46 protein-coding genes and 1 pseudogene (1 of these 47 only partly in view) are annotated in these 56,298 nt (G+C 74.3%); 24 read left to right on the top strand and 23 right to left on the bottom strand.

What is annotated here, in order from left to right; genetic code table 11:
• A protein-coding gene (locus ACWCP2_RS13545) for a VOC family protein (protein ID WP_450908813.1) crosses the window boundary here: on the top strand, positions 1-265 show its 3' end. Its footprint begins 488 nt before the window's first position; the window shows 265 of its 753 coding nt (coding positions 489-753); its start codon lies off the left edge, out of view; the stop codon is at positions 263-265.
• Positions 266-340: 75 nt separating this feature from the next.
• On the opposite strand, the gene ACWCP2_RS13540 is transcribed toward ACWCP2_RS13545, so the two are convergent.
• Both ACWCP2_RS13540 and ACWCP2_RS13535 read right to left on the bottom strand, forming a co-directional pair.
• Positions 341-1,375, bottom strand: coding sequence for a PHP domain-containing protein (locus tag ACWCP2_RS13540; protein ID WP_450908727.1), 1,035 nt, complete (start codon positions 1,373-1,375; stop codon positions 341-343).
• 116 nt (positions 1,376-1,491) lie between these two features.
• Positions 1,492-2,580, bottom strand: a complete 1,089-nt coding sequence (locus tag ACWCP2_RS13535) for a hypothetical protein (RefSeq protein ID WP_450908726.1) — start codon at positions 2,578-2,580, stop codon at positions 1,492-1,494.
• Positions 2,581-2,764: 184 nt separating this feature from the next.
• On the opposite strand from ACWCP2_RS13535, the gene ACWCP2_RS13530 reads away from it, so the two are divergent.
• The 3 genes from ACWCP2_RS13530 to ACWCP2_RS13520 are packed head-to-tail and all read left to right on the top strand — an operon-like array spanning position 2,765 to position 6,491.
• Positions 2,765-3,277, top strand: coding sequence for a mycothiol transferase (locus ACWCP2_RS13530; protein ID WP_450908725.1), 513 nt, complete (start codon positions 2,765-2,767; stop codon positions 3,275-3,277).
• Entirely contained in the window at positions 3,277-5,349 is a 2,073-nt protein-coding gene (locus ACWCP2_RS13525) for a carboxylesterase/lipase family protein (RefSeq protein ID WP_450908724.1), read from the top strand. The genes ACWCP2_RS13530 and ACWCP2_RS13525 overlap by 1 nt, the downstream gene beginning before the upstream one ends.
• Positions 5,346-6,491, top strand: coding sequence for a serine hydrolase domain-containing protein (locus ACWCP2_RS13520; RefSeq protein WP_450908723.1), 1,146 nt, complete (start codon positions 5,346-5,348; stop codon positions 6,489-6,491). The genes ACWCP2_RS13525 and ACWCP2_RS13520 overlap by 4 nt, the downstream gene beginning before the upstream one ends.
• 49 nt (positions 6,492-6,540) lie before the next feature.
• Here ACWCP2_RS13520 and ACWCP2_RS13515 read toward each other — a convergent pair whose 3' ends face one another.
• Both ACWCP2_RS13515 and ACWCP2_RS13510 read right to left on the bottom strand, forming a co-directional pair.
• On the bottom strand, positions 6,541-8,064 hold the full coding sequence (locus ACWCP2_RS13515) for an MFS transporter (protein ID WP_450908722.1): 1,524 nt from the start codon (positions 8,062-8,064) through the stop codon (positions 6,541-6,543).
• Positions 8,065-8,168: 104 nt separating this feature from the next.
• Positions 8,169-8,729, bottom strand: a complete 561-nt coding sequence (locus tag ACWCP2_RS13510; protein WP_450908721.1) for a TetR/AcrR family transcriptional regulator — start codon at positions 8,727-8,729, stop codon at positions 8,169-8,171.
• 97 nt (positions 8,730-8,826) lie between these two features.
• On the opposite strand from ACWCP2_RS13510, the gene ACWCP2_RS13505 reads away from it, so the two are divergent.
• Positions 8,827-9,231, top strand: coding sequence for a hypothetical protein (locus ACWCP2_RS13505; RefSeq protein ID WP_450908720.1), 405 nt, complete (start codon positions 8,827-8,829; stop codon positions 9,229-9,231).
• Between the two features lie 8 nt (positions 9,232-9,239).
• Here ACWCP2_RS13505 and ACWCP2_RS13500 read toward each other — a convergent pair whose 3' ends face one another.
• Positions 9,240-9,503: a DUF6158 family protein gene (locus tag ACWCP2_RS13500; RefSeq protein ID WP_450908719.1), complete on the bottom strand. Its 264-nt coding sequence runs from the start codon at positions 9,501-9,503 to the stop codon at positions 9,240-9,242.
• A 113-nt stretch (positions 9,504-9,616) separates the two neighbouring features.
• Between ACWCP2_RS13500 and ACWCP2_RS13495 the strand changes: the two genes are divergently transcribed.
• The gene (locus ACWCP2_RS13495; protein WP_450908718.1) at positions 9,617-10,228 is read left to right on the top strand and encodes a TetR/AcrR family transcriptional regulator; all 612 of its coding nucleotides are present in this window, start codon (positions 9,617-9,619) and stop codon (positions 10,226-10,228) included.
• 38 nt (positions 10,229-10,266) lie between these two features.
• Positions 10,267-11,643 carry an MFS transporter gene (locus ACWCP2_RS13490; RefSeq protein ID WP_450908812.1) on the top strand — a complete coding sequence of 459 codons (1,377 nt, stop codon included), beginning with the start codon at positions 10,267-10,269 and terminating at the stop codon, positions 11,641-11,643.
• Here ACWCP2_RS13490 and ACWCP2_RS13485 read toward each other — a convergent pair.
• Both ACWCP2_RS13485 and ACWCP2_RS13480 read right to left on the bottom strand, forming a co-directional pair.
• Positions 11,623-12,537, bottom strand: a complete 915-nt coding sequence (locus tag ACWCP2_RS13485) for a LysR family transcriptional regulator (RefSeq protein ID WP_450908717.1) — start codon at positions 12,535-12,537, stop codon at positions 11,623-11,625. The two genes, ACWCP2_RS13490 and ACWCP2_RS13485, sit on opposite strands and share 21 nt — an antisense overlap.
• A 191-nt stretch (positions 12,538-12,728) precedes the next feature.
• Positions 12,729-13,316 carry a TetR/AcrR family transcriptional regulator gene (locus ACWCP2_RS13480; RefSeq protein WP_450908716.1) on the bottom strand — a complete coding sequence of 196 codons (588 nt, stop codon included), beginning with the start codon at positions 13,314-13,316 and terminating at the stop codon, positions 12,729-12,731.
• 19 nt (positions 13,317-13,335) lie between these two features.
• On the opposite strand from ACWCP2_RS13480, the gene ACWCP2_RS13475 reads away from it, so the two are divergent.
• Positions 13,336-13,785 (top strand): DUF6463 family protein, encoded by a 450-nt coding sequence (locus ACWCP2_RS13475; RefSeq protein WP_450908715.1) that lies wholly within the window; start codon positions 13,336-13,338, stop codon positions 13,783-13,785.
• Here the strand turns inward: ACWCP2_RS13475 and ACWCP2_RS13470 are convergent.
• From ACWCP2_RS13470 to ACWCP2_RS13460, 3 genes are all read right to left on the bottom strand, one after another.
• Positions 13,782-14,183, bottom strand: a complete 402-nt coding sequence (locus ACWCP2_RS13470; RefSeq protein ID WP_450908714.1) for a YunG family protein — start codon at positions 14,181-14,183, stop codon at positions 13,782-13,784. The genes ACWCP2_RS13475 and ACWCP2_RS13470 overlap by 4 nt on opposite strands.
• A 108-nt stretch (positions 14,184-14,291) precedes the next feature.
• Positions 14,292-15,233 carry an aminoglycoside phosphotransferase family protein gene (locus ACWCP2_RS13465; protein WP_450908713.1) on the bottom strand — a complete coding sequence of 314 codons (942 nt, stop codon included), beginning with the start codon at positions 15,231-15,233 and terminating at the stop codon, positions 14,292-14,294.
• 160 nt (positions 15,234-15,393) lie between these two features.
• Complete coding sequence (locus tag ACWCP2_RS13460; protein ID WP_450908712.1) at positions 15,394-18,594, bottom strand: TIM-barrel domain-containing protein; 3,201 nt, start codon at positions 18,592-18,594, stop codon at positions 15,394-15,396.
• A gap of 248 nt (positions 18,595-18,842) precedes the next feature.
• Between ACWCP2_RS13460 and ACWCP2_RS13455 the strand changes: the two genes are divergently transcribed.
• Positions 18,843-20,195, top strand: a complete 1,353-nt coding sequence (locus tag ACWCP2_RS13455) for a chloride channel protein (RefSeq protein ID WP_450908711.1) — start codon at positions 18,843-18,845, stop codon at positions 20,193-20,195.
• Positions 20,196-20,342: 147 nt separating this feature from the next.
• Here the strand turns inward: ACWCP2_RS13455 and ACWCP2_RS13450 are convergent, their stop codons facing one another.
• Positions 20,343-20,657, bottom strand: coding sequence for a putative quinol monooxygenase (locus tag ACWCP2_RS13450; RefSeq protein WP_450908710.1), 315 nt, complete (start codon positions 20,655-20,657; stop codon positions 20,343-20,345).
• A 106-nt stretch (positions 20,658-20,763) separates the two neighbouring features.
• Here ACWCP2_RS13450 and ACWCP2_RS13445 point away from each other — a divergent pair, with 106 nt between their 5' ends.
• Positions 20,764-21,474 (top strand): TetR/AcrR family transcriptional regulator, encoded by a 711-nt coding sequence (locus tag ACWCP2_RS13445; RefSeq protein ID WP_450908709.1) that lies wholly within the window; start codon positions 20,764-20,766, stop codon positions 21,472-21,474.
• 132 nt (positions 21,475-21,606) lie between these two features.
• Positions 21,607-22,728 (top strand): alpha/beta hydrolase, encoded by a 1,122-nt coding sequence (locus ACWCP2_RS13440; RefSeq protein WP_450908708.1) that lies wholly within the window; start codon positions 21,607-21,609, stop codon positions 22,726-22,728.
• 419 nt (positions 22,729-23,147) lie between these two features.
• Here ACWCP2_RS13440 and ACWCP2_RS13435 read toward each other — a convergent pair.
• The 6 genes and pseudogenes from ACWCP2_RS13435 to malX all read right to left on the bottom strand — a co-directional run.
• Positions 23,148-23,384 (bottom strand): annotated as a pseudogene (locus ACWCP2_RS13435) (LuxR C-terminal-related transcriptional regulator); the annotation flags it as partial.
• A 222-nt stretch (positions 23,385-23,606) separates the two neighbouring features.
• Positions 23,607-25,412, bottom strand: a complete 1,806-nt coding sequence (locus tag ACWCP2_RS13430; RefSeq protein ID WP_450908707.1) for an ABC transporter permease/substrate binding protein — start codon at positions 25,410-25,412, stop codon at positions 23,607-23,609.
• The gene (locus ACWCP2_RS13425; RefSeq protein WP_450908706.1) at positions 25,412-26,485 is read right to left on the bottom strand and encodes a quaternary amine ABC transporter ATP-binding protein; all 1,074 of its coding nucleotides are present in this window, start codon (positions 26,483-26,485) and stop codon (positions 25,412-25,414) included. The genes ACWCP2_RS13430 and ACWCP2_RS13425 overlap by 1 nt, the downstream gene beginning before the upstream one ends.
• A 184-nt stretch (positions 26,486-26,669) precedes the next feature.
• A complete protein-coding gene (locus ACWCP2_RS13420; RefSeq protein ID WP_450908811.1) occupies positions 26,670-27,671 on the bottom strand; it encodes a SigB/SigF/SigG family RNA polymerase sigma factor in 1,002 nt (333 codons plus the stop codon).
• Positions 27,672-28,018: 347 nt separating this feature from the next.
• Complete coding sequence (locus ACWCP2_RS13415; RefSeq protein WP_450908705.1) at positions 28,019-29,251, bottom strand: MalY/PatB family protein; 1,233 nt, start codon at positions 29,249-29,251, stop codon at positions 28,019-28,021.
• 3 nt (positions 29,252-29,254) lie between these two features.
• On the bottom strand, positions 29,255-30,880 hold the full coding sequence (gene malX / locus ACWCP2_RS13410; protein ID WP_450908704.1) for a maltose/glucose-specific PTS transporter subunit IIBC: 1,626 nt from the start codon (positions 30,878-30,880) through the stop codon (positions 29,255-29,257).
• 223 nt (positions 30,881-31,103) lie between these two features.
• Between malX and ACWCP2_RS13405 the strand changes: the two genes are divergently transcribed.
• Positions 31,104-32,666, top strand: a complete 1,563-nt coding sequence (locus ACWCP2_RS13405) for a S8 family peptidase (RefSeq protein ID WP_450908703.1) — start codon at positions 31,104-31,106, stop codon at positions 32,664-32,666.
• Positions 32,667-32,783: 117 nt separating this feature from the next.
• Here the strand turns inward: ACWCP2_RS13405 and ACWCP2_RS13400 are convergent, their stop codons facing one another.
• Positions 32,784-34,274 (bottom strand): cellulose binding domain-containing protein, encoded by a 1,491-nt coding sequence (locus tag ACWCP2_RS13400; RefSeq protein WP_450908702.1) that lies wholly within the window; start codon positions 34,272-34,274, stop codon positions 32,784-32,786.
• A gap of 298 nt (positions 34,275-34,572) precedes the next feature.
• Here ACWCP2_RS13400 and ACWCP2_RS13395 point away from each other — a divergent pair, with 298 nt between their 5' ends.
• Positions 34,573-35,418 (top strand): GntR family transcriptional regulator, encoded by an 846-nt coding sequence (locus ACWCP2_RS13395; protein WP_450908701.1) that lies wholly within the window; start codon positions 34,573-34,575, stop codon positions 35,416-35,418.
• 529 nt (positions 35,419-35,947) lie between these two features.
• On the opposite strand, the gene ACWCP2_RS13390 is transcribed toward ACWCP2_RS13395, so the two are convergent.
• Together ACWCP2_RS13390 and ACWCP2_RS13385 are read right to left on the bottom strand one after the other, a co-directional pair.
• On the bottom strand, positions 35,948-36,772 hold the full coding sequence (locus ACWCP2_RS13390; protein ID WP_450908700.1) for a GntR family transcriptional regulator: 825 nt from the start codon (positions 36,770-36,772) through the stop codon (positions 35,948-35,950).
• 125 nt (positions 36,773-36,897) lie between these two features.
• Positions 36,898-38,682, bottom strand: a complete 1,785-nt coding sequence (locus tag ACWCP2_RS13385; RefSeq protein ID WP_450908699.1) for an IucA/IucC family C-terminal-domain containing protein — start codon at positions 38,680-38,682, stop codon at positions 36,898-36,900.
• Positions 38,683-38,800: 118 nt separating this feature from the next.
• On the opposite strand from ACWCP2_RS13385, the gene ACWCP2_RS13380 reads away from it, so the two are divergent.
• The 4 genes from ACWCP2_RS13380 to ACWCP2_RS13365 all read left to right on the top strand — a co-directional run bounded on the left by ACWCP2_RS13380 (position 38,801) and on the right by ACWCP2_RS13365 (position 43,881).
• The gene (locus tag ACWCP2_RS13380; protein ID WP_450908698.1) at positions 38,801-40,465 is read left to right on the top strand and encodes an IucA/IucC family protein; all 1,665 of its coding nucleotides are present in this window, start codon (positions 38,801-38,803) and stop codon (positions 40,463-40,465) included.
• Between the two features lie 33 nt (positions 40,466-40,498).
• Positions 40,499-41,155 (top strand): class I SAM-dependent methyltransferase, encoded by a 657-nt coding sequence (locus tag ACWCP2_RS13375; protein WP_450908697.1) that lies wholly within the window; start codon positions 40,499-40,501, stop codon positions 41,153-41,155.
• Between the two features lie 155 nt (positions 41,156-41,310).
• Complete coding sequence (locus ACWCP2_RS13370; RefSeq protein ID WP_450908696.1) at positions 41,311-42,870, top strand: FAD-binding oxidoreductase; 1,560 nt, start codon at positions 41,311-41,313, stop codon at positions 42,868-42,870.
• Between the two features lie 72 nt (positions 42,871-42,942).
• Positions 42,943-43,881: a trypsin-like peptidase domain-containing protein gene (locus tag ACWCP2_RS13365; protein WP_450908695.1), complete on the top strand. Its 939-nt coding sequence runs from the start codon at positions 42,943-42,945 to the stop codon at positions 43,879-43,881.
• Here ACWCP2_RS13365 and ACWCP2_RS13360 read toward each other — a convergent pair.
• The gene (locus tag ACWCP2_RS13360) at positions 43,835-44,227 is read right to left on the bottom strand and encodes a hypothetical protein (RefSeq protein ID WP_450908694.1); all 393 of its coding nucleotides are present in this window, start codon (positions 44,225-44,227) and stop codon (positions 43,835-43,837) included. The two genes, ACWCP2_RS13365 and ACWCP2_RS13360, sit on opposite strands and share 47 nt — an antisense overlap.
• 47 nt (positions 44,228-44,274) lie before the next feature.
• Positions 44,275-45,225, bottom strand: coding sequence for an AEC family transporter (locus ACWCP2_RS13355; protein ID WP_450908693.1), 951 nt, complete (start codon positions 45,223-45,225; stop codon positions 44,275-44,277).
• A gap of 403 nt (positions 45,226-45,628) precedes the next feature.
• On the opposite strand from ACWCP2_RS13355, the gene ACWCP2_RS13350 reads away from it, so the two are divergent.
• The 6 genes from ACWCP2_RS13350 (at position 45,629) to ACWCP2_RS13325 (ending at position 53,341) form a co-directional block, all read left to right on the top strand.
• Positions 45,629-46,663 carry an MDR family NADP-dependent oxidoreductase gene (locus tag ACWCP2_RS13350; protein ID WP_450908692.1) on the top strand — a complete coding sequence of 345 codons (1,035 nt, stop codon included), beginning with the start codon at positions 45,629-45,631 and terminating at the stop codon, positions 46,661-46,663.
• 706 nt (positions 46,664-47,369) lie between these two features.
• Positions 47,370-47,840 carry a MerR family transcriptional regulator gene (locus tag ACWCP2_RS13345; protein ID WP_450908691.1) on the top strand — a complete coding sequence of 157 codons (471 nt, stop codon included), beginning with the start codon at positions 47,370-47,372 and terminating at the stop codon, positions 47,838-47,840.
• Between the two features lie 1,114 nt (positions 47,841-48,954).
• Positions 48,955-50,238 (top strand): sensor histidine kinase, encoded by a 1,284-nt coding sequence (locus ACWCP2_RS13340; RefSeq protein WP_450908810.1) that lies wholly within the window; start codon positions 48,955-48,957, stop codon positions 50,236-50,238.
• The gene (locus ACWCP2_RS13335; RefSeq protein WP_450908690.1) at positions 50,235-50,915 is read left to right on the top strand and encodes a response regulator; all 681 of its coding nucleotides are present in this window, start codon (positions 50,235-50,237) and stop codon (positions 50,913-50,915) included. Before ACWCP2_RS13340 ends, ACWCP2_RS13335 begins: the two co-directional genes overlap by 4 nt.
• Positions 50,916-51,050: 135 nt before the next feature.
• A complete protein-coding gene (locus ACWCP2_RS13330; RefSeq protein WP_450908689.1) occupies positions 51,051-52,094 on the top strand; it encodes an alpha/beta hydrolase in 1,044 nt (347 codons plus the stop codon).
• Positions 52,091-53,341 (top strand): acyltransferase family protein, encoded by a 1,251-nt coding sequence (locus tag ACWCP2_RS13325; protein ID WP_450908688.1) that lies wholly within the window; start codon positions 52,091-52,093, stop codon positions 53,339-53,341. Before ACWCP2_RS13330 ends, ACWCP2_RS13325 begins: the two co-directional genes overlap by 4 nt.
• 137 nt (positions 53,342-53,478) lie before the next feature.
• Here ACWCP2_RS13325 and ACWCP2_RS13320 read toward each other — a convergent pair whose 3' ends face one another.
• Positions 53,479-53,901, bottom strand: a complete 423-nt coding sequence (locus tag ACWCP2_RS13320; RefSeq protein WP_450908687.1) for a DUF350 domain-containing protein — start codon at positions 53,899-53,901, stop codon at positions 53,479-53,481.
• Between the two features lie 104 nt (positions 53,902-54,005).
• Between ACWCP2_RS13320 and ACWCP2_RS13315 the strand changes: the two genes are divergently transcribed.
• A partial coding sequence (locus ACWCP2_RS13315) for a GNAT family N-acetyltransferase (protein ID WP_450908686.1) occupies positions 54,006-56,298 on the top strand: 2,293 nt, incomplete at its 3' end.

The raw sequence follows: 56,298 nt of genomic DNA, 5'->3' as shown, positions 1-56,298 counted from the left end.
GCGCCAGGAAGGGGAGCCGGTGGCGCGCCTGGACAGCGGTCCCGTGGAGCCGGGTGCGTACAGCCCGTACACCCGGCCGCGCTGGCACGTGCACTTCCGGGTGCCCGCGCTGGAGCCGGCGGTGGAGGCGGCCGTCGCGCTGGGCGGCCGCACGGTGTCCGAGCCGGGGTCGAGCGCGACCGAACGGTGGGTGTCGCTGCGCGATCCGGACGGGGCGCTCTTCACCCTCACCTCGTCGCGGACGGACGGCGGGAGCGGCGCATAGACGTAGACGTAGACGGGGAGGGGGACGGGGACGGGGACGGGGACGGGGACTGCGGGCGCCGTCTGGGCTGCGCGGCTACGGCAGTCGGCGGGTCCGGGTCCACTTGAGGAGTTCGTCCGCGGACCGGGTGTTGACGACCCGGTCGGCCGTCACCCCGCATTCCAGGGCGCGTTCGCAGCCGACGGTCTGCCAGTCGAGCTGTCCGGGGGCGTGCGCGTCGGTGTCGATCGCGAAGAGGGCGCCCGCGGCGACGGCGAGCCGCAGCAGCCGGCGCGGCGGGTCCAGCCGTTCGGGCCGGCTGTTGATTTCCACGGCCGCTCCCGATTCGGCGCAGGCCGCGAAGACGGCCTCGGCGTCGAACTCGGACTCCGGCCGCGTCTTGCCCGTGACCAGCCGGCCGGTGCAGTGGCCGAGGACGTCGAGGTGGGGGTTGCGTACGGCGGCGACCATCCGCCGGGTCATCGCGGCGGCGTCCATCCGCAGCTTGGAGTGGACGGAGCCGACGACGAGATCCACCTCGGCCAGGAGTCCGGGCTCCTGGTCCAGCGAGCCGTCGTCGAGGATGTCGCACTCGATGCCGGTGAGCAGCCGGAACGGGGCCCAGGTGGCGTTGAGTTCGGCGACCGTGCGCAGCTGTTCCCGGAGCCGGTCCGGGGACAGGCCCCGGGCGACGGTCAGGCGCGGCGAGTGGTCGGTGAGCACCGCCCAGTCGTGCCCGAGGGCGGCGGCGGCCCGGGCCATCGCCTCGATGGGGCTGCCTCCGTCCGACCAGTCGGAGTGCATGTGGCAGTCGCCGCGCAGGGCGGCGCGCAGGGCGAGGGCCTCGGGGCTGGGCGGCGGGCCCTCGGGGTGGGCCGCCGCCTTCTCCTCCAGCCCCTGCAGGTAGGCGGGGATGGTTCCGGCGAGGGCCTCGCGGACGACCTGGGCGGTTTTCGGGCCGATGCCCTTGACCGCTTCGAGGGTGCCCGCGCGGACCCGGTCGGCCAGCTCGTCCTCTCCCATCCGGCCGATGGCGGCGGCCGCCGTACGGAAGGCCTGGACCCGGTAGGTCGGCTCCTGGGCGCGTTCCAGCAGGAACGCGATCCGGTCCAGCGCGGCCACCGGGTCCATCGCGTGTCTCCCTCCGCGCAGCGGCGCACGGCCGACGGCTTACGGCTTACGGGCCATGGGGTGAAACGGCGGAGAGGGGGCCCGGGTGCCTGACCCGGGCCCCCTCTCCGCCCGGGTCAGGCTCCGTCGGCCGGGTCGGCCCCGGACGGACGGAACTGCAGGGCCAGGCCGGCGAGTACGGCGCCGGCCGCCGCGCTCAGCACCGCGGCGATGCCGGCCCACTCCAGGGAGCCGCCGACCGCCCCGCCGAGCGGGTCGAAGCCGGTGACGCCGCCGACCACGTGGAGCGCGGCCACGCCGAGCGCGACCACCGCGCCGGCCCGCCACGCAGCGGCCGTGTCCCGTACGGCGAGCAGGGCGCCGGCCGTCAGGCAGAGCAGGGTGACGGTCAGGGCGAGCAGGGTGCCGGGGTCGCCGGAGGTGAGGCCCGCCAGATCGCCGGGGACGTGCAGCCCGCCGCACAGGAGCAGGGCGAACGCCACCGGCCAGCGCAGTATGTGGCGCAGCGCGCCGGTTCCCTGCCGTGCCGGGCCCCGGGCCGGGGACGGGGCGCGGACCTGGCCCTGGGCCGGGGCCTGCTGGCCCTGGGTCTGCTGTGCGGGCGGGGGAACGGGGGTCCGTACCCGGTCCGCCTGCTCGGGGCGGCGCTGCGGGTGCTGTTCCCCGGTGCCGAGGATGCTGACGAGCAGGGCCACGTCCTCGATGGGCCGGCCGAGGGCGGCGGCCCGCAGCGTGATGTCGGCCTCGACCAGCTCGTGCGGGGGCTCGCCCAGCAGGCCCACCATCTCGTGGACCTCGTGGACGGGCCGGGACACGGCGGCCGCGCGCAGCGCCGCGTGTCCGGGGTTGGGGACCTGTCCGGAGTCCTTGAGGAGGTTCACCAGATCGGTGACCTCCCGTACGGGACGGCCGGTGGCGGCGGTCTCCAGGATCGTGTGCGCGGACGCGGCCCCGGGCCGGGCTCCGGGGTCGGGGCCGGGTCCGGCCCCTGCCCCGGGAGCGATTCCGGGCTGGGTCCCGGAATCGGTCCCGGACTCCGTCCCGGATTCGGTCCGGGTGGTCCCGGATTCGGTCCGGGGGTCCGGCTCGGGTCCGTAGGCCCGGTCGTCCGGGCCGGGGGCCGGCGGCGGCCAGGCGTGCGTGGTGTCGGGGAGCCGGCGCGGTTCTTCGTACTCCGTCGCGGCGAGCGTGATCGGGTCATTCATGGAAAGCTCCGTTCGCCGACGCGCGGGTCTACACATCGCACGCCGGTCATCGTGCGTCATGGGAAGCGCACGCTTTGTTACATTCAGCGGCACCCGGCCCCGCTGCGCCATTCGGGGCGGGCAAACGGGGGTCCCCCGCGGTGCCGCGGGCTCCGTCGGCGCCTGTCGTGGGCATGGTGGGGGCATGAAGGGTACGGAGGTACTGGCCGACGCGTTCGGCCGGATCCGGGACGTGGTGCACGAGGCGGTCGAGGGGCTGGAGCCCGGGCGGCTGGACGCGCGGATCGATCCCGGTGCGAATTCGATCACCTGGCTCGTCTGGCACCTGACCCGGGTCCAGGACGACCACGTGGCGGATGCGGCCGGCCGGGAACAGGTCTGGCACGAGCAGGGCTGGGACGAGCGGTTCGGGCTCGCGCTGCCCCGCGGGTCGACCGGCTACGGGCACACCGCCCGCGAGGCCGGCGCCGTCCGGGTCGAGTCCGGGGAGCTGCTGCTCGGCTACTTCGACGCCGTCCACGCGCAGACGGAGCGGTTCCTGCGGGGGCTGTCCGCGGCCGATCTGGACCGGGTCGTCGACGAGCGGTGGGACCCGCCGGTGACCCTCGGGGTGCGGCTGGTCAGCGTGATCGGCGACGACCTCCAGCACGCGGGTCAGGCGGCCTTCGTCCGGGGCGTGCTGTCGAGGGGCCGCTGATGCCGCCCCACGGCGCCCTCCTGCTGGCCCTGCTCCTCCTGACCCCCGCCACCACCGCGGGAGCCACCACCACGACCCCGCCGACCGGTCCCGCAGCCGGGGCCGGGGCCGTCACCATGGCCGGAGCCGAGGCCCGGGCCGGGGCCGGAACCGAGGCCCGGGCCGGGGCCGGAACCGAGCTCCGGGTCGGGGGCGTTGCCGGGTCCCGGTCCATCCCCGGGTTCGGAGCCCTCACCGCGCCCCACACCCCCGCCGGGACCGCCGACGCCGTCCCGACGGCCGGGCTCGCAGCCAAGACCGGGTCCGGAGCCGGGGCCCCGGCCGCCGCCGGGTCCGGGAGTCTCCCGGGGCTCGGGGCCGTCCCAGCGCTCGGGGCCGTCCCCGGGTTCGGCGTTCTCGCCGCGCCCCGCGCCCGGGGCGGCCTGACCGGGCACGGTGTCGGCGGGCGGCCCGTGGTGGTCACCGACCGGGGAGCGGTGCGCGGGCGGGAGGGCGGCGGGGTCCGCACCTTCGAGGGGATCCCGTACGCCGCTCCGCCGACCGGGGCGCTTCGCTGGCGGCTTCCGGAGCCCGCCGCGCCTTGGGCGGGCGTGCGGGACGCGGGTGCGCCCGGGGCCCGGTGCGTGCAGCTGCCCGCGGTGGGGCCAGGAGGGCCGAGCGGTTCGGAGGACTGTCTCTTCCTCAACGTCACGGTTCCCGGTGACGCCACCGGCATCACCGGGAACCGGCCCTTGTCCAGCGCCGGGATCGCTCCTGGAGCCCACCCGGCGGGGGCGGCAGGGGGCGCGCGGCGCGCCGGGACGGCCGGGGCCCGGTCCCGGCCCGTGATGGTCTGGTTCCACGGCGGCGGGTTCATGAACGGCGCCGGGGAGCTGTACCGGGCGGACCGGCTGGCTTCGGCGGGCGGGGCCGTGGTCGTCACCGTCAACTACCGGCTCGGGATCTTCGGCCTCTTCGGGCATCCCGCGCTCCACGGAGCCCCCGGCTTCGCGCTCGCCGACCAGCAGGCGGCCCTGCGCTGGGTGCGGGCCAACGCGGCCCGCTTCGGCGGGGATCCCGGCAACGTCACCGTGTTCGGCGAGTCCGCGGGCGCCCTGAGCGTCTGTCTGCACCTCACCTCCCCCGCCTCGGCCGGCCTGTTCCACCGGGCGATCGTGCAGAGCGGCTCCTGCTCGCTCCGCATCCCGGCGCACTCGCTGCTCCCCGCGCTGCCCGCCTACGAGCCGTTCGTGGCGCAGTCCCTGACCGCGGCCCGGGGAGCCGCGGCGGCGGTCCGGCTCGGCTGCGGGCGGCCCACGGACGCGGAGGTGCTGCGGTGCCTGCGCGGGCTGCCGCCCGGCGCCCTGGCGACGCCCGAGCTCATGACGCTCTTCTCCGTGGTGTCCTACGGCACCCCACTGCTCCCCACCGAGCCCCGACGGGCCCTGGAACAAAGTGAGTTCCACCGGGTCCCGGTGGTTCAGGGTTCGACCCGCGACGAGATGCGGATCTTCCTCGGGCAGACCCTGGCGGCCCATCCGGTCGCCGACGCGCAGGCCTACCGGTCGCGGCTGCGCGCCGCGTTCGGGGAGGGCGCGGCCGGACTCGTCGAGGCCGCCTATCCGGTGACGGCCCATCCGACGCCCGCGCTGGCCTTCGCGGCCGTGCTGACGGACGCCTCCTTCGTGTGTCCGCAGCTGCGGGACAGCCGGGCGCTGGCCCGGCACGTGCCGACGTACGACTACGTCTTCGACGACCGGGGCGCACCGGACTTCACCGGGCTGCCGCCGGTGCCGGGCTTCCCGTACGGGGCATCGCACGGGTCCGAGCTGCCCTACCTCTTCGACACCGGGCTCCCGATGAGCGCCGCGCAGCGGGTGCTCGCGGAGCGGATGACCGGCTACTGGACCCGGTTCGCGGCGACCGGCGATCCCGGCCTTCCCGGAGCGGGGCCCCGGTGGCCGCGCTCCCCCGCCGTACTGTCCCTGGCGCCGGAGTCCTCGGGCGGCATCCGCCCCGTGGACGCGGCGGCCCGCCACCACTGCGGGCTGTGGGACTCCGTAGGACAGGCTCTCGAAAGGGCGGACTCGTGACCGGTTTGACCGACATCCTCCAGCCGTTCGTGGACGACGGAACCCTGCCGGGGGCGGTGGCCCTGGTGGACCGCGGCGACGGCAAGGAGCCCGAGGTGGCCGCCGTCGGCAGCGCGGACACGGAGGGCGGGGCCCCGATGGTCCGCGACTCGATCTTCCGGATCGCCTCCCTCACCAAACCGGTCACCGCGGCGGCGGTCATGATGCTGGTGGAGGACGGCCGGTTCGCGCTCACCGACGCGGTGGCGCCCTGGCTGCCGGAGATCGCGGCGCCGGTGGTCGTACGGACCCCCGCGAGCCCGGTGGACGAAGTGGTCCCGGCGAAGCGGGCGGTGACGGTGGCCGACCTGATGACCTTCCGCGCGGGCTGGGGCTTCCCGGCCGACTTCGCACTCCCGGCGGTGGCCCCGCTCTTCGGCGAACTGCGGCAGGGCCCGCCGCGGCCGCAGGACATCGCGGCGCCGGACGAGTGGATGGCCGCGCTGGGCCGGATCCCGATGCTGTACCAGCCGGGCGAGGCCTGGCTGTACAACACCTGCTCGGACGTGCTGGGCGTGCTCGTCGCCCGGGTGGCGGGGTGCTCGCTGCCGGAGTTCCTGGCGGAGCGGATCTTCGAGCCGCTGGACATGCCCGACACCGGTTTCGCCGTGCCGGCGGGGCAGTCGGGGCGGTTCACGCACGCGTACCGGGCGGGCGCGGACGGGGGTCTCGACCTCGTGGACGCCCCCGACGGGCAGTGGAGCGCCGTGCCCGCCTTTCCTTCCGGCGCGGGCGGGCTGGTCTCCACGGTGGACGACTACCACCGCTTCGCCCGGATGCTGCTCGACGGGGGCGGTCCGCTGCTCTCGGCCGATTCGGTGCGCCGGATGACCACCGACTGGCTGACTCCGGACCAGCGGGCTGGTGCCGCGCTGTTCCTGGAGGGCCAGGGCTGGGGGTTCGGCGGGTCGGTCGACGTCACGCCGGCCGACCCGTGGAACGTGCCCGGGCGCTACGGCTGGATCGGCGGCACCGGTACCGCCGCCCACATCGTCCCCTCGACGGGAGCCGTCACCGTCCTGCTGACGCAGCGGGAGCTGTCCGGCCCGTCGCCGTGCCCGGAGACGATGCGCGCGGTGTGGGCGTACGCGGCCGCCCCGTAGGCCGCGTACGCCCACACCGACCCCAGCGCCCGCAGCGGCCGCACGCCCCCTAGTGGTTCTCGGTCGGGCGCAGGTCGCGCGGGATCAGCGTCCAGGTGGTCGCCGCGGCGGCGATCGCGAGGACTCCGGCCATCAGGAACGCCGGGGTGATCGCGAGGGTGTAGGCCTGCGAGGCGGCGTCGAGCAGGGTCCGGCCGAGGCCGCCGCCGAGTTGCTGCGCGGTGTGGGCGGCCTCGCCCACCGAGTCCCGTACGGCGGCCAGCCGGGCGGGGTCCAGGTCCAGCGCCGGGAGGTTGCCGCGGTAGAGCGCCGCGGCGGTGGAGCCGAGGATGGCGACGCCCATGGCCGAGCCGAGTTCGTAGCAGGTCTCCTCGATGGCGGCGGCGCTGGAGACCTGGTCGGCCGGGGCCGCGGAGATGAGGGTCACCGAGGCGACGGTGGTGGCGATGCCCGCGCCCAGGCCCATGATGGTCAGCGCGACGGCGAAGGCGGGGTAGCCGAGATCGGTGAACTGCTGGAGGGTCCAGGGCAGGGCCATGCCCGCGGCGAGGACCACCAGTCCGCTGCCGAGCACGTGGCGGATCGCGAAGCGCTGCATGAGCGTCGGGGCGACCATCGAGGCGCAGATCAGCGCGAGCGGGGCCGGCAGCAGGCGCAGGCCGGCCTCCAGCGGGGTGTAGCCCTGGCCGTACTGGAACCACTGGGTGACCAGGAACAGGATCGCGCCCATGCCCACCATGGGCAGGAAGATCGCGGTGGCGGCCACGCTGAAGGCGGGCTTGGTGAAGAGCCGGACCTGGAGCAGCGGGTTGTCCACGCGCAGCTGGCGGCGGACGAACAGGGTCAGCGACACGGCCGCGAGGGCCAGCAGGGCCCAGGGCAGCGGGTCGGCGATACCGCTCTTGCCGAGCTGCTTGATGCCGCCCGCGAGGGCGAGCATGCCGACGATCGACTGGCCGACGCCGGTCCAGTCCCACTTTCCGGCGGAGCGCGGGGAGCGGGATTCGGGGAGGTAGCGCAGGCCGGCGGCGACGATCACCGCGGTGACGGGCAGGTTGAGGAGGAAGGCGGAGTGCCAGCCGTAGTCCTGGACGAGCAGACCGCCGACGACGGGGCCGAAGGCCATGCCGCCGCCGAAGACGGCGGCCCAGACGGCGAGGGCGAAGGCGCGTTCCTTGGCGTCGGTGAAGACGCTGCGCAGGATCGACAGGGTGGAGGGCATGATCGCGGCGCCGCCGACACCGAGGAGGGCGCGGGCCGCGATGACGTGCCAGGCCTCGGTGGAGAGGACGGCGATGAGCGAGGCGAGGGCGAAGATGCCGAAGCCCGCCATGAGCAGGCGCTTGCGGCCCCATCGGTCGCCGAGGGCGCCGGCGGTCACCAGCAGCCCGGAGAGGGCGAGGGCGTAGACGTCGATGATCCACAGCTGCTGTACGGCGCCCGGCTGGAGGTCGCCGACGAGCGAGGGGAAGGCCACGTTGAGGATCGTGGTGTCCATCGAGATGAGCAGGAGACTGCCGGAGAGGATCGTGAGCACGATCCAGCGGCGCGGGTCCTGCGTGGGGGTGTGCATTTGGGTTCCGTTCACGGTTGTTTCACGGTCTGCGCGGAGGCGCGGCGTTCGCGGTGCGGGGGTGCGGCTTTCGCGCTGCGGGGTGCGGGGTGCGGACTGCCGGCTCAGGCGGCCGGCGACGGCCGGGTTCCGCCGAGGAAGGAGCCGAGGACGAGCCGGCCGATGTCGCGGCGGGCGAGGTGGCCGTCGCGGACGCCCTCGGCGGCGGCGTCGAGCAGTCCCCACAGCGAGTACCAGATCCAGTACGCGGGCAGGTCGACGCGGAGCCGGCCGAGGCGCTGGCCGAGGGCCAGGAAGGCGAGGGCCCGCTGGTCCTGGCGCTGGATCCCGGCCCGGAACTCGGGGTCGGCGAGCACGGTGGCATCGCGCGAGGTGAACCCGTACAGGTGCGCCGCGGGCAGCAGCCCGGTGACGAGCAGCTCCAGCGCGGCGTCGAACTCCGCCCCGTCGGCGGTCTCGGGCAGGTCGGCGGGCGCGAGGCACCCGTCGACGACGTGGATGGCCCGGACGGCGACGGCCTTGAGGAGGGCCTCGCGGGTGGCGTAGCGGCGGCTGAGCGTGGCACGGCTGGTGCCGATGCCTGCGGCGATGTGCGCCATGGAGGCGCTGTGGTCGCCCGCGAGCACACGGGCGGCGCCGTCCAGCAGCTCTTCGTCGTTCATCATGCGATCCTCCTTCGTATCAAACGATACAAATTTGTCTCACATGAAGCAAGTCTGATTCACGGATTCCCGTATGTGCCCATCGGGCATGATCGGCAGAATGCTCATCGAACTGATCGAGGTCGGACCGCAGGGATCGCCACCGGTGCCCGTCGCACACGTCCGGACACCGCTCGGCGAGGTCTCCGCCGTCTGGTGCGGGGATCCGTCGGCGGAGCCGGGCCGGTACCGGGTCGAGTGGACGGTCGACGAGGAACTCACCTGGGGAGAGAACACCTGGCCCGCCGAGCCGGAGTCCGGCCCCGGGATCCACCAGGACGCACAGGGCGCCATCACCTTGCGGGGACGGCTGGACGCCGAGGAGGACGGCGTGTTCGTTCTGCGACTCGGCGCTGACCTGCTCCTGCTCGAGGCGGCCGTGCCGCTGCCCGGCCCGGCGGTCGCCCGATGGGTTCAGCTGCGATGTCCGCGGGAGGCCGTCTCCCTCCATCCGTACGGCCTCTGAACGACGGGTCAGGCCTGCTCGTCCGTGCCCGGCGTGCGGGCGCGGGCGCCCGAGCGGGTGCGGCCCGTGGTCTGGGCGCGCTCCGGGTGGCGGCGTACGTACTCGCGCTCCAGTTCGTCCATCCGGCGGGTGTGCGTGAGCAGGGCGTCGTCCGAACCGTGCAGCAGGGTCTCGTGACGCGTGCGGTGGATGGCTTCGAGCTCCTTCATCAGGCGGCCCTCTTCCAGCCCGTCCGCCGACGGCCCGGCCTCGCGGGCCTCGCGCTCCGCCATGGCAGGTCCCCTCTCCCTCGGCCGGGCCGGGCCCCTCGCCCGGCCGCGCTCATCCCATCATCGCCGAGGGGGAGAGATAGACACTGTCTACTCTCTGGTGGTAGACAGTGTCTATGGATCATCAGGACAGCGGGCTGCGCGAGCGGCTGATCGACGTCGGCGTGGAGCTCGTGACGAACGAGGGGACCGCCGCGCTCGGGCTGCGCGAGATCGCCCGCCGCGCCGGGGTGTCCCACGGGGCGCCCCGGCGGTACTTCCCCACGCATCACGCGCTGCTGTCCGCCATCGCCCGGCGCGGGTTCGGGGAGCTCGGTTCCCGCATCCCGGCCGCGATGGCGGGCCCGGGGGCGGAGGACCCGCGCGGGCAGGTGCGGGCGCTGGGGCGGGCGTACGTCGGCTACGCGCTGGAGCACCCGGGCATGTTCGAGCTGATGTTCCGCCACGACCTGCTGGACAGCTCCGGGCAGGACGGGCCGCCGGGGGCCCCGCAGGGGGCCCGGCTCCGCGATTCCACGCTGCCGATGTTCGAGCTGCTCGTCTCCCTGGTCGCCCGGTGCCGGACGGGCGGCCAGCCCCGGATCACCGCCGCGGCCCTGTGGGCCAATCTGCACGGCGTGGCCCAGCTCTGGTCCCGGGGCAGTCTGCCGCTCGCCCTCGACGGCGACCCGGAGGGCTCCCTCGACCGGGTCGTGGACGCCGCCGTCGACGCCCACCTGCGCCCGTGAGGCCCCGGCTCGCGCTCGGCGTCAGCGCGGCCGGCGCGATGCTCGTCGCCCTCGACGGGACCGTGCTGCTCATGGCGCAGCCCAGCATGCGGCGGGACCTCGGCGCGAGTCTGGCCTCGGTGCAGTGGACCAGCGGCGCGTACCTGCTGAGCGTGGCCGCCTTCCTGGTCCTCGCCGGCCGGCTGGGCGACCGGTACGGGCACACCCGGCTGCTGTTCACCGGCGTACTCGGCTTCGCGGCGGCCTCGGCGGGCATCGCGCTCGCGCCCGGAGTCGGCTGGGTGATCGCCCTGCGCGCGGCCCAGGGGCTGTTCGGCGCGCTGCTCCAGCCGGCGACGCTCGCCCTGCTGCGGCTCGCCTACCCGCCCGGGCGGCTCGGCGGGCCGGTCGCGGTGCGGACCGCGGCGATCGGGCTGGCCGCGGCGGCCGGGCCGCTCCTCGGGGGCATGCTGGTCGAACGCTTCGGCTGGCGCGCGGTGTTCGTGGCGAACGTCCCCGCCGCCCTCGCGATCGCGGCGGCCGCCCTGTTCGTACGGGTCCCCGCGCCGCCGCCCACCGAGCCCGGCCGGATACGGCCGGGCGGCGCCGCGCTCCTCTCGGCGGCCCTCGCCGCGCTGGTGCACGCCCTGGCCGGCGTACCGGAACACGGCTGGTCGGGGCCCCGTACCCTGGCCGGCTTCGCCGCGGCCGCCGCGCTGGCGGCCCTGCTCGTCCGGTCGGAGCGCCGCTCCGCCCAGCCCCTGGTGCCGCGCCCGGTGGCCCGCTCCGTCCCGGTGACGGCGTCCGTCGCACTGCTGGCCCTCGTCTCCGCCGCCCTGTTCGGGGCGCTGTTCGGGGCCGGCTTCGCGCTCCAGGACGGGGCGGGGCTCGATCCGCTGGCCACCGGGCTGCGCGTGCTGCCGATGACGGCCGCCATGGTCGTCGGCGCACCGGTCGCGGGGGCCCTGCTGCGCCGGTTCGGGGCCCGCGGAACGGCGGTGGCGGGGACCGTGCTGGTGGCGCTCGGGATCACGGGGCTGGGACCGGGCTGGGGGTTCGGGGTGCTCGGCGCGGGCTTCGCCGCGGTGATGGTGACGGCCACCGGCACGGCGGTCGGGGACGCCCCGGCCGGGTACGCCGGGGTGGTGGGCGGGCTCAAGCAGACGGCGATGAACGTCGGGCCCGCGCTCGGCATCGCACTGGCCGCGGGGACCGGGGCTTCGGTCACGGCGCTGACCGCGCTGGCCGCCGCCGGACTGCTCCCGGCCTCCCGGCTGCCTTCGGCACGACCGCCCTCACCACAACCGCCCCCACCACACATGCCCTCCTCACGACCGCCCGCGTCCCCACTGCCCTCCTCACGACCGCCGGGGTCACCGCCGCCGGCGTCACGACCGGCGTCACCGCCGCCGGTGTCACGGCCGCCCGGGGGCTGACGCGCGGGCCACGCAGCTGCGGGCCACCTCGTCGGCGAAGGCGCGGGCGAGCGGGGCGAGGGCGGACCAGCGCCGGACGGCCCAGCCGACGGCGAGCGGCGGCAGGGCGGGGACCGGCACCAGACGCAGCGGCCCGTCCGATCCGGGGACCTGCCAGCCGGGCAGGGCCGGCACGACGGCGTGGCCGAGGCCCAGTTCGGCAAGGAGGAGGGCGGTGTCCCAGTCGGCGGCGCTGGTGTCGGAGCTGACCCGGATGCCGGCCTCGGCGAGGGTGGCGTCGAGGTGGGCGCGGGAGGCGGAGTTCTCCGGCAGCCGGATGTGGCGGATGCCGCCGAGGTCGGCCGGCTCGAGGCGGGAGCGTGCGGCGAGCGGGTCGTCGGCGCCGACCGCGAGGACCCAGGGCAGCCGCATGACGGGGCGTTGCTCGATGCCCCGGACGGCGGCGCCGATGGTGATCCACGCGAGGTCGAGGTCCTCGGCGGCGAGGGCTTCGAAGCAGCTCCGGCTGGAGTTCTCGGTCTGGAACTCCAGGCTGACGCGGGGATGGCCGCGCCGGAAGGCGACGATCGCCTCGGCCATGAAGTGGCGCACGGTGGTGGCCCCGGTGGTGACCCGGACCGAGCCGCCGTCGCCCCGTACGAGGGCGTCGAGCCGGCGCAGGGCTCCGTCGAGCCCGGCGATGCCGTCGGCGGCGGCCGCCTGGAGGATCAGGCCGGCCCCGGTGGGCGAGACTCCGCGCGGGTGCCGTTCCAGGAGCGCGGCGCCGGTCTCCTTCTCCAGGCGGCGGACGTGCTGGCTGACGGCGGACTGGGTGCGGCCGAGGTCGCGGGCGACGGCGCTGAGGCTGCCGGCCCGGCAGACGGCGACGAAGACGCGGAGATCATCGAGGGTCACAACCCCCAAGGTATCCCTGGGGGGTTGGCAGAAATCCGGAGGATTGACTTGGATGTCCGGCTGCCCGACGATCGGTTCACGGCCCAGGGCGGCAACCCGGTCCCCGCCCTCGCGAGGTGGTGACCGGGTGCCGACCCGCTGCCGCCGGGGCCGGGGCCCGGGCTGTCCGGCGGGGAGGGTGGGGCCGCCCGTCAGTTGCCCCGGGCGGCGGCTTCGGCGAGCGCGGCGATGCGCGGCGCGAGGGTGGGGTCCGGCGGCTGGGCGAGCAGGAACAACCAGGCGTACGCGGTGCCGAGCACGGCGGCGTGCACCAATGCGGGATCCGCCGGTGCGGGCAGCTCTCCCCGCTGGTGGGCACGTTCCAGCAACTCCGCGATCTGTGCGCGCTCCTGCGCGATGAAGGTGTCCTGGAACCGCGCGGCGATGTCGGGCTGCTGCTGGAGGTCCGCGAGCAGCCCGGGCGCGGCCGCGGCGGTCACCGGGTCGGAGAAGATCCCGAGGATCAGGTGCGCGAGCGCCGTGAGGTCGCCGGTGAGCGTTCCGGTGTCGGGCAGGGGCCTCGATGTCCTCCCGTGGACGAGGACGGAGAAGACGAGCTCGCCGCGTGAGGTGTGACGGCGGTAGATGGCCGCCTTGCCGATGCCCGCCGTGGCGGCGATGGCGTCCATGGTCAGGCCGGCGTATCCCACGCGGGGCACCAACTCGCGTACCGCGTCGCGGATCGCGGCATCCACTCGGGTCTCGCGCGGACGGCCGGCGGGTTGCTTCGGAGGCTGCATTGGCCCATCATACGGAACTATGAGTATCGGAACTGAACGTATCGAAATTCCATCGGCCGACGTCAGCACCCGCACCCGCACCCTGACCCTGTGGGCGGGCCGCAGCGCGGTGGCCATCGGCGGCCTCCACACCGCGCTCTTCGCCTTCGCGTCCCGGTCGCACTGGGGTGGCTGGCTGGCGGGCGACCTGCGCGGCGCGGACCCCGACACCCACGCCGAGACGGTGCGCCTGTTCTGGGCACTGCCGGGCGGCTTCGCGGTGCCGCTGATCCTGCTGGGCCTGCTGCTGTCGCGGATGGCCCGCACCGGCCAGGACGTCCCGCGCTACGTGGGATGGGTCCTGGCCGGCTGGGTGGTGCTCGCCGCGTGGATCCTGGGACCGTCGGGGTTCCCGCTGGGCCTGGTCCCGGCCGCGCTGCTGATCCTCGCGTCCCGGGGGCGGCGGGGCTCCCCGGACCGGGCCGCCTAGGCCGTGACGGCGGGGCGGGCGAGCTTGGCCATGACCTCGTCGCGCAGGAGCTCGTACTCCGTGCGCAGGCGGCGCAGTTCACTGTCCGGGGGGCGGGGGACGACGACCCCCTCGGTGATCTTCTCCTCCGGTGCGAACTGCTCGCGGGTGAGGTCGATCTCTATGCCGAGACCGAGCCGGTTCCACCAGTGGTAGTCGACGCGTTCGCCGCCGACGAGGACCTCGCCGCGGATCAGCTCGCCGCCCAGCAGGTCGTTGAGGACGAGGGCGGTCACACCGCACTGGTCGCGGGCCGGGTTCTCCCTGGTCCACCGGTCGCGGTACTCGGGCGTGCACGTCATCGCGCTCCAACTGCTGCGTACGGCACGGTCGATGTCGGTCAGAAGGAAAGGCGTCATGCCGGCCATCCTCGCAACCGGCACCGACAGCGATCCAGACCCGGGCCGACCGAACGGTCGGATCGTGCGCGTTCCCGTCAGTCCGGGCGGCCGTCCGTCGCGTTCTCGTCAGTCCCGCGCCGGACCGTCCGCGAGGAGTTCGCCGATGACGTGGCGGGCGATGGCCGCCATGGCGGGGTGCGTCTTCCGGTAGTAGTTCAGCTCCATGAGGGCGATCGACAGGGCCCAGCCGCGGGCGCGGGTCCACATCGCCCCGTCGGCGGCGAGGGCGGCCCGGAAGGCGGGGCGGGCTGCGGCCGGGAGGACGTACCAGGCGGCGATCAGGTCGACGGCCGGTTCACCGAGGCCGGCGCAGCCGAAGTCGATGACGGCGGCGAGCCTCCCGCCGGAGAGGAGCAGGTTGCCCGGCTGCAGGTCGGCGTGGATCCAGACCGGCGGACCGGACCAGGGCTCGGCCCGCAGGGCCTCCTCCCACAGGGCGGTCACCGCCGCCACGTCCACGTCGGCGCCGGCGCTCGCGCCCAGTTCCGCGAGCGCGCCACGCGTCTCGGCGTCCCGGCTCCGCAGGGTCTCGCTGCGGTAGGAGGACGGAGCGTCCGCCGGATCGGCCCGGCGCAGCGCGGAGACGAACTCCGCCAGGTCCTCGGCCAGGAGCTCCGGCTCCGCGATCCGGCCGGGCACGGGGTTCTCCCCGGGGACCCAGCCGAAGACGGACCAGGACCAGGGATAGCCCTCGGCGGGCCGCCCCATGCCGAGGGGCGCGGGGATGGCGGCCGGCAGGATCGGGGCCAGCCGCGGCAGCCAGACGTGCTCCATCGCCACGTCACCGGCCGCGCCCGGCGTACGGGGCAGCCGTACGACCAGCTCCGCGCCCAGCCGGTACATGGCGTTGGAGGTGCCGGCGGAGCCGACCCGCTCGACGGGCAGCTCTGCCCACTGCGGGAACTGACCTGCGATCAGCGCGCGGACGAGGGCGGCGTCGATGTCGGGTTCGTCGGCGTGCATCTTCGTGGCGGGCACGTTCGCGGCGGGCAGGTTCGCGGCGGGCATGAGCACCTTCCTGAAGGATCCGGGCTGCGCGGCCCCCACCGTAACCGCCCGAGCCGGAGCCCGGCCCGGCTGGATGCCGGGCCGGGCTCGGTGGGGGGTGTCGGAGGGTCTTCGCCGGGCGGGGATCACGGGCCGGCCGGGAACCCCGGGGGTGGCCGGGTCAGGGCGTGAACGTCCAGCGCTGGGCCGGGGTCGTCGCGCACGCGATCCGGGTGAGCTTGGTGCCGTTGGCCGTGGCGGAGCCCGCCGGGGTCAGGCACTGGCCGGAGTTGCGCAGGCTGCCGTCCGGGCCGGTCTGCCAGCTCTGCCCGGAACTGCCGTTGCAGGTCTGGACCGTGACGGCGTTCGCGGTGGCGGCGTCCAGGCAGACTCCGCCGAGGCCGGTCAGCCGGCCGTCGCCCTGGAGGGTCCAGCGCTGGTTGGGGCCGCCGTGGCAGCTGTAGAGGGTGGGCTGGGTGCCGGGGGTGGTGGCGCTGCCCGGGAGGTCGATGCAGGTGGCCGAGGCCCCGTTGACCAGGGTGGAGGCCGCGGGCAGCGGGGTCGGGCGGCCCGTGAGGGTGATCTCGGCGGCGCTGGACCAGGGGCCACGGCCGCCCGCCTCGGTCAGTGCCTTCAGGCGGAGGTAGCGGCCCGCCTTGGCGGACAGGGAGACCGACTTGAGGGCCGCCGTGTCGGCGAAGGTGCCGGTGGCGACCGGGGATCCCCAGTCGGTGGTGGTGTCCGAGACGTAGACCTCGTAGCCGCCGATCCTGCCGTTGATCCCGCCGTCCTGACGGGGCAGGTAGCCGAGGCCGTCGGCCGTGTAGCGGGCGCCGAGGTCGATCTGGATCTCGTGCGGGAGCGGCGCGGGGGCGGAGCCGGACCAGGCGGTGTGCCAGATGGTCCCGGTGTTCCCGTCGAAGGCGTTGCCGGCGGCGCCGTTCTCGCCGCTGGTCTCCTGGCTGTCGGCGGAGACCAGGCTCCAAGCCGACTGCGGGACGGGGCTGGAGGTGACCGGGATGGGGTCGGCGGCCGGGACGGAGGTGCCGGTGGCCGAGACGCTGAACGCGGCCGACTTCGTACCGGTCTTGGTCCACAGGATGCCGCCGCGGTCGGCCGCGTCGAAGAACCAGCCCGTCGGCGCGGCGTCGTAGGCGGCCTTGCTGCTCAGCCGGGTGAGGGCGGCGCCGTCGACGGTGACCGTGCCGGGGGCGGTGGCCACGTGGAGGCTGAACTCGTAGCCGCGCGAAGCCGGTTTGCCGGTGTAGCTGCCGGTCGGGGCGGAGACGGACACGGTGACCGTGCCGGAGCCGGAGGCCGGGGCGGTGACGTCGACCTGCTGGCGGGCGAAGGCGCCGGTCTGGTGGGCGCGGGTGATGCCGTCGTCCTCGTACAGGCTGAAGGAGGTGGCCCCGCGCGGGTGGATGTCGTAGGTGAGCGTGGAGACGGCCTTCTCCCCCGTGTAGTTCATCTGCGGCCACATCGGGACGATGGCGCCGCCCTTGACGAACAGGGGCAGGGTGTCGAGCGGGGCCTGGTAGCCGTTGAGCCAGCCCGGTCCGGCATAGGTCTTGCCCGTCCAGTAGTCCGTCCAGGTGCCGGCCGGGAGGTAGATGCCGTCGCGCACGGAGGTGTCGGAGACGACGGGTGCGACGAGGAAGGAGTCGCCGGCCATGAACTGGCCGCTGGTCAGGTTGCCGCGCGCCACCGGGTCGTCGGGGTACTCCAGGACCATCGCGCGGGTGCTCGGGACGCCGGTCTCGTGCGCGGTCCGGCTCATCGTGTACAGGTACGGCATCAGCCGCATCTTCAGCTGGAGGTACTTGCGGTTGATCGAGAGGTACGGCTCCGCGAGTCGCCAGGGCTGCTTGTCCTGGTAGCCGGCGGTCGGGCCGGTCGCGCCCCAGCCGGACATGGTCATGAAGGCCGGGGTGAATGCCTTCCACTGGAGGTCGCGGGCGTACGTCTTGGGGCTGCCGGCGAAGATGCCGTCGACGTCGCCGGTGGCGTAGTTGAACCCGGAGAGGCCGGCGCCGGTGACGGCGGGGACGTGCCAGCGCATGTCGTCCCAGGTGCCGTTGGTGTCACCGGTCCAGACGACGGCGTTGCGCTGGGTGCCGGCCCAGCCGTCGACGGTCCAGACGTAGCGGCGGGCGTCGGAGTTCTTCTCTATGCCGTCGACGGCCTGCTGGACGCCCGAGAAGGCCGTCTTGTAACCGCCGCCGATCCAGGCGACGTCGGTCTTCACGCCCCGCGAACCGGCGATGCCCACCTCGTCGTTGATGTTGCCGAGTCCGGTCGAGGTCCACAGTCCGGTCTGGAAGCCCTTGGCCTTCAGCGCGTCGACCGTGGACTTCAGGGGCGCGGTGTAGCCGCAGCCGTAGCCGTCGTTGGGCAGGAACCAGCCCGAGGGCATGTCGGCGGCGCGGGCGTCCGTGGCGTAGCCGACGACGTCCGGGGTGGTCTGGTGGCGGAGCCGGTTGTGGTCGCCCTGGTAGGCCGGGTTGGAGGCGTTGAAGCAGTCGGCATTGCCGAGCTCGAAGCCCCAGACCGGAGCCAGGAAGGGCTTGCCGCTGACGTCGGTGTAGGCGTCCAGCACGGTTTTGAGGGAGGTTCCGGTGAAGTACCAGGCGTCGAAGCGCTTTTCGTCGTGGGTGAGGGTGGTGGGCGCGTTGAAACCGTAGGAGCCGGGGGCCCAGGTGTTGCGCATCACGCCGTAGTTGTTGGTGGACACGTAGAAGGGCGCGGGGCTGGCGTTGTTGTTCTCGCGCCACTTGTTGTCGACGGCGATCGGTACGGTCTTGCCGCGCAGGGCCCATTCGCCCAGGCGCAGGCCCGTTCCGTAGAACTGCTCGTCCGCCGCGCGCGCCAGGTACTGGGTGGTCTGGCTGCTGGTCCAGGAGGTGGGCTGCGTCTCCTGCCAGACGAGGGTGGAGTTGTCGGCGCGGTAGACGGAGAACTGGAGCGGGGTCTTGTTGGCCCGGATGGTCAGGGAACCGGTGGTGATCTTGTAGTAGGTGCCCGCGTCGGTCCAGGCGGCGCTCACCGGGCCGAAGTCGGTGGTGGGGGCGAGGTCGGTGCCGGCCGGGTCGTTGGTGAAGGCGCCGTCGGGCGAGAGCCAGAGCCGGAAGATGTCGGCGCGGGCGACGACCACCCGGGCCTTGGCCCCGCCGGCGGTTGCGATGGTGAAGGTGTTGCCGGACTGGGTGATGCCGGTGGCGTTGCCCGCCGTGGCGGGGGCCGGCGCCGAGGCGGCCGCCGAGGCCGGGGAGGAGAGGGATCCGGCGGCGGCCAGACCGGTCACGGCGAGGGCCGCGGCGAGCAGCGCGGCCGCCGGGGCGCGTCGGCGCCGTGGGCTCCTGCGGATGCTGATGAGTCTCATGGGGCGGCTCCTCGTGCGGTCCGGCTACGGACACACCTTTTGGCATGCACCGGGCAACATAGCGCTCCGGAGGCCCCTTTTGAAGGAAGATGCTCGCAATGGCTGGTCACCGAGCATCTTTGAACATGAAGCACGTGGCCGGGTCCACGGTCGGGCCTTCACCCGTTCGGCCCACCCGCCCTGCGCGGACCGCCCCGCGCCGCGAGCCTGGGACGAACCACGGACATTTTCTGGAGGGCCCGGCACCCATGGAACAGGCTCAACAGCCCGCACAGCCGCAACAGCCCGCATCGCTCCGTCAGCTCCTCCTCGCACCCGCGACCCTGCGGCTGCTCGCGCTCTCGGCGCTCATCGGCATCCCGGTCTCGCTGTTCGCCTTCGGCTTCGTCAGCCTCGAACACGCACTCCAGCACTGGCTGTGGCACACCGTGCCCGACCTCCTCGGCTACGACCGCGCCCCGTGGTGGTGGGGTCTGCCCACGCTCGCCCTCGCCGGACTGCTGGCCGCGCCGATCATCACGCGGATGGCCGGCGCCGGCGGGCACGTCCCCGCCCACGGCTTCGGCGGCCCGGCGACCATGCCCCGCGAGACCCCGAGCGTGATCCTGGCCGCACTGGTCTGCCTGCCCCTCGGTGTGATGCTCGGACCCGAGGCACCCCTGATGGCGATCGGCAGCGGCCTCGCCCTCCTCAGCATCCGCGCCGCCCAGCGCGCCACCCAGCCCGAGCTGGCCACGGTGCTCGGGATGGCCGGATCCACCGCCGCCATCAGCACGATCTTCGGAAGTCCGCTGATCCCCGTGGTGATGGTGCTGGAGGGGGCCGCCCTCGTGGCCGGGGGCCCGCGCCTGTTCGTACTGATCCTGCCCGCCCTGGTCGCCAGCGGGGTCGGGGCCCTGGTCTTCACCGGGTTCGGGCACTGGACCGGCCTCGGGATCGGCGCGCTGACCCTCCCCCGGGAACCCGCCGCCGGTCTGCCCGACGCGGGCGACTTCCTGTGGGGCATCCCCATGGCCGCCCTGATCGGGATCCTCATCGCCCTGGGCAAGTCCGCCGGCCTGCGCGTCCACGCCTGGACGGGCACCTCCGCCCGGCGGATCGCCCTGTGCGCGGTGGCCGTCGGCATCTGCATCACCGGCTACGCGCTGGTCACCGGCCGCTCCCCCGAGGAGGTGGCGCTGTCCGGGCAGAACACCGTCGGCCAGCTCGCCGCCGCGCCCTCCTCCTGGGCGGTGGGCGCGCTGGTGGCCCTCTCGGTCTTCAAGCTGATCGGCTGGAGCATCGCCCTGGGCAGCCTCCGCGGCGGCCCGATCTTCCCGTCCATCATGATCGGGGCCTCGATCGGCATCGCCTTCGGCAGCCTTCCCGGCTTCGGCATGGCCCCCGCCCTGGCGGCCGGCATCTGCGCCGCCGGGGTGGCCGGAACCCGGCTCCCGGTGACCGGCGTGGTCCTGGCCGCCGCCCTGCTGGGCAAGGAGGCGCCCACGCTGATGCCGCTGCTGGTGATCTCGGCGGTCACGGCCCTGCTGGCCTCCACCCTGATCGACCGCGCACGCCCCGCCGATCCGGCCCACCTCCAGCCCGCCCCGGCCGACGCCTGATCCCGCGGGCGCCGGCCGGGCCTGGTCGATGCCGGCCTGGTCGATGCCGGCCTGGTCGATGCCGGACCGATCGATCCCGGCCTGGTCGACCCCGGCCCGATCGGCACGGCACCCCCGACCCCAGCCCCAGCCCCGACCCCGGCCCGCTCAGGCCGGACCGGCGGGCAGGGCGGAGTACGGATGGACTTCGATCCGTACCGGCGGCTCGGCGAGCAGGCCGATGATCTCGTCGCGCAGCTCGTCGGCGAGCGGGCTGTTCTCGTAGGCGTCCTTCGCCTCGCGGCTGCGGAACACCTCCATGTTCCACAGCACGTCGGGGTCGGCGTCCTCCCGGGCGATGATGAAGCGGTCCGAGGACCCCGACTTCTCCATCCCGGCCGTGGCCAGCTCGAAGAGCTTGTCACCGAGTCCGGGCTTGGCCCGCATCCTGATCAGGTACGCGGGCTGGTCCTGCAGTGCCATGGTTCCTCCTGCTGTTTCACGTGGGCCGCCCACGGACGGCCATCGGTCTGGAACGACGTTCCATCAGCAGTGTGGAACGGCGTTCCATCCATGTCAAAATGGCGGGGTGACACCACCGACCCCACCGACGCGCAAGAAGCCCGAGCGGCGCACCGACCCCCTCTCCCGTAAGCGGATCGTCGAGGCCGCCGTCGACCTGCTGGACACGGCGGGCGAGAGCGGGCTGACCTTCCGGGCCCTGAGCGAGCGCCTGGCCACCGGCCCCGGAGCGATCTACTGGCACGTGGCCGGCAAGGGCGAACTGCTGGCCGCGGCCACCGAGCACGCCGTCACCGTGGCCCTCACCGGCGGGGCGGACGGAGCGGACGGACCGCCGGGGGACCTCCACGCCGTCGCCCTCGGCCTCTTCGACGCGATCGAGGAGCACCCGTGGCTCGCCGCCCAGCTCGCCACCCAGCTCGCCCACCACCCCTCCGGGCCGGTGGCGCTGCGGATCTTCGAGGCCATCGGGCGCCAGGTGCAGGCGCTGGACGCGCCCGCGAGCAGCTGGTTCACCGCGACGTCCGCCCTGGTGCACTACATCCTCGGCGCCGCCGGTCAGAACGCCGCGAACCGGATGCGCGCCCGCGGCCTGGGTCCGGACGCCGACCGGAGCGACTACCTTGACACCGTGGCGCGGTCGTGGGAACAGCTCAGCCCCGAGGACCATCCCTTCATCCGGGCGCTCGCCGCCCAGGGACTCGACCACGACGACCGCGCGCAGTTCCTCGCCGGCGTCGATCTCATCACCACGGGCGTGACCGGATCACGGGCGTGACCGGATCACGGGCGTGACCAGCCCTTTGCCTTTTTCGTAATCTTTGGTGACGAACCATTCCTTCCCTCGCGCGGTCTCACAGGCCGGCAGCCGGACCGGCCGCCTCCGCACAGGGCTCAGGAGTCACGCACGATGAAGCACCGCACACGCCGGGAGGCGCAGCACGGACACGGCCGGGTCCAGGGGCGGGCCGGCGACCGGCCGCCGCGGTGGCGCCGGTGGGCCGGGGTGGTCGTCCCGCTGGTGTTCGTGTGCGGGCTGGCCGCCGGCGTACTGATCCACCTCGACCCGTTCGACGACACCGGTGACGTCGTGCACCTCGACGGGCCCACCACCGGGGCCCAGGGGCAGGCCGGCGGTGCGCCGGGCGACCCGCTGACCCGGATGCCCACGGGACCCGCGCCGGAGCTGAGGGTGTCCGGCACCATCCCGGAGGACGGCAGCAAGGTGATGGTGACCACCCTCGCCGGGAAGAAGTCCCATTTCACCGGCAAGGTCTGGCTCTGGCTGCCGCCGCAGTACCACGACCCGAAGTACGCGCACAGCGGTTTCCCCGTGATGATCGCGCTGCCCGGGGGGCCCGGCTTCAACGCGAACTACTGGAGCGGGAGCAACCTCAAACTGGAGGCGGACATCTCCAAGTGGTCCAAGGCGGGCGCCAGCCTCCCCTTCATCCTCGCCATGCCCGTGCTCAACCCCGCATCGGACAAGGACGGGCTCTACTGGGACGGCAGCGACATCCCCGGCCAGCCGAAGATGGGCACCTGGCTCACCGAGGACGTCCCCGACCTGGTCCGCGCGACGTTCCGTACGATCGGGTCCCGCGACGGCTGGGCCTTCATGGGCAGCTCCTCCGGCGGGTTCGCCGGGCTCAAAGCGGTGCTGCAGAAGCCCGACCTGTTCCGTGCCGTGATCGCCGGCGGGCCCGACATCGTGCCCGACTCCCGGCTGTGGAACGGCCACCCCGCGGAAAAGGCGCAGAACAGTCCGCCCGAGCTCGCGCAGAAGCTCATCGCCCGGGGCGGACCCGAGGTGGACCTCGCCTTCCAGGTCGGCACCAAGGGCAGTGACGTCCAGAACCGGCCGCCGATCGAGAAGTTCATCAAGGACTACGGCAAGGGGCCCGTGAAGACGATGTTCCACATCGACCAGGGCGGCGGCCACGACGCCTACACCTACGTGCCCGGCATGTACGACGGCGGGCTCATCCAGTGGGTCAGCAAGCTCATGCGAGGGCCCGTCCCCAGCCCGTGACGGGCGGGGGGGCTCACGGCCAGGACAGGCGCCGCCGGGGAGCCGTACCGGTGCCCGCAGGGGTCGAAGACCAGAACCACCGGCTGTCCCGGGCGCTGGCGCCAGGAGATGCGCTCGGGTGCTTCCTCGCACACCGGGCAGCACGGCAGCGGACCCGGGCGGCTCTGCGGACCCGGCCGGCCCTCCGGGCCCGCCGGGTTCAGCCGCCTCGGCTCCGCCCGCTGCCCGGGGGCGGCCGCGAGCTGCGTGGAGTGCTGATCGCTAATGGAGACTCCCTGGTCGTGCGGTTGGACTGCTCGCACAATGCCATGGACGTGCCCTCTGACGCACGGGTGAATCCTCCAGTGTTCCGGCGATGTTCCGGCAGGTCAGAGGTGTGCGTCCGGGGCTTCTCCCTTCCCTCTCCGGGAAGTTGGCGCTCAGCGCGGGTCCGCGGCGACGTCCACGACACCCGATTCGTAGGCCGCGATGACCGCCTGGGCCCGGTCGCGGACGCCCAGCTTGCCGAAGATGCCGGTGATGTGGTTCTTGACCGTGGAGATGCTGATGTCCAGGTCTGCGGCGATCTCGGCGTTGCGGATCGCGGCGGTCAGCTCCTCCGGGGAGACGTCCTCGGGCAGGAACCCGCAGGCTCCGGCGCGCAGGGCGGCGACCACGGACGGACGGGGCCGTCCACGGTGAACCCGGTGTCCGGGCCCCCGAGCCTGGCGCCGGCGACGATCCGCTCCAGGCCGGCGGTGCCGGGCTGCGGGGCCGGCGGGCGCGGCGGCCGCCGGGAGCCCGGGCGGGGCTTGGCCGGCTGAGGCGTCGGGCCGGCCGGGCGGGGGCCGGTGCGCGAAGCTCCGTGGGAGGGGTTTCGCGCGCCGGCCCCCACGGGCTCACGCCAGCTTGTCGACCTCGGGGTGATCGGACAGCCAGGCGCGGACGGCCTCCTGCTCCTTGCCCTTGCCGGACTCCTGGATCTTGGCCTCCAGGCCGGTGAGCTGCGCCTCCGTCAGCTTGAAGGACTTCAGCCACTGGGCGACCTTCGGCTCGTCGGCCGCGAAGTCCTTGCGGGCGACGTTGTGGATGCCGTCGCCCTTGCCCCAGGCGCCCTGCGGGTCCGTGAGCTTGGTCAGCTCGTACGAGGCGTACGCCCAGTGCGGCGACCAGAGCACGACCGCGACGGGCTCCTTCTTCTCGTAGGCCCGCTTGAGTTCGGCGAGCATGCCCGGGGTGGATCCGTCGACGACCTTGTACTCGCCGTCGAGCCCGTACTGCGGCATCACCTTGTCCTTGAGGAGGCCCATGGCGCCGGCGCTGGGTTCGATGCCGATGATCCGGCCCTTGAACCGGCCCGCCTTGCCCTTCAGGTCGGCGAGGGTCTTCACGTCCTTCACGTAGGACGGGACGGCGAGCTCGATGGAGGTGGGTCCGAACCAGGAGCCGAGGTCGTCGAGCTTGTTGCCGTACTTCTTCCAGTACTCGGCCTGCGTGGAGGGCAGCCAGGCGTCGGTCTGGAAGTCCACCTGGCCTCCCGCGAGGCCGGTGTAGAGCGCGCCGAGCTCCAGCTGGCGGGCGTCGACCTGGTAGCCGCGGCGCTCCAGGAGCTCCTTCCAGAGGAAGGTGGAGGCGATGCCCTCGTCCCACGGGATGTAGCCGATGCTGAGCTTGCGGCCCTTGCCGATGTTCTCGACGCCGGCCCCGCCGGCGGCGTTGACCTGCGATTTCCCGGAGTCACCGAAGATGCCCAGGCCGCCTGCGACCAGCGCCAGCACCAGGGCCGAGGCCACGGCGAAGACGGGCTGCGGGCGGTGGCTCCACACCTTGGCGGTGCCGGTGGCGGCGGAGCGCGCCTTGGCGAGGGCGCGGCGGCCGAGCGGGGAGACCTGGCGGCCCAGGGCCCCGGTCATCCGGTCCAGGTACATGGCGAGGATGACGATGGAGATGCCTGCCTCGAAGCCGAGGCCGATGTCCACGCTGCCGATGGCCCGGTAGACGGCGCCGCCGAGGCCGCCGCCGCCGACCATGCCGGCGATGACCACCATGGACAGGCCGAGCATGATGACCTGGTTGATGCCCGCCATGATCGTGGGCAGCGCCAGCGGGAGCTGGACCCGGACGAGGGTGTTGCGCGGGGTGGTGCCGAAGGCTTCGGCGGCCTCGACGAGTTCCGCGTCGACCTGGCGGATGCCGAGCTCGGTCATCCGGACGCCGGGCGCCAGCGAGAAGATGATGGTGGCGATGATGCCGGGCACCACGCCGACCCCGAAGAAGATGATGCCGGGGATGAGGTAGACCATGGCCGGCATGGTCTGCATGAAGTCCAGGACGGGCTTCAGGACGGCGCTGACCTTGTCGGAGCGCGAGGCCCAGATGCCCAGCGGGATCGCGAAGACCAGCGTGACCAGGGTGGCGACCAGGACCAGCGCGAGCGTGGACATGGCATCGGGCCACAGGGCGACGGAGTCGATCAGGGCGAAGCCCGCGAAGGCGAGCAGGGCGGCGAGCAGCCCGCGCAGCCACCAGGCGGCGACGGCGAGGACGCCGGCCAGCAGCAGGGGGTTCGGCGCGGACAGGACGGCTTCGACGCCGTCGTAGAGCCCGGTGACGAGCGCCGTGATGGCGTCGAACAGCCAGGACAGGTGGCTCTGGAGGAAGTCGACACCGCTGTCGACCCAGGATCCGAGATTCAGGCGGGGCATCAGGCCGCCACCTCCGCGCAGTCGAGCGCGGCGCGGCGCTCGTCGCCGATGAAGGCGACGAGGCGGTCCTGCGGGACGGAGCCGACGACGGTGCCGTCCTCGGCCGTGACGGAGACGTCGTGCGGGACCCGGGCGCTGACGGCGCACACGTCGGCGAGCGGGGTGCCGGCGGAGACGGTGGGGCAGTCGCAGTCCGGGCGGCCGCCGGGCTCCCCGGTCATGACGGCGTCGGCCGTCAGGACCCGCGAGCGGTCCACGTCCTGGATGAACGAGGCGACGTAGTCGTCGGCGGGGCGGGTGAGGATGTCCTCGGCCGTGCCCTGCTGGACGATGCGGCCGTCGCGCATGACGGCGATGGAGTCGCCGAGCCGCATGGCCTCGTTGAGGTCGTGGGTGATGAACACGATGGTCTTGCCCAGGCTCTTCTGGAGTTCGAGCAGCTGGTCCTGCATGTCGCGGCGGATCAGCGGGTCGAGGGCGCTGAACGACTCGTCCATCAGCAGCAGGTCCGCGTCGGTGGCCAGGGCGCGGGCGAGGCCGACGCGCTGCTGCATGCCGCCGGACAGCTCGTCGGGCCAGGACTTCTCCCAGCCGCCGAGCCCGCAGAGGGCCAGCGCTTCGGCGGCCCGCCGTTCGCGCTCGGCCCGGGGGACGCCCTGGACCTCCAGGCCGTAGCCGGCGTTCTCGAGCACGTCGCGGTGCGGGAACAGGGCGAAGTGCTGGAAGACCATGCTGATCTTGGTGGAGCGTACGCGGCGCATGTCGGCCGGGGAGAGGGCCGTGAGGTCCTCGCCGTCGAAGAGGATGCGACCCGCGGTGGGTTCCAGGAGGCCGTTGAGCATGCGCAGCAAGGTGGACTTGCCCGAGCCCGAAAGACCCATGACGACGAAGATCTGGCCGGGCTCGACGGAGAACGAGGCGTCGATCACCGCCGCCGTCGTTCCCTCGGCGCGCAGCTCGTCGCGGTCGGTCTCGCCGCTTTCGAGTGCGCGGACCGCCTTCGCGACGGCCGCGCCGTTGTCGGGTCCTTTACCGAACACCTTGTACACATGCTCGGCTGTGAGCGTGGACACATACACCTCAAGGGTCGTACCGGAGACGGCCCACCGGCATACGTGCGGCCGGCGGGCCGTGGAGCGCGACGGGATCCGCCCGTCACCCGCGCACTCCGGCCGCTGTCGGCCGGCGAGCGGGTCCGCTCCAGGGGCGCTCCTGCCCGCACTTAACCCCTGCAAACGGTGAAGTGAGTCATGTCACTTACGCTGCGTGGCCGCCGGCGCCCGCCGTCGCACCCGTGCGGCCGGATTCCGCTTGCTGCGGGATCCCGGCTGCGGGACGCTCCGGGTCGGCGAGCATCGAGGTCCGCAGATGCGCGAGCACCCGGCTGAGGAGGCGCGAGACCTGCATCTGGGAGATGCCGAGGGCATCGCCGATCTGGGCCTGGGTGAGCTCCTCGCCGAAGCGCATCGACAGCATGCGCCGCTCGCGGTCGCTGAGACGCTCCAGCAGCGGCGCCAGGGTCTGGATGTCCTCGACGCGCTCCAGCGCGGGCTCCTCGGCCCCCATCGTCTCGGCGAGGCTGTGGCCCTCCGTGCGGCCGTCGGCCCGTTCGGAGCCCGGGGCGTCGAGGGAGCCGCTGGTGTGGCCGTTGGCGGCGACGAGTCCCTCGATGACCTCCTCCTCGGCGAGCGAGAGGTGCGCGGCGAGTTCGCGGACCGTCGGCGGGTGGTCGAGGAGCGCGGTCAGCTCCTCCTTGGCCTTGGCCAGGTCGATGCGCATTTCCTGGAGCCTGCGCGGTACGCGGACCGCCCAACTGGTGTCGCGGAAGTGCCGCTTGATCTCGCCCGTGATGTACGGCATGGCCAGGGCGGCGAACTCCACCTCGCGGGCGGGGTCGAACCGGTCGATGGCCTTGATCAGGCCGATGGTGCCGACCTGGAGCAGGTCGTCGAGCTCGCCTCCGTCGCCGCGGCCGCGGAAGGGGCGCATCGCGAACCGGACGAGCGAGATGTTCATCTCGATGAGGGTCTCGCGGACGTAGCGGTACTCGGCGGTGCCCTCGTCGAGCTCGTGGAGCCGGCGGAAGAAGAGCCGCGTCAGCTCGCGGGCGTCCGCGGGGGCCACCTCGCGCGGCTCCGCGATCCGGGGCGGGAGCGCGGTGGCGGCGGGGTCGGCAGGGGTGGGCCCGGCGGCGCTGCGCTCGGCGCCGGCGGGTCTCTCGGCCCGGGCGGCGGCGGGGCGCGGGACCGGGGCGGCCAGCCGGCCCGCACAGGGGCCTGGCCGGCGACCGGTGCGGGAACCGGGCAGGGGCTCGGTGCGGGGACCGGGCAGGGAGCCGGGCGTGGAGCCGGTGCGGGGACCGGGCAGGGAGCCGGAAAGGGGGCCGGCGGTATGGGAGAACGGGGCGGGTTTCGGCACGGGGTCGCTCCTTGGGCTGGTCGGCTTGCGGCGCATGACCTTGATGGGCGTACACCCTAACCGGTTCCGGATCCGTTCCCCAGTTCCCTTTCTCCTAGATCAACCGGCCGGGACCCGGCCCCATTTACGCCAGGGTCACGTTCCGTTCGCACATCGGCCGGACGGCCGCAGTCCCCTCGGCCGTCCGGTCAATTCCCTTCCGCCGCAGGCCCGCCGGGGGTTCCCGGGGCGGTGGCGAGGGCCGCCCCGGCAGGGGTGTCCGAGGTGGTGCGCAGCGCCCGGATCAAGGCCTCGACGCCGGCCCGCGCCTTGGAACGCGGGCAGCCCACGTTGAGGCGTACGAAGCCCGCGCCTTCGGGCCCGTAGGCGGTTCCGGGCATGATCGCCACCTTCTCGGTATGAATCAGCTCACGTTGGAGCGCCTCGTCGGGAAGTCCGAGGGGCCTGAGATCGATCCAGGCGAGGTAGCCGGCCCTGGGCGGATGCCAGTCCAGCCCGGGGAAGGCCTCGGCGAGGCGGTCGCCGACCATGCGCAGGTTGTCCGCCACATAGGCGTTGAGCGCGTCGAGCCACGGGCCGCCCTCGCGGTAGGCCGCGATGTGTCCGGTGACGGAGAGGACGGCCGGGGAGGACAGTCCGTCGGCGTCCTTGAGGAGGGTGAGGTAGCGCGCACAGGACTCCGCGTCGCCGAAGATCCCGTAACTGCCGGTCAGTGCCGGGATGTTGAAGGACTTCGAGGCGGAGGTCACGATGGCCCAGCGTCCGCCGGGGCGGCCGTGCAGTGCCCACGGGCGGTGCCGGTACGGGGCGTGCGCGAGATCGGAGTGGATCTCGTCGCTGATCACCGCGACCCCGTGCCGCTCGCACAGCCCGGCCATCCGCTCCAGCTCGGCCCCGCTCCACACGTGGCCGGTCGGATTGTGCGGGGAGCACAGCAGCAGCACGGTGGTGTCGGGCCGGGCCAACTCCCGTTCCAGTGCGTCCCAGTCGTGGAGCGGGACCCCGCGCATGTCCCGGTCCCGGGCCGCGAGCAGCCGCGGGAAGGCGTCGTAGGCCGGGGTGTGGACCACGACCCCGTCGCCGGGCGCGGACCACAGGTCCAGGATCCGGCCGGCCTGGTAGAGGACGGCGGGGGCGTAGGCGATGCGGTCCTGCTCGACGGGGGTGCCGTAGCGGGTGGCGTACCAGTGCCGGACCGCCGAGAGGAAGTCCTCGTGACGCCAGCGCGAGTAGCCGAGGACCCCGTGCTCCAGGCGGCCGCGCAGGGCGGCGAGCACCTCGGGGGCGGTCTCGAAGTCCATGTCGGAGATGGTGAAGGGGAGCAGTCCGGGGACCCCGAAGCGGTCCTCGACGTAGTCCCACTGCGTGCACCAGGTGCCGTGCCGGTCGACCGGTGCGTCGAAGTCGTAGCGCGTGTCCATGGGTCAGCCGACCGGGGTGAGCTTGGCCAGGGCGTCCTTCACGGACTGGACCTGGGGGCCGATGATGACCTGCACGTTGTGCTCGTCGAGCCGGACCACGGCGATGGCTCCGAGCTTCTTCAGCCGGGCGTCGTCCAGCAGGGCGGCGTCGCCGACCGTCATCCGCAGGCGGGTGATGCAGTTGTCGAGGGCGTGGATGTTGGCCGGGCCTCCGAGGGCTTCGAGGATGGCGACCGGGTCGTACTTGCCGGCGACGAGCTCGGCCTTCGGGGCGTCCGCGCCGGCGCCGGTGACGTCGTCGGCGTCGGCGCCTGCGGAGGCGCCGGCCGCACCGGAGTCCGAGGGTTCGTCGTCGCGGCCGGGGGTCTTCAGGTCGAACCTGGTGATCGCCCAGCGGAAGAGGAAGTAGTACACGGCGAACCAGATCGCGGCGATCACCGGGACCAGGTACCACTTGGTGGTCGTGCCCTGGAGGACTCCGAAGACCAGCAGGTCGATGACGTTGCCGTCGGTGTTGCCGATGTACACGCCGAGCACGGCGGAGACCAGGAAGCCGAGGCCCACCAGGACCGTGTGGATCAGGTACAGCCACGGGGCGATGAAGAGGAAGAGGAATTCGAGCGGCTCGGTGACCCCGCCGACCACGCAGGCGACGACGCCGGAGACGAGCAGCGCCTTGATCTCCGGGCGCATGCTGCGCTTGGCGCAGTGGTACATGGCGAGCGCGGCGCCGGGCAGGCCGCCGAGGTACGCGGCCATCTTGCCCTGGGACAGGAACTGGGTGGCGGTGTGCGCGGCGCCCGAGGGGGTGGGGCAGGAGAGCTGGGCGTAGAAGAGGTTCAGGGCTCCGCTGACGTGCTCCCCGCAGACCGCCCCCGCGCCGCCGGCGTCGGTGAAGCGGAACAGCGCGACGAGGATGTGGTGCAGGCCGATCGGGCGCAGCAGCACCTCGCCCATGCCGAAGAAGAAGGGGCCGAAGACCCCGGCGTGCGCGATGCCCGTGCCGACGGAGGCGATCCAGCCGCCGAGGGTGGGCCAGACGAGCGGGACGAGGAGTCCGACGATGCTCATGGCCAGGGCGGAGACGATCGGGACGAAGCGCAGGCCGCCGAAGAAGGCGAGGGCGTCGGGCATCCGCTTGGTGCGGTAGCGCTTGTGCAGCAGGGACACGATGACGCCGACCGCGACCGCGCCGAGCAGTCCGGTGTCGATGGACTTCACGCCGAGCACGTCGGCGATGCCGTAGTGCGCGATCTCGCCCTTGTCCTCGAAGTCCACGCCGCGCGTGGTGAGGAAGAAGTTGACGGCGAGGTTCATGGAGGCGAAGCCGACGAAACCGGAGAAGGCGGCGACGCCCTTGTCCTCGCGCGCCAGGCCGAGCGGAATCGCCATCGCGAAGAGGACCGGGAGGAACTTGAAGGCCACCAGACCGGTGTTGGACATCCAGGTGAAGACCAGCTGGAGCGGTTCGCTGTCCAGGAAGGAGAGGTTCTGCAGGACGGCCGGGCTGGAGAGCGAGGAGCCGACGCCGAGCATGATGCCGCAGAAGGCGAGGAGCGCCACGGGCAGCATGAAGGTCTTGCCCAGGCCCTGGAGGAATTCCCAGAGCGCTGCCTTCGTCTTCTTCATGGTGGATCTTTCGTCCGGCTTCGGAGGGGGCCGCGCAGAGCGGGGTCGTACGTATCGGGGTCGCACGTCACGGGGTCGCACATAAAGATTCCGTTCTGTGAACGAGTGGCGCTAAGAGGACAAGGGCCCCAATCCCCAGGGTCCGATTCCTCCCGCACGGGCCTCTTGTGCGGAGCTTGTGAACGCAGCACTCTGGGCGGACGACTCAGGGGGGTCAGATTCCATGATCATGCGATCACGCTTATTGCGGCGGTACGGAGCCGTCGTCGCACTCGCCTCGGCGCTCGCGCTCGGGGTGGACACCGGGGCCTCGGCCGCCACCCCGCCGGAGGGGGAGGTCCTCTACGCCGGAGCGCCGGGAGCCGTCGCCGACAGCTACCTCGTCCTGCTGGACCCGGCGCGCGCGGCTTCCCGTACGGACCGGGCCCGCTCCGTGGTCGAACGGTTCGGCGGCACGGTCGGCCGGACGTACGACGCGGCGGTCAACGGCTTCTCCGTCCGGATGACGGAGCGCCAGGCCCGGCGGCTCGCGGCCGATCCGGCCGTGACCACGGTCGCGCAGAACCGCACGCTGCACCTCGACACCACGCAGCCGGCCCCGCCGTCCTGGGGTCTGGACCGGATCGACCAGCGCAGGCAGCCGCTGAACGACAAGTACACGTACGCCTCTTCGGCCGGTGTGGGCGTGACCGCGTACGTCATCGACACGGGTGTCAACATCGCCCACAAGGACTTCGGCGGGCGGGCCCGGTACGGCTACGACGCCATCGACGGCGACAACGTCGCCGAGGACGAGCACGGGCACGGCACGCACGTGGCCGGAACGGTCGCGGGCACCACCTTCGGGGTGGCCAAGCGTGCCAAGGTGGTGGCCGTCCGGGTCCTCGACGCCACCGGATCGGGCACGACCGAGCAGGTGGTCGCCGGCATCGACTGGGTGACCAGCCACGCGGTGAAGCCGGCGGTGGCGAACATGAGCCTGGGCGGAGACCCGGACAGCGTCCTGGACGCGGCCGTACGGGGTTCCATCGCCTCCGGCATCACCTACGCGGTGGCCGCGGGCAACCAGGACAAGGACGCCTCGACGCACTCGCCGGCCCGGGTCTCCCAGGCGATCACGGTCGGGGCGCTGAGCGCCCACGACGCGCGTTCCTCGTACTCCAACTACGGTTCGCTGGTGGACCTGTTCGCTCCCGGCGACAACATCACCTCGGCGGTGTGGTGGGACGACGAGTGGAGCACCCAGATGTCGGGGACCTCGATGGCCTCCCCGCACGTCGCGGGCGCGGCCGCGATCTACCTGTCCCTCAACCGCACCGCCACCCCGGCGCAGGTGGCGACCTACCTGAAGTCCAAGGCCACCACCGGGGCGGTGCTCGACCGCGGCTCCGGCTCTCCCGACCGCACCCTCTATTTGGGCAGCGTGGCGAACCCGGTGGTCACCAAACGCCTCTCCAACACCAAGAACTACGCGGTCGGCGACCTGAAGACCATCAAGTCACCCATCACGGTCAGCGGGGTCGAGGGCAATGCCCCCGCCAAGCTGGAGGTGGAGGTGTCCGTCAAGCACCCGGACTCCGGGACCCTGCGGATCGACCTGATCGCACCCGACGGGACGGCGTACCCGATCAAGGACGAGTACACCGACTGGGGCGAGAGCGATCTCGTCGGGCTGTACTCGGTCAACGCCTCCTCGGAGACGGCGAACGGGGTGTGGCGCCTGCGCGTGTACGACGCCTTCGCCGGGAACACCGGGTACCTGGACTGGTGGGCCCTGAGGTTCTGAACGGGGCGCTGCTGAAAGCGCGTTGCTGAACGGCGCGGTACTGGAACGACTGGGCGGCGGCGCGCCCCGGGCCTGAGGAACCCGGAGCGCGCCGCCTTTCCGTTCCCGCCGGCCGGATCAGCCGTTGGGAACGGTGTCCACGAAGGCCGTGCCCGCGGTGCGGTAGCCGCCGACCTTGGCCGCCACCTGCGCCGGGGTGAGGACCTGGTCCTTGACGTGCAGGACGTAGTCCACCTTCTGGTCGTAGGCGCGGGGGGTCGAGCCCGGCTGGCCGTTGAGGTCGATCAGCCACTGGTTGAAGTTGATCGACATGCCCCGCTCGGGCAGGTACTTGGCGTCGTGCGTGCCGAAGACCTGGCCGTCGATGTAGTAGGTGATGGTGGTGTTGTCGATGGTGAGCACCAGGTCGTGCCAGCCCGCGTAGCTCTGCCGGGACTCGGTGTGCTGGTTGACGGCCACCCACGGGTCGGCCTGGTACGTCTCCCACGAGGTGGTGTAGAGGATGTTCGAGGGCTCGCCCCAGCCGCCGTTGGGGAGGTACTCGAAGTCGTACTCGGAGTAGTCGTCGGCCATCGGGGCCTTGAGGTCGTTGATGGGGAAGAAGGTCTGCACGAGGTGGTCCCCGTCCGGGCCGTACTTCGGGGCGTCGGAGAACTTCACCCGCGCCGCGTAGGTGCCGTTCTTGAACTTCATGGTCTTGGTGAGGATCTCGGTGTGCTTGGTGCTCTCGCCGGTGCCGGCCGTCGAGGTCTCCAGGTTCATGACGGTGTTGCCGCCCTCGGCCGCGAAGGTGACGTTCTCCGGAGCCCAGGTGGCGCCCGGGACCCCGGGGCCGCCCGCGTTGGAGCGCACGCTCCAGCCGTGGGCCCCTATCGCCGGGTCGGAGGAGGAGGTGTAGGTGAAGTCGTCGAAGAGGGTGGCTCCGGCCGGTCCCGGGTCGGTCGGCGTCGGGCTCGGGCCGGTCGGCGTCGGAGTCGGAGTCGGCGTCGGGTCGGGGGTGTTGCCTCCGGGCGCGGTGCCCCAGACGGTGCCGGTGCCCAGCTTGGCGGTCACCTTGTCCCAGTCGGCGTAGGCCGTGCGGGACCCGTCGAAGGAGTAGTCGTCGGACTGGCGCAGGGTCTGCCAGTCGGCGCGGTAGAAGCGCAGTTGCATGTCTCCGGTGTCGGCGCCCGGGGCGAGGCTGCCGGCGCCGCCGGTGAAGGTGATCTCCAGGTAGCGGTCGGCGGTGGCCGTCGGGTTGGCCAGGGTGCCGAAGGTGCCGGTGATGTTGGCGCAGCCCTTGACCGCCCAGGAACAGGCGAACCGGTACTGGGTGCTGGGGCTGTCCGCCTTGAAGTAGTAGCGGAAGGAGACCTGGTTCAGGGAGACGGTGCCGGAGCCGTTGTTGACCACCTTGAACCAGGGCTCCGCCTGGTCGGCGGTCGCCCCGGTGGCGCTGGTGCGGTACTGGACCTTGACGGAGTCGGCCGCGGCGGTCGCGGGCAGGGCGCTCAGGGCGGCCGAGCCGAGACCGGCGGTCAGGGCGATGGCCAGGGCTACGGCCGTACGGCGCTTGCGGCCGTCGGCGCGGGAAGCGGTCCGGCCGGGGGCGTGGGTAGGGCTGCGCATGCTGCGTTCCTCTCGGGGTGGGGGGAGCGAAGGGATCGGCCGCGCACGTTTGCGGAGGCGGCGGTCACGGGTCTCGGGATGTCTCACCTGGCTGCTGCGTCAACCCACAGGAGGGGAAACGGAGTTGACCAACTAACCAATTGGTTAGCTGAGTGGCTAGAAGGTGACATGCCCCGCCTGCGCCGTCAAGCCTGCACGGCCCCATGAATTTCGGCGGACTCCTCGCGTCCCCTTGCCCCGAGTGGTTAGATGTACATGACCAGTTGGACAGGTGAGCAGAGAGAAATGGGGGCGGGCCATGACGAAGGACGCAACCGACTCGTCCGGATCCGTACTCAAGCGCGAACGGGTCCGGGAGCACCTGCTGGGGCTCATCGACACGCGGCGGCCCGGCGACGCGATCCCCTCCGAACGCACCCTGTGCGCCACCCTGGAGGTCTCGCGTCCCACCCTGCGCGCGGCGGTGGACGAGCTCGTCGCCACGGGGCTGCTCGTCCGCGAGCACGGGCGCGGGATGTTCGTCGCACCGGCCAAGATCACCCAGGAGCTGAGCGCCGACGAGGCGGCCTTCGCGATGCGGCAGGCCGCCGGGAACTGGTCCAGCCGGATCCTGGAGCACTCCACCGTCCAGGCGGGCGCCCGGATCGGCCGCCGCCTGCGCATCTCCCCCGGCGCGAGCCTGCTCTACGTCGCCCGGCTGCGGCTGGTGGACGGGGCCCCGATGGCCATCGAGCACCTGCACATCCCGGCCGCCCTGGTACCGGCCCTGACCCCGGCGGAGCTGGAGGCCGGGGACCTCTACGAGCATCTGCGCGACCACCACGGCGTCTACGTGCACGAGGCGCAGCAGTCCATCGAGCCGACGGTGGTGAGCGAGGCGGAGGCGGGCCTGCTGGACGTTCCGCTGCTCTCCCCCGCCCTGCTCATCGAGCGGCTCACCACCGACTCCACCGGCCGCCCCGTGGAGTACGTCCACTCCGTGTACCGGGGCGACCGCTACCGGATCGTCTCGCGCCTGGCCCTCGGGGTGTCCCAGGGCTCCGGACGGCCGGGCGGCCACCACCCGGGGATCCCGCCGGGCGACCTCGGCCGCCGTGCGGTCATCACCTCCACCACCACCGGGGACGTCCACACGAGCACGTGACGGGCCTGCGTGCGGGGGCTTGACGTGGAGGTCGGGGTCCTCCTCCGTGATCAGCAGCCGGCCCGTTTCGTTGCGGGGCTGCGCGATGCGGTACGCCCTCTCGCCCAGGTCGAGGAGGGCGTCCACCCCGACGGTGTCCGGCCTGGCCCCGGGGTCGCAGACACCGGTGGTCGACAGCACCACCCGGTGGCGCACCCCGGACCCGACCGGGTGGCCGTCGACCTTGACGACCTCGCCGCTCCACTGGACGGTGCCTCCCGCCGGGTCCCGCTCGACGGCCGACTCCACGACCTCGACGGCGGTGTCGGGGAACGGCCTGAAGGTGTGCCTGCGCGGGGTGCCGAAGGTTTGGTCCGTGCACAGCCAGCGGTAATCGGCCAGGTCGAGGTCGACGGTGCGGCTGCGCAGGACGTCTCCGGGCGGCGGGGGCCCGGCCGCGGCCGCGTCGCCCGCCCAGGCCGCCGGACCTCACTCCGACGGTCCCGGCACGGCGGCGCGGCCCCTTGCCGCCCGGCCGGCCGGCCCGTTCTCAGGTGACCCGGAAGCCGATGGCGGCCGGGGACCGGTCGAAGGTCAGCCGGTCCCAGGTGGGGAAGGCGAGATCGGTGACGGCGAGCAGCCGGCCGGAGGCGTCGTGCAGGGTGCGGCGCACGGAGAGGCCGCCGGGCGCGGTGGCGGCCCGGGGCGAGTTGGTGCGGGTCATGGTGATGGTCTCGGCGACCCGGCCGGCCCGCGCGGCCCCCTCCAGCCAGTGGTGCAGGGGACCCAGGTCCTCGTCCCGGACACCCGCCACCAGGCGGTCCCGGTAGCGGGCCAGTTCGGGGGTCCGGACGACGGTGCGGGGGCAGAGGTACGTCACCGCGTGCCGCCGGGTCTGGCCCGTCGGGCCGGTTTCCCGGTGGTGGTGGACCAGGGTCTGCTCCCCGCCGCGCATGCCGAGCTGTTCGGCGAGCGCCGGGGCCAGGGTGACGAGGGTGAGCCACGCCTGGGCCCGGCTCCCCGCCGGCGCGGGCGCGGGCGCGGCCGTCGCCACGGCCGCGGCGACCGCCACCGGGGCGGGTCCCGGGGCCGCAGCGCCCGCCGGGAGCGCCGCCGGGGGCCGCTGCTCCGGTACCGGGAACGCCGGCCGGGTGCCCCGCCGCCCGGTGACGACGAGGCCGTCCTCCCTCAGGTGCTGGAGGGCCGCCCGGATGGTCTGCCGGTTGACCTCGTAGCGGGCGGCGAGGGTGCGCTCGGAAGGGAGCCGGGCACCGGGGGTCAGTGCGGTGAGGTCGAGCTCGCGCCGCAACGCTGCGGCGATCCGCTGGTACTTGGGCATGGCGGCCGGGCCGCCGCCCCGCGAAGGGGAGGGCATGGCTTCTCCTCTGACGGGAGGTCAAGGACTGCGCGGTCTGCTGAACCAACGTAGCATTGGTCTATACCTGTCAGTGAGGGGGGATCCGGTATCCGGACCCTCTTTGGCCGGAACCGCACGCCCCCTCAGGACCGCAGCGGGTTGGGAAGCGGCAGGTAGCGGGAGTCCGCACCGTCGGCGCGGGTCCAGCGCAGCAGCAGGTTGGTCTTGGCCGGGAGGGTGGGGGCGGTCAGCAGGGCCTCGACCTCGGGCAGGTCGTGGGCCTCGCCGCAGCGCCGGAACTCCGCCCGGGCGGCGGGCCACAGCTCCCCGGCCAGCTCCGGACGGCTCTGCGCGAGCGCGCCCGCCACCTCGGTCAGGTGGTTGACCACCAGGCAGTAGACGAGGCGCTGCCAGGCGGCCTCCCGGTCCAGGTCGGGGAGGAGTTTCACGCCCTCCGCGTCCCGGAAGAGGGCCTGCCCGGGCATGCCCTGGGCGTCGACGGCCACCAGGGTGTTCTGCAGGTGCGCTTCCAGGACCACGCCGTGCCGGGCGAAGAGGTGGAGCACGGGCGGCACCACCTGGCGCAGGTACGCCCGCCACCACGCGACCGGGTCGGCCGCCCCCGCCAGCGGGCTGCCCGGGTACCCCTCCGCCAGGGCGGCCGCCAGCAAGGGGGTCAGCCCGGGTTCCGTGTGCGCCGCCAGGCCGTCGCGGACGAGCACGGCGAGCTCCTCGAAGGCGAAGGCGGCCGTCCGGTAGCCCCGGTCGGGCAGCCAGGCCGCGACCGAGCCGGACCGGCGCAGTTCCGCGAAGCCCACCTCGACCGCGGCGTCCGTGCGGCGCAGTTTCAGCAGGTCGTGCCGCCACAGCCGGCGCACGTCGTTGGTGATCCGGACGTCGAGGCTGAACTTCACGAACAGATCGCCGGCCGGGCCGCTCCCGCTCCCGCGCCTGCTCCCGCCCCCGCGCCTGCTCTCGTCCCCGTCCCTGCTCTCGTCCCCGTCCCTGCTCCCGCTCGGGCTCCCACTCCTGCCCGGAACGTAGAGGGTCCGGATCGAGGCCGTCGGCCAGACCGGTACCCGCCCGGTTCCCAGCGCCAGCAGTCTCCCGTCCTCCAGGGCCTCGCGGACGGCCGGCCGGCCCGAGACCAGGTCGAGCTGCCAGGGGTGGGCGGGCAGCAGCCGGTAGCCGGCCGGCGGGCGCGGCCCGTCCAGCGCCTCCGCCAGCGAGTCGATCGCTCCGGCCGCCACCGGCCCGCCCTCCTCGGCCACCTGGTCCTCGCGCACGCCCAGGAAGGCCAGCGGGAAGCGGGCGTACGCCTCGGGGGCGTACGGCAGCCACCCGCTGGCCGGGCCACCGCCGCGGGCCTTGGGGGCCGGGTGGTGGGGGTGCCCCATGACCAGCGACTGTTCCGACCGGACGTACGGGTCCCGCGGCGGGGGCGTGAGCGCGCGGGCGGCCAGCAGCGCGGCGATGGTCTCGCGGCTGTCGGCCATCTCGACCGGGAGTTCGCCGTTGGACACCCCGGTGGAGAGGCGCAGTTCGTCGGAGACGAGTTTGAGCAGCTCGGTGTGCGTCAGTGGGTGCCAGCCGGACCCCGCACCGGACCCCGCACCTGAACCGGTACCGGTACCGGTACCCAGCTCGGGCCGCTCGGGCCTGCGCCCGGCCCGTACCCGCAGCAACCGCCCGCTGCCCGACAGCCGGTACACGCGCCAGCCGTCCTCCTCGGAGCCCTCCGAGCCCTCCGAGCCCTCGAAGCCCTCGGAGCCCTCGGAGCCCTCGGACACCCTGGCTCCCCCCGCCCCGGCGGCCCCGGCGAGCGGGACCGGTTCGGCGGCCTCCCGCAGGAGGCAGTTCAGGAGGGGGGCGGCCGCGTAGGTGTCGGCGGCGGCGTTGTCGGTGGCGTTGAGGTCCACGGATTCCATTCGGTCCAGCCGGAGCGCCGGAGGTGCGCGGGACGTACCACCGGCCGTGATCTTCAGTATCCGCGATGATGAAGTGATCATCACGTCACCCGAGAGGACCGGGGCCCTGGATCCCAGCATGCACCTCCCCGCCCCCGCGGCCGAAGAGGCCGTGGCCGCCGAACTGGCCGGGACGGCCGAAACCGCCCCCGGCGCCGGACCGGCCTCCCCCACCGGCCCGCCCACCGGCCCGCCCGGCGCACGCCCCGGCCTCGCGGCGGCCTACGCAGCCGCGCTCCCCGGGGCGCGCGCCGCCGTCCTCACCCGGCTCTGGCGGGCCCTCGCCTTCGAGCCGCTGCCGTGGATCACCCACCGGGAGCGGGGTTCCGGCACGCTCGTGCTCCGGCTCGCCTCGGGCTCCCGGCTGGAGGGCCCCCTCCCCGACGCGTACGCGACGACCTACTCCGCGGTCCGCGCGAGCGCGCCCCCCGTGACCGAGCTGCTCCTCGACGGGCGCCCCTGCCGGCGGGCCGCCACGCTCATCGCGGCGCTCGGGCTGCCGTACGGGGAGGAGTTCGCGGCCGAGCTCGACGAGAGCACGGCCTCCCTCGCCCTGTCCCGCGCGGGCCAGCCGGCCGGTCCCGGAACCGGTGGCACGGAGGGGCTCGCCGCCTGGGAGTGGGAGCAGCGGGTGGTGGACGGCCATCCGTACCACCCCAACTGCCGCTCCCGCCCCGGTTTCACGGTGGCCGAGCAGCTCGCGTACGCCCCCGAGCACCGGCCGGTGGTCACCCTCGGGCTGGCGGTCGTACGGGCCCGGGAGTGCCAGGTGACCGGGGAGTGGCCTGAGCGGTGGCGGGAGGCCGGGCGGATCCTCGTACCGGTCCACCCCTGGCAGGCCGCGCACGTGGTGAAACAGGGACAGCCGGAGGGGACCGGCCCCGGCAACGGGCACGGGTACGGGTACGGGCACGAGCTGCGGCCCGGGCCCGCCGCGCACCCCTTGATGGCCCTGCGCACCCTCTCCCCCGTCGGGGGCGGGCCGCACGTCAAGACCGCCCTCAGCACCCGCCTGACCTCCTCCGTGCGCGACATCTCCGTCTACTCGATCGAGACGGCCGCCGCGGTCTCCGGCTTCGCCCAGAGCCTGTCCGAGCGCCTCGACGGCCGCCTGCACATCACCCGCACCCTGGGCGCCGTCACCGCCGGCACCCCGGACCTGGCCGCCGTGCTCCGCGAGCCGCCCGAGGCGTACGCGGACCGGGGCGCGGGCGAGCGCGTCCTGCCCGTCGCCGCGCTGGCGCTGACCCCGTACGCGCGTTCCGACGCCTGGCGGGCGGGTTTCGCCCGTCTCGCGCTGTCGGTGTGCCTGCGGGTCCTGGACCTCGGAGTGGCCCTGGAGGCCCACGGCCAGAACCTCCTGGTCGTCCTGTCCGCCGACGGGACCCCGCTGCGGCTCGTGTACCGCGACCTCGCCGACATCCGGATCAGCCCGGCCCGCCTCGCCCGGCACGGCCTGGCGGCGCCACCGCTGTCGGGGCGGCTGATCACCGACGACGTGACCCTGCTGCGCCGCAAGCTCTTCGGATCGCTGGTGGCGGGTGCGCTCGGCTCCACGGCCGGTTCCGCCGCGGCGCTCGCGGCGGACCTGGCGGCGGCCGGGCCCGGCCTGCCCTCCACCGCCGACACCCGGGCCCTGCTGACGGAGCCCTTGCCGACCAAGGCGCTGACGCTGATGCGGCTGAGCCCCGGGGTGCCGGGCGATCAGTGGGCCGAGCTGGACAATCCGCTGACCGGGGGCTGAGTTCGGGGTTCGGGCGGGCTACTGTCCGGAGGCATGGGATCGACTTCGCACCTGAACTCCGTCCGGTCGTCCTACGACGCCGTCGCCGCCGACTACGCCGCGCTGCTGGCCGGTGAGCTGGAGGGCAAACCGCTGGACCGGGCCATGCTGGCCGCCTTCGCGGAGTGCGTGCGCGGGGACGGGCCCGGCGCCGGCCGCGCCGTCGCGGACCTGGGCTGCGGCCCGGGCCGGGTGACGGCGCACCTCGACGCCCTGGGCGTACGGGCCTTCGGAGTCGACCTGTCCCCGGCGATGGTGGCGGTGGCCCGCCGGACCTATCCGGGGCTGCGGTTCGAGGTCGGCTCGATGGCCGCGCTGGACATCGCGGACGGGGTCCTCGGCGGGGTGCTCGCCTGGTACTCCACCGTCCACACGCCCCCGGCCGGGCTCCCGGCGCTGTTCGCCGAGTTCGCCCGGGTGCTGGCCCCCGGCGGGTACCTGCTGATCGCGTTCAAGGCGGGCGACCGGCAGCACCGGCTGGAACACGCGTACGGGCACCCGGTCGACCTCGACGTGTACTGGACCCCGCCCGAGCTGATCAACGAACTGCTGGCGGGCGCGGGCCTGACCGAAACGGCCCGCCTGATCCGCGAACCGCACGCCACGGAAAAGTCCCCGCAGGCCTTCCTCCTGGCCCGCCGAACGCCCTGAGGCAATCGGACCGCCCCCGGCGGGCCGGCCCCCGGGGCCGGCCGGGGCCGGTATCGGTCCGCTCCCCCGTCCCCGCATGGGCCGTTCGGGGGGCAAGCCGGGCCCCGTGGGCCCGCCTTCGCGGCGAATGGGCAACGCGGTGGCAGGAAGGAGGGATGAGCCTCCACCGCCGCCAGGTCCTCGCGGGAGCCGCCACCGGCGTCCTCGCCTCGATCGGCGCGACGGCCCGCGCGACGGCCCGTACGAGACCCCGCGCGGACCCGGACTACGGAGCGCTCGCCCGGTCCCTCGACGGCCGGGTGGTGACGCCCGGCGACCGGGAGTACGACGAGGCCCGGCAGCTCTTCCAGCCCCGCTACGACGCGGTGCGGCCGGGCGCGGTGGCCTATCCCGCGCATCCGGGGGACGTGGCCGCCTGTCTGGACTTCGCGCGCCGCTCGGCCGTCCCCGTGGTGCCGCGCGGCGGCGGCCACGGCTACGCGGGCTGGTCCACCCGCGAGGCCGGACTCGTCATCGACACGGGCGCCCTGGCGGAGGTGGTCGTGGAGACCGGCTCCGGGAGCGGGACCGGGACCGGGGTACGGATCGGCGCCGGCGCCCGGCTCGGGGAGGTCAGCTCCGTCCTCGCCGCGTGGGGCCTCGCCGTCCCCACGGGGCTGTGCCCCTCCGTCGGCATCGCCGGTCTCACCCTCGGCGGCGGGCTGGGTCTGTCCTCCCGCTCCTGGGGCGCCACCTCCGACCGGCTCACCGGGGTGACCCTCGTGACCCCCGACGGAACGGTCCGCGAGGCCGGCGCCGACCGGGAGCCCGATCTGTTCTGGGCCCTGCGCGGCGGCGGGGGCGGCAACTTCGGCGTGGTCACCGGCTTCCGCTTCCGCACCCACCCGGTCTCCGACTGCGCCTTCGCGGAACTGCGCTGGCCCGTCGACCGCTCCACCGCCGTCCTGCGCGGCTGGCAGCGCTGGCTCCGCACCCTGCCCGACCCGTTCTGGAGCCAGGTGGAGTTCACCGTCGACGGCGGCCCGGTCGGCGCCCCGGCCGTTCGGGTGCTCTGCCTGGACGGCGGGAGCACCGAGCTGGAACGGCAGCTGACCCGGCTGTCCGACCTGGCGGGCGGCCCGCCCCGGGACACCTGGACCGTCGTACGCGGCTACGGGGACACCGTCCGGGCGATGGCGGGCTGCCCCGACGGGGACCCTGCCGCATGCAGCCTGCCCGGCAGCCTGCCGGGGCACGATCCCCGGGGACGGCTCGGCCGCGCCTCCTACGCCGCCCGGTCCGATTTCTGGGCCCCGGACGGGCTGCCCGAACCGGCCGTCGAGGCGGTCCTGGCCGCGCTACGGCGCTACGCCGGAAGCGTGCCGCGCGGCGGGTTCGGCGTGGTGCAGTTCGACGGGGTCTGCGGCGGCGCCCTCAACCGGATCCCGGCGGGGGCCACCGCCTTCGCGCACCGCACCGCCGGGTTCCTCGCCCAGTACCTCGCGTACTGGCCCGCCGCGGCCCCCGGCGCCGACACCGCCCGCCACCAGGACTGGCTCGACGGGCTCTGGCAAAACCTGCGGCCCTGGGCGGGCGGAGCCGCGTACCAGAACTACGCCGACCCGAAGCTGACCGGCTGGCGCGAGGCCTACTACGGGCCGAACCTGGCCCGCCTCGAAGAGGTCCGGCGCCGCTACGACCCGGACCGGCTGCTGCGCTTCCCCCAAGCCCTGTAGCCCCGTAACCCCATCCCCTCTCGCCCCTGCGCCCTTGCGCCCTCCCTCACATCCCCGAAGAAGGAGACGGACATGCGACGTACGTTGACGGTGGCGGCGGCCACGGCCGCCCTGCTGCTGCCCGGCGGGCCCCTGCCCGAGGCCGAGGCCGGCACCGCGCCGGCCCACGCCCCGGTGCGGGCTCCCGCCACCGACCGGTGGTCGGCCCAGGAGGCGGAGCGGTTCTGGACCCCCGACCGGATGGCGTCCGCGGTGCCGATCAGCCGCGGCGGAGCCCCCGCCGCGGTGGACGGGACCGGCCGGGACTTCGACGGCATCCCGGTCGTCGGCCGGATGTTCGTCATGAAGGACGGCGGCGCGTACTTCTGCACGGCGAGCGTGGTCGCCTCCCCCGGCCGGGACCTCGTGCTCAGCGCGGCGCACTGCCTGCTCGGGACGGACGCCCGGCAGGTGGCCTTCGTACCGCAGTACACGGCCCAGAACCCGCAGCCGTACGGGATGTTCCCGGTCCTGCGCGACGCGGCCGGCCGCTCCAAGGTGTGGATCGACCCGCGCTACCGGCAGCTCGGCGCGGACAAGGGCGCCGCCCTCGACGTGGCCTTCGCCCAGGTCGGCCCGGACGCCGACGGCTTCCCCGTGGAGGACGTGGTGGGCGGCAACCGCCTGGTCACCGGCGCCACGTACGCGCACCCGAAGGTCTCGCTGATCGGCTATCCGGCCTCCGCCGCCCGGCCGCGGCTGTGCGTGAACCGGACGACGAAGTTCACGAGCACCGATCCGGGGATCCCCGGATCGTTCCTGCGGATCGACTGCACCGGATACCCGGGCGGCACCAGCGGCGGCCCGTTCCTGACCGGCTTCGACGAGCGGACCGAGACCGGTGACGTCATCGGGGTGATCGGCGGCTGGAAGACGGGCGGGGACACCGCCGACACGTCCTACAGCTCCTACTTCGGCGCCGACATCAGGAAGTTGTACGAGACGGCTCTTGCCGGGGCGCGGGTGGCGTGAGCACCCGCACCCAGCGGGTGCGGCGCGGGTTGCCCACCGTGCGCGGGGTCACCGGCAGCCCCTCCGCGGTCAGCGCCTCGGCGGGCGCGAGGCCGAGCTGCCGGCGCAGGTCCGCGAGGGCGGTGTGGACGGGGCCGAGGATGACCTCGGCCCGGGGATGGGCGTACGCGAGGGCGTGCGCGGCCGTCTCGATGGCCTCGGCGGCGTCCTCCGCGGCGCCCCGGCTCCACCCTCCGGGGGCGGCGCGCCCCCAGGGCGCGAGGGCGTCGTAGAGGTGGCAGGCGGCATCGGCCACGGCGTCGGCCTGTTCACCGACGCCGGGCGCCGCGATCGTCGGGAGCTCCATACCCGCTCAACGAGCGGAACCCGCCCGGGGAACGAAGGCCGCGGCGGTCACGTCGAGACGACGGCCTGCAGCCAGAGCGGCAGCAGGAGGAGGGAGACGAGCGAACTCTTGATCACGACGGCGGCGGAGAGGTCCACGCCCACGTCGTAACGCTGGGCGAAGATGAACAGGTTCTGGGGCGTCGGCATCGCCGCGATCAGCACGAGGTACGTGAGCCACTCGCCCCGGACCCCGAACAGCGCCCCGCACACCGCCCAGGCCAGGAGCGGGAAGGCCACGCACTTGAAGCCGATGAGCGCGAACTCCTCGGCCGTGGTTCCCCGGACGTCGAGGCCGATGCCGCCGAGGTGGAGTCCGAGGGCGAAGAGGGCCACCGGGGAGGCGCTGTCCCCGACGAAGGCGGCCCCGTCGAGGACCACCTCCGGGACGTGCACGGAGAGCAGGTTGAGCAGGATCCCCGCGTTGCAGGCCAGGACCAGCGGGGTGACGAGCGAGGCGCCGACGGCGCGCGTCAGGCGTCGGGCGGGGCCGCCCGAGCCGGGTCCGGACCGGCCCAGTTCCATGATGGCGATGACGACGAGCGACAGGACGCAGACCTGGAAGAGCAGCACCGGGAAGATCGGTGCCGCCGTCCCGAAGAAGGTGATGAAGACGGGGACGGCGAAGTAGGCGGTGTTGACCTGGACCCCGGCCATCACGCGCAGCGCGACGGTCCGCGGGTCGCGCAGCCCGGCTGCCGCCGAGGCGGCGGCGACGGCCACGACGGCGAGGGCGGCGGCCGCCGCGTAGCCGCCGATGGCACGCCAGTTGAAGAGGGCGGCGAGGTCCGCGGCGTAGATGTTGCCGAACAGGTAGCACGGGACCGCGAAGAGGAAGGCGTAGTCGGCGAAGGCCTTGGAGGCCTCCGCGGGGACCACCTTGCGGCGCGCGAGGAACACGCCGACGCCGAAGGCCAGCGCCACCGGGATGAGCTTCTCCAGCGCGGCCGCCCCGCCCATGCGTACGTGCTCCCCCGTTGTGCACCGCTCGTCCGGGCCGGACGGCGATTCCCGGCCGTCCGGGCCGTACCCGTTCCTGCTGGTCCGGGCCCGGCGCAGTCTATGCCGGGCGGGTACCCGCCCCGTGGGGCGGCCTGGCGCGGTGGCTGCGCGGTGGCTGCGCGCAGGGGCTGCGCGGTGGCTGCGCGCGGGGCCCGCGCGGTGGGTACGCGCCGGGCCCGCGCGATGGCTGCGCGCGGGGCGTTCGCCCGGGCCGCGGCGGGCTTGACCCTGACGTGCGGGTCAGGGGTTAGCGTCTGCGCACTCACCCACCCGCCCCCACCACCCACCACCCACCACCCGCCCCGGCCCGGCGGCGGCCGTCCGGACCGTCGCCGGCCGCGCGCCCTGCCGAGGAGTCCCGATGGCCACCGACCTGCCCCGTACCGCACGCGAGATCCGGCTCGCCGACCGCCCCCGAGGGCTGCCCGGGCGGGCGGACCTCGCCGTCGTCGAGGCACCGGTGCCGGAGCCCGGGCCGGGCCGGGTGCTCGTGCGCAACCGCCACTTCCTGGTGTTCCCCGGGCTGGTCACCCTGATGGGCGATGCGGTCGAGGGGGTGCCGCTGCCGCCGCTGCGTGCCGGTGACACGCTGTTCGGTCCGGCCGTCGGCGAGGTGGTGGCCGCCCCGGCCGGCAGCCCGCTGCGGCCGGGCACGCTCGTCTCCCACCTGCTCGGATGGCGCGAGTACGCGCTGCTGGACGCCGCCGACTGCACCCCGCTGGACGACACCCTGCCCGACCCGGTCGCGTACCTCGCCCAGGGCTCGGCCCCGTACGGCGCGCTGACCCGGCTCGCGGGGATCCGGCCCGGGGACACGGTCCTGGTCACCGGCGCCGCCGGCGCGGTCGGGACCCTCGCCGGCCAGACGGCACGGCTGCTGGGCGCGGGCCGCGTGATCGGCACCACCGGCTCCCCGGAGAAGGCCGACCGGCTGGTGGCGGAGCTGGGCTACGACGCGGCGCTCCTACGGGGCTCCGGGCGGCCCTTCGCCGAACAGCTCGCCGGGGCGGCGCCGGAGGGGGTCGACGTACTCGTGGACACGGTCGGCGGCGAGCAGCTGTCCGCGGCCCTCGGCGCCGCCCGGCAGGGCGCCCGCTTCACGCTGGTCGGCGCGCTCTCGGGCCAGTTGGCCCCGGGCCCGGCCGGGGGCGGCGCCCCGGTGGGGCTCGACTCGTTCCGCCTGGTCGTCCAGGGCGTGTCGGTGCGCGGGTACCGGGGTACGGATCACCCGGACGTGGAGGAGGAGTGGACCGCCCGCTTCGGGTCCTGGTTGCGCTCGGGGGAGATCACCTTCCCGCACGTCCGGATCCCGGGCATCGACCGGGCCCCTCAGGCGTTGCGGGAGCTGACGGAAGGCCGGCACTTCGGGGCCGTGGTGGTGCAGTTGCCACGCTAGCCCGGTCCGGGCGGATCGGTCGGCCCAACCAAGGCGGCCTTCCCGGACAGCCCAGTCGGGGCGGCGCAAGGCAGCCTTCCCGGGCCAGGCAGTCGGGGGCAGCACGGATCGGTCGGCCCAACCAAGGCGGCCTTCCCGGGCAGTACGGTCGGGGCAGCACGAGGCACCTTCCCGAGCCGTGCAGTCGGGGGCAGCACGGGTCGGTCAGCCCAACCGAGGCAGCCTTCCCGGGCAGCCCGGCCAGGGGGTCTTCCTGTGCGGCCCGGTTGGGGGGCGCGGGGAAGCCTTCCCAGGCTGGGCGGTCGACGCGGCACGGGTCGGTCAGCCGAACAAGGCAGCCTTCCCGGCCAGCCCAGTCGGGCGGCACAGGACAGCCTTCGGACAGCCTTCCCAGGCCGGGCAGTCGACGCGGCACGGGACGGTCGGCCCGACCAAGGCAGCCTTCCCGGGCAGCCCGGCCAGGGGATCTTCCTGTGCGGCCCGGTTGGGGGGCGCGGGGCAGCCTTCCCGGGCAGCCCAGTCGGGGCGGCGCGGGACAGCCTCCCGGACCGGGCGGTCGGGGCGGCGCGGGGCGGGGCGGGGCGGGGCGGGGCGGGGCGGTCGACACAAGTCGGTCGGTCGGCACCGGCGGGGCGATCGACGCGGGTGCGGTGCGGTGCCGTGCGGTGGGTGCCGTGCGGGGAACACGAGCGGAGGGGAACACGGAATGCGGATCGGTGACGCGGCGGCGGCAGCGGGGACCACGCCGAGGGCGCTGCGGTTCTACGAGCAGCGCGGACTGCTCGCACCTCAGGGCCGAAGTCCTTCCGGCCAACGGGAGTACGGGCCCGGCGACGTGGCCAGGGTCCGGATCATCCGAGACCTGCTGGCCCACGGTTTCACCGTCGAAGACCTGCGCGGGGTGGCCGACCGGCTCCACCTGCTCGCGGCGGACCCCCCGCCGACCTGCGGCTCCGCCGGTGGCGTCGTCGGGCACCGGCTCTCAGCGCTCGACGCGGAGATCGAGCGCCTCACGCGCCTGCGCGAGGCCCTCGCCCGCCGCGCGGGCCTGCCTGCCTCCACCGCCCCGCCCACGGCGGTACCAGTGCGGGACCCGGCGGCCGGCCCGCATGCAGATCCGGTGATCGGCCCGGCGACCCCACTGATGGAGCCTGTGACCGTCCCGGGACGTCCCTGAGGCCGGACCCCGTGACCCCACCGGTGACGTCCCTGGGGCCGGCCCCCGCGATCGTCCCGGTGGCATCCCCGAGGCCGCCGGGCCCCGAGACCGTACCGGCGGTGACCCCGGTGACAATCCCCGCGGCAGCCCCGGTGACCGTCCTGGCGGCGGCAACAGCGCCGGACCCAGGCCTCGACGTCGGATGCGACCCGAGCGGCCGCATTATTACGGCGGCCCCGGAAGGCCCCCGGCTGGCGCCGGCCGCGGCCATAACGCGACCCGGTGCCTGTATCGGTACCGGTACCGGTACCGATACCGGCATCTCACCCGGACCCCGCACCAAAATCTCACCCGAGCTGCCACACCACTACGGCAACCCCGGGCGACCGCCCGTAGGCGCCGACCGGTGCCCGTGCCGAACCCGGTGCCCGAACCCGGGCGCGGCCCAGGCGGGGGCGCCCGGGTGGCCGGTGGGCGTCGGCCGCGGCCCGGGCGGGGCTCGGGCGCATACGCTGGACCGATCATGAGCGAGCGAGCCCGATCCCGATTCCGATCCCTCTTCCGAGCCCGGCCCGGGTCCCGGCCCGCGTCCGGAGCGCCTGCTGGAACCGCGTCCGAATCCCCGTCCGGATCCGAGTCCGGCTCCGGGGCGGGCTCCGGGGCCGGCTCCGAGTACAGGGCCAAGCCTGGGTCCGGCTCCGGCTCCGAGTACGGGGCCAAGTCCGGCTCCGGCTCCGGCTCCGAGTACGGGGCCAAGTCCGGCTCCGACTCCGGCTCCGACTCCGGCTCCGGCTCCGGCTCCGAGTACGGGGCCGAGTACGGGGCCAAGTCCGGCTCCGGCTCCGGCTCCGACTCCGGCTCCGGCTCCGGCTCCGAGTACGGGGCCAAGTCCGGGTACGACTCCGGCTCCGGCTCCGACTCCAGCTCCGGCTCCGGCTCCGAGCACGGGGCCAAGCCCGGGTACAACTCCGGGGCCGACTCCGGCTCCGGCTCCGGCTCGCCGCACGGGTCCCCCTTCGCATCCCCCTCCGGGGCCGGGCCAGGATCACCGCCCGGGTCCCCCTCCGGGCCCCGGCCAGGATCACCGCCCGGTTCCCCCGCCCGGCCCCGCCCCGGATCCCCGGCCCCGTCCGTGCCCCGCACCCCGGGCGGGCCCGCCCCGCGAGGGCAGTTCGCGGTGGCGTTGCGGACGCCCGCGCGGGCCGCCGAGCCGCTGCTCGCGCACGCGCCCGCGGCCTGGCAGCGGATGCTGCCGTACGCCGTGACCGCCGTGTGCGTGATGACGCTGCTGCCGGTGACGATCGCGGTGCTGACCAACGACTACAAGGCGGGTGGCGGCTGGGCCGGGGCCCTGGGTGTGGCCCAGACGCTGCCGCTGCTGCTCGCGGTGACCCGGCCGCTGCCCGCGTGGGGCATGGTGCTGCTCGCGGACGTCATCGGGGCCGCCGTACTGACCCAGGCCGACCGGGTGACCGGGCACGCCTGGCCCTGGACCCCGATGGTGATCGTCGGCTACCTGGTGCTGATGGCCTGCCTCGGGCTGCGCGAGTCCATCCGGACCCTGGTCGGGGTCTGGCTGGCGACCGGCGTGGCCGGGGCGCTGCTGAGCGCCTCCCAGCCGGACGGGGTGACGAACACGGTCGCCCTGCTGTTCGTGCTGGCCGGGGTGACGCTCGCACTGACGGGGGCCCTGCGCGGGCTCGGCGACGCGCGCCAGAAGGTCGCCGAGCAGGAGAGCATCAGCGAGGCGGAGCGGGCCGGGCGCACCTTGCTGGAGGAACGGGCCCGGATCGCGCGGGAGTTGCACGACGTGGTGGCCCACCACATGTCGGTGATCACGGTGCAGGCGGACTCGGCCCCGTACCGGCTGCCCGGCATGGCGGAGCCGGTGCGCGAGGAGTTCGCCGCCATCGCGGCGAGCGCGCGCGAATCGCTGGGCGAGATGCGGCGGCTGCTGACGGTGCTGCGCGGCGACGAGGCGAACGGCGCCGCCCGGGCCCCGCAGCCGGGGATCGGCCGGTTGCAGCAGCTGGTGGAGGCGACCGTACGGGCCGGGCAGCCGGTGGAGTTGGCGCTGGCCGCGGGCGCGGCCGGGGCGGCGCCGGCGGCCGTGGACCTGTCGGCGTACCGGATCGTCCAGGAGGCGCTGGCCAATGTGGTGCGGCACGCACCGGGGGCCCCGACGCGGGTCTCGGTGACCTTCGACGAGGAGGAGCTCCTCGTGCTGGTGGTCAACGGCCCGGCGCGGGACGCGGTGGTGGCGGTGGAGACCTCGGGCACGGGGCACGGGCTGGTGGGGATGCGGGAGCGCGTACGGTTGACGGGCGGGACGCTGGACACCGGCCCGCTGCCCGACGGCGGCTTCCGGGTCGCCGCCCGCATGCCCATCAACACCGCTCCTGAGGAACCAAGTTGACCATCCGCGTGATCATCGTCGACGACCAGGCCATGGTGCGGGCGGGTTTCGCCGCCCTCCTGTCGGCGCAGGCCGACATCGACGTGGTGGGCGAGGCGCCCGACGGACGCCAGGGGATCCAGGTCTCCCGGACCGTCCACCCCGACGTGGTGCTGATGGACGTCCGGATGCCGGAGATGGACGGTCTCAGCGCCGCCCGCGAGCTCCTCGACCCGCCGCCGGGGGTGGTGCACCGGCCGAAGGTGCTGATGCTGACCACCTTCGACATCGACGACTACGTGTACGAGGCCCTGCGCGCGGGGGCCTCCGGTTTCCTGCTCAAGGACGCCCCGCCGACGGATCTGATCGCCGCGGTCCGGGTCGTTGCCTCGGGCGAGGCGCTGCTGGCTCCGTCGGTGACCCGGCGGCTGATCGCGGACTTCGTCGAGCGGCGGCCCGCGCCGCGCCGCGATCCCGCCCTGCGGCTGAACGGGCTGACCCCGCGCGAGACCGAGGTGCTCGAACTGATCGCGCGCGGGCTGTCCAACCAGGAGATCGCCGGTCATCTGGTGGTCGCCGAGCAGACGGTCAAGACGCACATCGGGCGGGTCCTGGGGAAGCTGGATCTACGGGACCGGGCCCAGGCCGTGATCTTCGCCTACGAGGCGGGGCTGGTGCGGCCGGGCGACGGCGGCTGACCCGCGCCCCCACCCGCCCAGGGTTCTCCTCCACCCCCTACCGGGGTATGACATAGGACTTGGCTCCACGGTGCGACGCCCTCTCCGGGACCTCCTTCCTACCTTCCTCCTCGTCACGAGGAGAGGAGAAGGGGCATGGGCCGCTTCGCAAGGACACTGGTCACGGCAGCACTGGCGGCGGCCGTCGTCGCGGGAACCGCGGGATGGGCCTCCGCGGACGCCCAGACGGCGGTCACCGGCCCGCCGCCCGGCGCCGCCGCCTGGCGGGCCGACTCGGTGTCCGGGCGGCCGCTGCCCGATCCGGCGCGGGCGTCACCGGCCGAGGTCGCGCGGTTCTTCGCCGATCTGGACGCCTCCCGGGCCCGGGACCTCGTACGGGCCCACCCGCTGGTGGTCGGCAATCTGGACGGAGCTCCCCTCCCCCTGAGGTACGAGGCCAACCGGCTGGCGGTGCTGGCGGCCGGCGAGCCCCGCTTCGCCTCGCTGGCCGCGCCCGGCCGGCAGATCCTGGCCTTCGACCCGCGCGGACGGGGCACCGTCGCCGAGGTGTTCGGGGACCTGGAGCGGACCGCGCACGTGTCCGTGATCGTGCCGGGCTCCGACAACGACGCCACCACCTACGACCGCCCGCGGGCCGCGTACACCGGCCCGGCGGGCATGGCCCGCTCCCTGCGGTCCGCGACCGGGGACTCCGCCGCCGTCATCGCGTGGACGGGGTACACCACGCCCGTCGGGGTGGGGCTGGACACCGCCCAGGGGCGGCTGGCGCGGGCGGGCGCGCTCCGCCTCGCCCGGTTCACCGAGGGCCTCGACGCGGTCGGCGCACCCGACCCGGTGCTGTTCTGCCACAGCTACGGCTCGGTGGTCTGCGGGCTGGCGGCCCGGCACACGGACGCCACCGACATCGTCGCCCTCGGCTCCCCCGGGATGCGGGCCGGCAGCGTCGGGGGCCTCGGTACCGGCGCCCGTGTCTGGGCGGCGCGCGGGCCCTCCGACTGGATCGCCGACGTGCCCAACGTGGAGTTCGCGGGGCTCGGCCACGGAGCCGATCCCACGTCGGCGGACTTCGGGGCGCGCCGGATCGACGCCGCCGGCGTGGCGGGCCACACCGGCTACTTCGCACCCGGGACCCGGTCCCTGACGGCCTTCGCCGCGATCGCGACGGGAGCGGTCCGATGAGTACGAGCAGCGCCACGCCGCGTACGGCAAGCCTCCTCACCGCCGCGCGGACGGCCGCCGGCCGGATCGACGCGAAGACCCCCGCCCACCGGGACCGGGCGATCGACGGACTGCGGGCGCTGGCCCTGCTGGCCGTGCCGACCGGGCACTGGCTGCTCGGCGGGTTCACCCTCGACTCCGACGGCGCGCTCCACAACGCGAGCCCCCTCACCGCCTTCGGCGGTCTGGCTCCGGCCAGTTGGGTGCTCCAGATGCTCGGCGTGTTCTTCCTCGTCGGCGGCTACGCCTCGGCGCTCTCGTTCCGGCGGCGCACCGGATCGGCCGGGGCCTGGCTGAAGGGCCGGATCGCCCGGCTGGGCCGGCCGGTGCTCGGGGTCACGGCGGTGTGGGCGCTGGCCGCGCCCGTGCTGTACGCGGCCGGGGTGCCCGAGGCCACCCTGCGGACCGGGGCGAAGCTGGTGATCCAGCCGCTGTGGTTCGTCGGGGTGTACGTGGTGGTCACCGCGCTGACCCCGTACTGCGTGCGCGCCGCGCGCCGGTTCGGCGGCTGGGCGGCGGCCCCGCTGCTCGCCTCGGTCGCCGTGGTGGACTTCCTGCGCTACGGGCCCTTCGCGGACTCGGTGCCCGGATGGGTGGCGCTGCTGAACATCCTGCCGGGCTGGCTGTTCGCGTACCAGCTCGGCGTGGACTGGGGCGAGGGCCGGATCGGGCGGCGCGGCGGGTGGCTGCTGCTGGCGGGCGGGAGCGCCCTGTTCGCGGCCCTGCTGGTGGTCTTCCACTACCCGGCGTCGATGGTCGGCGTGCCGGGCGAGGCCCGGACCAACTCCCATCCGCCGTCGCTGCTGGTCCTGGCCCTGGCCGCGGCCCAGTCGGGCGCGGCGATCCTGCTGCGGGACCGGCTGGCGCGGCTGCTGGCCCGGCCGCTGCTGTGGGCGCCGGTGGTCGTGATCAATCTGTGTGCGATGACGATCCTGTGCTGGCACCAGACGGCGATGCTCGCGGCCGCCGTGCCGGGGTCGTTCGCGGGCGGGCTGGCCGGTCTGACGACGGCGCCGGACAGTGCGGGGTGGATCGTGGCGCGGCTGGCGTGGATGCCGGTGTTCGCGGCGCTGCTGGTGGGCATCGCCCGGTACGCGCGCCGGTTCGAGCGGCCTGCGCCGGGCCTGCATCGGGCCGCGGCGCTGCGCGGAACCGTGGCGGGCCTGCTGGCGGCCGGGTTCGCGATGTTCGCGCTGGGGCTGGCGTAGAGCCGCGGCCGGAGCACCCGTACGAAACGAGAGCGCCGCTCCCCTCGGGGAGCGGCGCTCTCGTGCGATCGCGGTGCGGGGTGCGTGGTGTGCGGCGCGCGGTGCGGGGTGCAGGGTGCGGGGTGCAGGGTGCGGGGTCAGGCGATGGAGGCGGCGACGATCGCGGCGACCGCGAGGTTGCAGGAGGCCGTCACCCATACCGCGGGGTGCGGTTCGGGGTCGACCACGATGGCGCCGAGCTTGCCCGGGGTCACCAGGTCCAGCACCAGGAACGCCACGGCCATCAGGACCAGGCCGAGGATGCCGAACGCCGCCGTGGACAGCAGGCCCTTCCCGAAGTCGTCGTACGTGGTCCAGATCGAGGTGAAGACGATGCCGCCGATGCCCAGCAGCGCCGAGGACAGCAGCACGGAGGCATTGCGGTTGCGCTCTTCCCAGATCTGCTTCGGCAGTTTGCCGGGGGTCAGCACGTCCACCAGGACGATGCCGAGGATGAGCAGCACCAGACCGACGCCGCCGAAAGCGGTGGTGCGGCCAAGTCCGTTGATGATGTCGCTCATTGGGAAGCAGTCTCCGGGGTGGGTAGGAAGGACGTCGCGTGCCTGTCGGCGCGGTGGCCGAATCTATCGCACCGCATGGCACCGGACCATGGGGAGGTCAGGAAATGGCAAAGCTCAGGGCCGCGCGGGCCGGGGAGGCCGCGGAGCTGACGGAGCTGGTCATGCGGTCCAAGGCGCACTGGGGGTACGGGGCGGAGTTCCTCGCCGCGTGCGCGCCGGAGTTGCGGATCGGGGCCGGGGACGAGGTGCGGCGGCGGATCGTGGTCGCCGAAGGCACGGCCGGCGGCATGACCGGGGGCGCCGGGTTCCGCCCGGGCGACGGCCCGGCCGTCGTGCTCGGGCTCGCCTCCCTGGACGGGGAACCGCCTTTCGGGCGGCTGGGGCTGCTCTTCGTCGAACCGGCCGCCATCGGCGGGGGCGTGGGCCGCTCGCTGTACCGGGACGTCCTGCGGCGCGCCGCCGGGCTCGGCTTCCGCCGGCTGCTGATCGACGCCGATCCGCACGCCGCCGGGTTCTATCGGGCGATGGGCGCGGTGCCCGCGGAGCCGCGACCGGGTCCGGAGACCGGTCCGGAGTCCGCCCCGGAGCCCGGTCCCGAAGCCCCCGGCGGGCTGGTGCGGTTCGAGGTGGCGCCCGTGGCCCTGGCGGACTGGGCGCGGGCCTGGAGCGGCGGCGGGGCCGCCGTGCACGTGGGCAATGTCGCCGAGTACAACGCGCAGTTCGCGGACGCCTCCCTCGACGGGGAGCAGCGGGCCGCCCACCACTACGCCTGTCTGGCCGCCTTCTACACCCCGCGGCCGGCCGCCCTGGTGCTGCCGCGCCCGGTGTCGCCGGGCTGGGTCTCCCTGCTCGGGCGGCAACTGGACTGGCCCGCCGGGGTGGAGGTGTACGACGGGCTCGCGGACCGGGGTCCGGGCCTGTCGGACGCCGTACGGGCCCGGCCGGCGCTGGCCGCCCGGCTGACCGGCGCCGGGGCCGGGGCCGGGGACGGGCCGGAGGCCGCGGCAGGGAGCGGCGCACGCCTCGTACCGTGGGGCCTGACCGCCCCCTTCGCACGGCTGGAGCGGCGACCCTGGCGGCCGGAGGAGCTGCGGTACGAGTCGAAGTCGGCGGCGCACGGACTGTTCGGCCGGATCCTCGCGGAGGGCGGGCACCCGGCGATCACGCTGCCCGCGCAGTGGCGTGCGGACACCCGCAGGTCGGCGGTCCGGCTGCTGGCGGGCCGGACGCGGGCGGGCGAGAGCACCGTTCTCAAATCGGAGCACGGCGTCGGCGGCTCGGGCACCACGGTGCTGACCCCCGGGCGGGTCCGCGCGGCGGGCGGGGCCCGGGCCGTGCTCCGCGGGCTGCCGCGCGGGCCGCTGCTGGTGGAGGAGTACGTACGCGGTCCGGCGGATCCGGCCGAGCCGCGCGACCTCACCTACGACGGGTTCGTGGACGCGGACGGCCGGGTCCACGAAGTCGGCGGGGCGGTGATGGACGTGGCGGACGGCGGGTACCGCGGAGCCACGGTGGGGCCGGGGGTGGTCCCCGGGTGGGCTCGGCGACCCCTGCTGGCCTTCGGCGGGGCGGTGGGCCGGGAGCTGTCGGCGGCGGGCTACCGGGGCTGGTTCGACGTGGACTTCGTCGCCGACGGCGCGGGCCGGCTCGCCCCGACGGAGACGAACCTGCGCCTGACCGGGCCGTCCGTCGCCTTCGTGGTGGCGGCCCGGCTCGACGAACTGCGGGGCGCGGGGCACTGCGTACGGATCGCCGACCGGGTGGAGCTGGGGGCCCGGCTCCCGGAGGCGGCCTTCGACGAGTGGTGCGAGCGGCTGTCCCGCCGGTGCGCGGCGCTCGGCGCGGTGTTCCTCCCCGCCATCCCCACCGGCGCCTTCGAACCGGCGCCGTGGATGGGCGCCCTGGTGGCCGCGACCGACAGGGAACTGCTGGACACGGCCGAGCGGTTGGTGCGGGCGGAGGCGCTGGCCGTCGGGGCGATGTTCGAACCGGCGGCCGGAGACCGACCGCCGCCCCGGCCCCGGCCACCCCACGCCCAGGCGACCCGAACCGCAGCGCCCGAGGCGGCCGGGACGGCCGGGACAGGCGGGACGGCCGAGACAGGCGGGACGGCCGAGACAGGCGGGACAGCCGGGACGGCCAGGACAGCCGGGACAGCCGCGACGGCCAGGGCGACCGGGGCAGACAGGACGGCCGGGGCAGACAGGACGGACGGCACGGCCAACGCGGCCGGGACGGCCAGGGCAGCCGGGACGGCCGGAATGGCCAAGGCGGCCGGAACGGCCGGGACGGACGGCACGGACGGCACGGCCAAGGCGGCCGGAACGGACGGCACGGACGGCACGGACGGCACGGCCAAGGCGGCCGGGACGGACGACACGGCCGGCACGGCCAAGG

It is taken from the genome of Streptomyces sp. NPDC002104 (assembly GCF_053593795.1).
This window is presented reverse-complemented; position numbering and strand designations above follow the sequence as displayed.

What these genes read in the sequence shown, in the direction of transcription:
- ACWCP2_RS13470 (WP_450908714.1), bottom strand. Translation starts at nt 14,183, where the DNA reads ATGACGCCTTTCCTTCTGACCGACATCGACCGTGCCGTACGCAGCAGT.
- ACWCP2_RS13360 (WP_450908694.1), bottom strand. Translation starts at nt 44,227, where the DNA reads ATGGAGCTCCCGACGATCGCGGCGCCCGGCGTCGGTGAACAGGCCGAC.
- ACWCP2_RS13440 (WP_450908708.1), top strand. Translation starts at nt 21,607, where the DNA reads ATGAAGCACCGCACACGCCGGGAGGCGCAGCACGGACACGGCCGGGTC.
- ACWCP2_RS13535 (WP_450908726.1), bottom strand. Translation starts at nt 2,580, where the DNA reads ATGAATGACCCGATCACGCTCGCCGCGACGGAGTACGAAGAACCGCGC.
- ACWCP2_RS13380 (WP_450908698.1), top strand. Translation starts at nt 38,801, where the DNA reads ATGCACCTCCCCGCCCCCGCGGCCGAAGAGGCCGTGGCCGCCGAACTG.
- ACWCP2_RS13405 (WP_450908703.1), top strand. Translation starts at nt 31,104, where the DNA reads ATGATCATGCGATCACGCTTATTGCGGCGGTACGGAGCCGTCGTCGCA.
- ACWCP2_RS13365 (WP_450908695.1), top strand. Translation starts at nt 42,943, where the DNA reads ATGCGACGTACGTTGACGGTGGCGGCGGCCACGGCCGCCCTGCTGCTG.
- ACWCP2_RS13480 (WP_450908716.1), bottom strand. Translation starts at nt 13,316, where the DNA reads ATGCAGCCTCCGAAGCAACCCGCCGGCCGTCCGCGCGAGACCCGAGTG.
- ACWCP2_RS13465 (WP_450908713.1), bottom strand. Translation starts at nt 15,233, where the DNA reads ATGCCCGCCGCGAACCTGCCCGCCGCGAACGTGCCCGCCACGAAGATG.
- ACWCP2_RS13375 (WP_450908697.1), top strand. Translation starts at nt 40,499, where the DNA reads ATGGGATCGACTTCGCACCTGAACTCCGTCCGGTCGTCCTACGACGCC.
- ACWCP2_RS13515 (WP_450908722.1), bottom strand. Translation starts at nt 8,064, where the DNA reads ATGCACACCCCCACGCAGGACCCGCGCCGCTGGATCGTGCTCACGATC.
- ACWCP2_RS13450 (WP_450908710.1), bottom strand. Translation starts at nt 20,657, where the DNA reads ATGGCACTGCAGGACCAGCCCGCGTACCTGATCAGGATGCGGGCCAAG.
- ACWCP2_RS13390 (WP_450908700.1), bottom strand. Translation starts at nt 36,772, where the DNA reads ATGCCCTCCCCTTCGCGGGGCGGCGGCCCGGCCGCCATGCCCAAGTAC.
- ACWCP2_RS13370 (WP_450908696.1), top strand. Translation starts at nt 41,311, where the DNA reads ATGAGCCTCCACCGCCGCCAGGTCCTCGCGGGAGCCGCCACCGGCGTC.
- ACWCP2_RS13525 (WP_450908724.1), top strand. Translation starts at nt 3,277, where the DNA reads ATGCCGCCCCACGGCGCCCTCCTGCTGGCCCTGCTCCTCCTGACCCCC.
- ACWCP2_RS13530 (WP_450908725.1), top strand. Translation starts at nt 2,765, where the DNA reads ATGAAGGGTACGGAGGTACTGGCCGACGCGTTCGGCCGGATCCGGGAC.
- ACWCP2_RS13475 (WP_450908715.1), top strand. Translation starts at nt 13,336, where the DNA reads ATGAGTATCGGAACTGAACGTATCGAAATTCCATCGGCCGACGTCAGC.
- ACWCP2_RS13510 (WP_450908721.1), bottom strand. Translation starts at nt 8,729, where the DNA reads ATGATGAACGACGAAGAGCTGCTGGACGGCGCCGCCCGTGTGCTCGCG.
- ACWCP2_RS13505 (WP_450908720.1), top strand. Translation starts at nt 8,827, where the DNA reads ATGCTCATCGAACTGATCGAGGTCGGACCGCAGGGATCGCCACCGGTG.
- ACWCP2_RS13430 (WP_450908707.1), bottom strand. Translation starts at nt 25,412, where the DNA reads ATGCCCCGCCTGAATCTCGGATCCTGGGTCGACAGCGGTGTCGACTTC.
- ACWCP2_RS13345 (WP_450908691.1), top strand. Translation starts at nt 47,370, where the DNA reads ATGCGGATCGGTGACGCGGCGGCGGCAGCGGGGACCACGCCGAGGGCG.
- ACWCP2_RS13395 (WP_450908701.1), top strand. Translation starts at nt 34,573, where the DNA reads ATGACGAAGGACGCAACCGACTCGTCCGGATCCGTACTCAAGCGCGAA.
- ACWCP2_RS13415 (WP_450908705.1), bottom strand. Translation starts at nt 29,251, where the DNA reads ATGGACACGCGCTACGACTTCGACGCACCGGTCGACCGGCACGGCACC.
- ACWCP2_RS13400 (WP_450908702.1), bottom strand. Translation starts at nt 34,274, where the DNA reads ATGCGCAGCCCTACCCACGCCCCCGGCCGGACCGCTTCCCGCGCCGAC.
- malX (WP_450908704.1), bottom strand. Translation starts at nt 30,880, where the DNA reads ATGAAGAAGACGAAGGCAGCGCTCTGGGAATTCCTCCAGGGCCTGGGC.
- ACWCP2_RS13490 (WP_450908812.1), top strand. Translation starts at nt 10,267, where the DNA reads ATGCTCGTCGCCCTCGACGGGACCGTGCTGCTCATGGCGCAGCCCAGC.
- ACWCP2_RS13320 (WP_450908687.1), bottom strand. Translation starts at nt 53,901, where the DNA reads ATGAGCGACATCATCAACGGACTTGGCCGCACCACCGCTTTCGGCGGC.
- ACWCP2_RS13495 (WP_450908718.1), top strand. Translation starts at nt 9,617, where the DNA reads ATGGATCATCAGGACAGCGGGCTGCGCGAGCGGCTGATCGACGTCGGC.
- ACWCP2_RS13500 (WP_450908719.1), bottom strand. Translation starts at nt 9,503, where the DNA reads ATGGCGGAGCGCGAGGCCCGCGAGGCCGGGCCGTCGGCGGACGGGCTG.
- ACWCP2_RS13330 (WP_450908689.1), top strand. Translation starts at nt 51,051, where the DNA reads ATGGGCCGCTTCGCAAGGACACTGGTCACGGCAGCACTGGCGGCGGCC.
- ACWCP2_RS13355 (WP_450908693.1), bottom strand. Translation starts at nt 45,225, where the DNA reads ATGGGCGGGGCGGCCGCGCTGGAGAAGCTCATCCCGGTGGCGCTGGCC.
- ACWCP2_RS13325 (WP_450908688.1), top strand. Translation starts at nt 52,091, where the DNA reads ATGAGTACGAGCAGCGCCACGCCGCGTACGGCAAGCCTCCTCACCGCC.
- ACWCP2_RS13460 (WP_450908712.1), bottom strand. Translation starts at nt 18,594, where the DNA reads ATGAGACTCATCAGCATCCGCAGGAGCCCACGGCGCCGACGCGCCCCG.
- ACWCP2_RS13455 (WP_450908711.1), top strand. Translation starts at nt 18,843, where the DNA reads ATGGAACAGGCTCAACAGCCCGCACAGCCGCAACAGCCCGCATCGCTC.
- ACWCP2_RS13540 (WP_450908727.1), bottom strand. Translation starts at nt 1,375, where the DNA reads ATGGACCCGGTGGCCGCGCTGGACCGGATCGCGTTCCTGCTGGAACGC.
- ACWCP2_RS13385 (WP_450908699.1), bottom strand. Translation starts at nt 38,682, where the DNA reads ATGGAATCCGTGGACCTCAACGCCACCGACAACGCCGCCGCCGACACC.
- ACWCP2_RS13350 (WP_450908692.1), top strand. Translation starts at nt 45,629, where the DNA reads ATGGCCACCGACCTGCCCCGTACCGCACGCGAGATCCGGCTCGCCGAC.